At 70.5% G+C, this 57356-nt stretch carries 47 protein-coding genes (1 of these 47 running past the window's edge); 13 read left to right on the top strand and 34 right to left on the bottom strand.

What is annotated here, in order from left to right; all coding sequences use genetic code 11:
• Nucleotides 1–49: 49 nt before the first annotated feature.
• The 16 genes from ACG04Q_RS16780 to ACG04Q_RS16855 all read right to left on the bottom strand — a co-directional run bounded on the left by ACG04Q_RS16780 (nt 50) and on the right by ACG04Q_RS16855 (nt 21751).
• Entirely contained in the window at nt 50–238 is a 189-nt protein-coding gene (locus ACG04Q_RS16780; protein ID WP_394512158.1) for a hypothetical protein, read from the bottom strand.
• Nucleotides 239–540: 302 nt separating this feature from the next.
• Nucleotides 541–1509, bottom strand: a complete 969-nt coding sequence (locus ACG04Q_RS16785; RefSeq protein ID WP_394512160.1) for a glycoside hydrolase family 43 protein — start codon at nt 1507–1509, stop codon at nt 541–543.
• A complete protein-coding gene (gene yjfF / locus ACG04Q_RS16790; protein WP_394512161.1) occupies nt 1509–2486 on the bottom strand; it encodes a galactofuranose ABC transporter, permease protein YjfF in 978 nt (325 codons plus the stop codon). The genes ACG04Q_RS16785 and yjfF overlap by 1 nt, the downstream gene beginning before the upstream one ends.
• A complete protein-coding gene (locus tag ACG04Q_RS16795; RefSeq protein WP_394512162.1) occupies nt 2483–3478 on the bottom strand; it encodes an ABC transporter permease in 996 nt (331 codons plus the stop codon). Before ACG04Q_RS16795 ends, yjfF begins: the two co-directional genes overlap by 4 nt.
• A 17-nt stretch (nt 3479–3495) precedes the next feature.
• Nucleotides 3496–5040 carry a sugar ABC transporter ATP-binding protein gene (locus ACG04Q_RS16800; RefSeq protein WP_394512163.1) on the bottom strand — a complete coding sequence of 515 codons (1545 nt, stop codon included), beginning with the start codon at nt 5038–5040 and terminating at the stop codon, nt 3496–3498.
• Nucleotides 5041–5348: 308 nt separating this feature from the next.
• Nucleotides 5349–6302 (bottom strand): ABC transporter substrate-binding protein, encoded by a 954-nt coding sequence (locus ACG04Q_RS16805; protein ID WP_394512585.1) that lies wholly within the window; start codon nt 6300–6302, stop codon nt 5349–5351.
• A 97-nt stretch (nt 6303–6399) separates the two neighbouring features.
• A complete protein-coding gene (locus ACG04Q_RS16810; protein WP_394512164.1) occupies nt 6400–8757 on the bottom strand; it encodes a beta-L-arabinofuranosidase domain-containing protein in 2358 nt (785 codons plus the stop codon).
• A 2-nt stretch (nt 8758–8759) separates the two neighbouring features.
• Complete coding sequence (locus ACG04Q_RS16815) at nt 8760–10286, bottom strand: glycoside hydrolase family 43 protein (protein WP_394512165.1); 1527 nt, start codon at nt 10284–10286, stop codon at nt 8760–8762.
• A 206-nt stretch (nt 10287–10492) separates the two neighbouring features.
• Complete coding sequence (locus ACG04Q_RS16820; RefSeq protein WP_394512166.1) at nt 10493–12034, bottom strand: alpha-N-arabinofuranosidase; 1542 nt, start codon at nt 12032–12034, stop codon at nt 10493–10495.
• Between the two features lie 157 nt (nt 12035–12191).
• Entirely contained in the window at nt 12192–13778 is a 1587-nt protein-coding gene (locus ACG04Q_RS16825; RefSeq protein WP_394512167.1) for an aldehyde dehydrogenase (NADP(+)), read from the bottom strand.
• A gap of 13 nt (nt 13779–13791) precedes the next feature.
• Entirely contained in the window at nt 13792–15546 is a 1755-nt protein-coding gene (locus ACG04Q_RS16830) for an IlvD/Edd family dehydratase (protein ID WP_394512168.1), read from the bottom strand.
• A gap of 122 nt (nt 15547–15668) precedes the next feature.
• Complete coding sequence (locus ACG04Q_RS16835) at nt 15669–16622, bottom strand: glycoside hydrolase family 43 protein (RefSeq protein ID WP_394512169.1); 954 nt, start codon at nt 16620–16622, stop codon at nt 15669–15671.
• A gap of 90 nt (nt 16623–16712) precedes the next feature.
• Entirely contained in the window at nt 16713–19583 is a 2871-nt protein-coding gene (locus tag ACG04Q_RS16840; RefSeq protein ID WP_394512170.1) for a TonB-dependent receptor, read from the bottom strand.
• 282 nt (nt 19584–19865) lie between these two features.
• Entirely contained in the window at nt 19866–21116 is a 1251-nt protein-coding gene (locus ACG04Q_RS16845) for an AGE family epimerase/isomerase (protein ID WP_394512171.1), read from the bottom strand.
• Nucleotides 21106–21339: a DUF2805 domain-containing protein gene (locus tag ACG04Q_RS16850; RefSeq protein ID WP_394512172.1), complete on the bottom strand. Its 234-nt coding sequence runs from the start codon at nt 21337–21339 to the stop codon at nt 21106–21108. The genes ACG04Q_RS16845 and ACG04Q_RS16850 overlap by 11 nt, the downstream gene beginning before the upstream one ends.
• 16 nt (nt 21340–21355) lie before the next feature.
• Complete coding sequence (locus ACG04Q_RS16855) at nt 21356–21751, bottom strand: DUF2177 family protein (protein ID WP_394512173.1); 396 nt, start codon at nt 21749–21751, stop codon at nt 21356–21358.
• 177 nt (nt 21752–21928) lie between these two features.
• On the opposite strand from ACG04Q_RS16855, the gene ACG04Q_RS16860 reads away from it, so the two are divergent.
• Nucleotides 21929–22675, top strand: a complete 747-nt coding sequence (locus ACG04Q_RS16860) for an alpha/beta hydrolase (RefSeq protein WP_394512175.1) — start codon at nt 21929–21931, stop codon at nt 22673–22675.
• Nucleotides 22672–24453 (top strand): RecQ family ATP-dependent DNA helicase, encoded by a 1782-nt coding sequence (locus tag ACG04Q_RS16865; RefSeq protein ID WP_394512177.1) that lies wholly within the window; start codon nt 22672–22674, stop codon nt 24451–24453. Before ACG04Q_RS16860 ends, ACG04Q_RS16865 begins: the two co-directional genes overlap by 4 nt.
• 14 nt (nt 24454–24467) lie before the next feature.
• Here the strand turns inward: ACG04Q_RS16865 and ACG04Q_RS16870 are convergent, their stop codons facing one another.
• On the bottom strand, nt 24468–26567 hold the full coding sequence (locus ACG04Q_RS16870) for a DUF1631 family protein (protein WP_394512178.1): 2100 nt from the start codon (nt 26565–26567) through the stop codon (nt 24468–24470).
• 64 nt (nt 26568–26631) lie between these two features.
• Nucleotides 26632–27894 carry an acyl-CoA dehydrogenase family protein gene (locus ACG04Q_RS16875; RefSeq protein WP_394512179.1) on the bottom strand — a complete coding sequence of 421 codons (1263 nt, stop codon included), beginning with the start codon at nt 27892–27894 and terminating at the stop codon, nt 26632–26634.
• Between the two features lie 141 nt (nt 27895–28035).
• Here ACG04Q_RS16875 and ACG04Q_RS16880 point away from each other — a divergent pair, with 141 nt between their 5' ends.
• Nucleotides 28036–29376: a DUF6585 family protein gene (locus ACG04Q_RS16880; RefSeq protein WP_394512180.1), complete on the top strand. Its 1341-nt coding sequence runs from the start codon at nt 28036–28038 to the stop codon at nt 29374–29376.
• Here ACG04Q_RS16880 and ACG04Q_RS16885 read toward each other — a convergent pair.
• Nucleotides 29362–31353, bottom strand: a complete 1992-nt coding sequence (locus tag ACG04Q_RS16885) for a monovalent cation:proton antiporter family protein (RefSeq protein WP_394512182.1) — start codon at nt 31351–31353, stop codon at nt 29362–29364. The genes ACG04Q_RS16880 and ACG04Q_RS16885 overlap by 15 nt on opposite strands.
• 183 nt (nt 31354–31536) lie before the next feature.
• Here ACG04Q_RS16885 and ACG04Q_RS16890 point away from each other — a divergent pair, with 183 nt between their 5' ends.
• Both ACG04Q_RS16890 and ACG04Q_RS16895 read left to right on the top strand, forming a co-directional pair.
• A complete protein-coding gene (locus tag ACG04Q_RS16890) occupies nt 31537–32808 on the top strand; it encodes a Glu/Leu/Phe/Val family dehydrogenase (RefSeq protein ID WP_394512184.1) in 1272 nt (423 codons plus the stop codon).
• Nucleotides 32809–32997: 189 nt separating this feature from the next.
• A complete protein-coding gene (locus tag ACG04Q_RS16895) occupies nt 32998–34344 on the top strand; it encodes an MFS transporter (RefSeq protein ID WP_394512186.1) in 1347 nt (448 codons plus the stop codon).
• Here ACG04Q_RS16895 and ACG04Q_RS16900 read toward each other — a convergent pair.
• A complete protein-coding gene (locus ACG04Q_RS16900; RefSeq protein ID WP_394512188.1) occupies nt 34322–34777 on the bottom strand; it encodes an OsmC family protein in 456 nt (151 codons plus the stop codon). The genes ACG04Q_RS16895 and ACG04Q_RS16900 overlap by 23 nt on opposite strands.
• Nucleotides 34778–35085: 308 nt before the next feature.
• Between ACG04Q_RS16900 and ACG04Q_RS16905 the strand changes: the two genes are divergently transcribed.
• From ACG04Q_RS16905 to ACG04Q_RS16935, 7 genes are all read left to right on the top strand, one after another.
• Complete coding sequence (locus ACG04Q_RS16905; protein WP_394512189.1) at nt 35086–35661, top strand: hypothetical protein; 576 nt, start codon at nt 35086–35088, stop codon at nt 35659–35661.
• 391 nt (nt 35662–36052) lie between these two features.
• On the top strand, nt 36053–37507 hold the full coding sequence (locus ACG04Q_RS16910; RefSeq protein ID WP_394512191.1) for an ATP-binding protein: 1455 nt from the start codon (nt 36053–36055) through the stop codon (nt 37505–37507).
• A gap of 192 nt (nt 37508–37699) precedes the next feature.
• Nucleotides 37700–38257, top strand: a complete 558-nt coding sequence (locus ACG04Q_RS16915) for a DUF2242 domain-containing protein (RefSeq protein WP_394512192.1) — start codon at nt 37700–37702, stop codon at nt 38255–38257.
• Complete coding sequence (locus tag ACG04Q_RS16920; protein WP_394512193.1) at nt 38257–39990, top strand: M14 family zinc carboxypeptidase; 1734 nt, start codon at nt 38257–38259, stop codon at nt 39988–39990. The genes ACG04Q_RS16915 and ACG04Q_RS16920 overlap by 1 nt, the downstream gene beginning before the upstream one ends.
• A gap of 242 nt (nt 39991–40232) precedes the next feature.
• Nucleotides 40233–42209: a methyl-accepting chemotaxis protein gene (locus tag ACG04Q_RS16925; RefSeq protein ID WP_394512194.1), complete on the top strand. Its 1977-nt coding sequence runs from the start codon at nt 40233–40235 to the stop codon at nt 42207–42209.
• Between the two features lie 45 nt (nt 42210–42254).
• On the top strand, nt 42255–42911 hold the full coding sequence (locus tag ACG04Q_RS16930; RefSeq protein WP_394512195.1) for a hypothetical protein: 657 nt from the start codon (nt 42255–42257) through the stop codon (nt 42909–42911).
• Complete coding sequence (locus ACG04Q_RS16935) at nt 42904–43578, top strand: phosphatase PAP2 family protein (RefSeq protein WP_394512196.1); 675 nt, start codon at nt 42904–42906, stop codon at nt 43576–43578. Before ACG04Q_RS16930 ends, ACG04Q_RS16935 begins: the two co-directional genes overlap by 8 nt.
• A 5-nt stretch (nt 43579–43583) precedes the next feature.
• Here the strand turns inward: ACG04Q_RS16935 and ACG04Q_RS16940 are convergent, their stop codons facing one another.
• From ACG04Q_RS16940 to ACG04Q_RS16965, 6 genes are read right to left on the bottom strand one after another with little or no spacing between them, the layout of a single operon-like run.
• Entirely contained in the window at nt 43584–44240 is a 657-nt protein-coding gene (locus tag ACG04Q_RS16940; RefSeq protein ID WP_394512197.1) for an arginine N-succinyltransferase, read from the bottom strand.
• Nucleotides 44237–45259 (bottom strand): arginine N-succinyltransferase, encoded by a 1023-nt coding sequence (locus tag ACG04Q_RS16945; protein WP_394512198.1) that lies wholly within the window; start codon nt 45257–45259, stop codon nt 44237–44239. The genes ACG04Q_RS16940 and ACG04Q_RS16945 overlap by 4 nt, the downstream gene beginning before the upstream one ends.
• Complete coding sequence (locus ACG04Q_RS16950; protein ID WP_394512199.1) at nt 45256–46248, bottom strand: GlxA family transcriptional regulator; 993 nt, start codon at nt 46246–46248, stop codon at nt 45256–45258. The genes ACG04Q_RS16945 and ACG04Q_RS16950 overlap by 4 nt, the downstream gene beginning before the upstream one ends.
• Before the next feature lie 16 nt (nt 46249–46264).
• Nucleotides 46265–47653 (bottom strand): YfcC family protein, encoded by a 1389-nt coding sequence (locus ACG04Q_RS16955; protein ID WP_394512200.1) that lies wholly within the window; start codon nt 47651–47653, stop codon nt 46265–46267.
• Entirely contained in the window at nt 47650–48768 is a 1119-nt protein-coding gene (locus ACG04Q_RS16960) for a succinylglutamate desuccinylase/aspartoacylase domain-containing protein (RefSeq protein WP_394512202.1), read from the bottom strand. The genes ACG04Q_RS16955 and ACG04Q_RS16960 overlap by 4 nt, the downstream gene beginning before the upstream one ends.
• A 13-nt stretch (nt 48769–48781) precedes the next feature.
• Complete coding sequence (locus ACG04Q_RS16965; protein ID WP_394512203.1) at nt 48782–50008, bottom strand: cyanophycinase; 1227 nt, start codon at nt 50006–50008, stop codon at nt 48782–48784.
• Nucleotides 50009–50255: 247 nt separating this feature from the next.
• Here ACG04Q_RS16965 and ACG04Q_RS16970 point away from each other — a divergent pair, with 247 nt between their 5' ends.
• Nucleotides 50256–53027 carry a TonB-dependent receptor gene (locus ACG04Q_RS16970; RefSeq protein WP_394512204.1) on the top strand — a complete coding sequence of 924 codons (2772 nt, stop codon included), beginning with the start codon at nt 50256–50258 and terminating at the stop codon, nt 53025–53027.
• 40 nt (nt 53028–53067) lie between these two features.
• Here ACG04Q_RS16970 and ACG04Q_RS16975 read toward each other — a convergent pair whose 3' ends face one another.
• The 8 genes from ACG04Q_RS16975 to ACG04Q_RS17010 form a co-directional block, all read right to left on the bottom strand.
• Complete coding sequence (locus ACG04Q_RS16975; RefSeq protein WP_394512206.1) at nt 53068–53460, bottom strand: YybH family protein; 393 nt, start codon at nt 53458–53460, stop codon at nt 53068–53070.
• A gap of 16 nt (nt 53461–53476) precedes the next feature.
• Nucleotides 53477–54736 carry an RNA polymerase sigma factor gene (locus tag ACG04Q_RS16980; RefSeq protein ID WP_394512208.1) on the bottom strand — a complete coding sequence of 420 codons (1260 nt, stop codon included), beginning with the start codon at nt 54734–54736 and terminating at the stop codon, nt 53477–53479.
• Nucleotides 54737–54741: 5 nt separating this feature from the next.
• On the bottom strand, nt 54742–55227 hold the full coding sequence (locus tag ACG04Q_RS16985) for a VOC family protein (protein ID WP_394512209.1): 486 nt from the start codon (nt 55225–55227) through the stop codon (nt 54742–54744).
• Between the two features lie 64 nt (nt 55228–55291).
• A complete protein-coding gene (locus ACG04Q_RS16990) occupies nt 55292–55699 on the bottom strand; it encodes a VOC family protein (RefSeq protein ID WP_394512210.1) in 408 nt (135 codons plus the stop codon).
• 8 nt (nt 55700–55707) lie between these two features.
• The gene (locus ACG04Q_RS16995; RefSeq protein ID WP_394512211.1) at nt 55708–56097 is read right to left on the bottom strand and encodes a VOC family protein; all 390 of its coding nucleotides are present in this window, start codon (nt 56095–56097) and stop codon (nt 55708–55710) included.
• An 11-nt stretch (nt 56098–56108) separates the two neighbouring features.
• Nucleotides 56109–56552: an SRPBCC domain-containing protein gene (locus ACG04Q_RS17000; RefSeq protein ID WP_394512212.1), complete on the bottom strand. Its 444-nt coding sequence runs from the start codon at nt 56550–56552 to the stop codon at nt 56109–56111.
• Nucleotides 56549–57088: an SRPBCC family protein gene (locus ACG04Q_RS17005; RefSeq protein WP_394512213.1), complete on the bottom strand. Its 540-nt coding sequence runs from the start codon at nt 57086–57088 to the stop codon at nt 56549–56551. Before ACG04Q_RS17005 ends, ACG04Q_RS17000 begins: the two co-directional genes overlap by 4 nt.
• Before the next feature lie 11 nt (nt 57089–57099).
• Nucleotides 57100–57356, bottom strand: partial view of a YciI family protein gene (locus tag ACG04Q_RS17010; RefSeq protein WP_394512214.1) — the 3' portion only. It continues 148 nt past the right edge of the window; the window shows 257 of its 405 coding nt (coding positions 149–405); the start codon falls outside the window, past its right edge; it ends in the stop codon at nt 57100–57102.

The raw sequence follows: 57356 nt of genomic DNA on the forward strand, positions 1-57356 counted from the left end.
CTAATCCGCCTTTCGCTTCGTCGTCAAGCGTTTTTGAAAATTTCTTTTCTCAAACACCGCGCTGATATTCAGCGACCGACTCGGCGATCTTTGCTGTTTTGAATTGCTTCGAAAGCAGCAAAGAGGCGAGATTTTGATCAGCTTTCGCAGTGTCGTCAAGCACTTTTTGAAAATTCTTTTCAAGAACCTTCCAGCACTTGGCGGCCTCTCCAGCTCGCCTGAAGTCTTTCGACCTCAACCTCCGCCAACTCCTGCTGCGCCGTCTCCGGCAGCGCTCTCATCAGCGAAGCCCACGACTGTAGCACAGAGTTTTAAAGCTTGGGAAGCCTTCGGCGAAAAACTTCTCAACCGCCCCTCCCAGGAAGCCCGTCGCCCCGGACTTCATCTGGGGAAGCACTGGGCGGTAACCGGTGCGTCGCGCCAGTCGCCCCAGGCTCAAAGGAGCTCGCGCGATGAGCGCCGCCTGGACTCGGGGCGCGCATTGAACGCCGGCGACAGCCGGGCCAACCCCTCACCGTCAGCGTCGTACGTGCGACCGCCTCAGCGCCTGCAGGCCGCGGAAGGGTTCGCCTTCGGCCCGGTCTTCGTCTGGTGGATGAACGGGATCGTCCCGTCAGTGCGGTACGAGAACTCCTCGATCGCCACCGAACGCCGGAACTCCCCGCCGCCCGGCAGTTCGGCGTTGTGATACGCCACGTAGCTCTTGCCGTTGAACTCGAAGAAGGCCTGGTGGATGGTCTTGGTCTTCGTGTTGCGCTCCATGACAACGCCCTGCGGCGTCCACGGGCCGGTGGGTGAGGGGCCGGTCATGTAGGCCGTCTCCTCGGGGAAGTGCTGCGAGTAGCTCAGGTAGTAGACGTTCTTGCCCCGCACCTTGCGCTTGTGCAGATAAGGCGCCTCGACGAAGTTGGCCACCGGCACGACGGTGATCGGGCCATCCAGCTCCGTCATGTTGGCTTTGAGCTTCGCTGCCTTCAGCACCGTGTTGCCCCAGTACAGCCAGGCTTGCCCGTCATCGTCGACAAAGATCGTCGGGTCGATGTCGTCCCAGGCGATGTCGGTCTGCTTGGTCATGTCGTTGGTGATGAGCGCGGAACCACGCGCATCGACGAACGGGCCCGTGGGCGAGTCGGAGACGGCCACGCCGATGGCGAAGCCCGGCACCGTCGCGTGCTCGACCGTCGAATAGAACCAATACCTGCCGTGGCGCTTCACCACATCGGACGCCCACGCGCGGCCCTTGGCCCAGCCGAAGGTGGCGGCCTTCAGCGGCACGCCCTCGTCCTTCCAGTTCACCATGTCGCAGGTGGAGAACACGCGCCACTCGTGCATGACGTAGTCCTTGCCCTCGGGCTCGGCCTCGTCACGGCCGGCGAAGAGGTAGACGCGGCCGCCATCCACCAGCACCGCCGGGTCGGCGGTGTAGAGCGGGGCGAACAGTGGGTTGGGGGCGGCGTGCACGGCCGCCACGCCACACGCAAGCGCGGCGGCGAGCAGGAGCTTCTTCATCAGGCTTGAGCTTTCTTCAGGGAGAGCAGCCGTTGTACGGCGCAGAACACGAACAGCAGTGCGCCGATGACGATCTTGGTCCACCAGGAGCTGAGGGTGCCGTCAAAGGCGATCAGCGTCTGGATCAGGCCCAGCACCAGCACGCCCGACAGCGCGCCGGCCACGTAGCCATAGCCACCCGTCAGCACCGTGCCGCCGATGACGACGGCCGCAATGGCATCCAGTTCCACGCCCTGCGCATGCTGGCCGTAGCCGCTGAGCATGTAGAACGCGAACAGCAGGCCGGCCAACGACGCACAGAAGCCGCTCAAGGCGTAGACGGCGACCTTGGTGCGGCCGACAGCCAGGCCCATCATCAGCGCCGAGGTCTCGTTGCCGCCCAGGGAGTAGATGGTGCGGCCGAAGGCGGTGCAGTGCGCCAACCACAGGCCTGCGGCCAGCACGACCAGCGCGATGACGGCGCCAGGCGACAGGAAGGCGCCGGCGAACAGCGGGATCTGCGTCTGCGACAGCGTGACGAACAGGGGCGCGTCGATGGTGATGCTGTCCACACTGATGAGGAAGCACAGCCCGCGCGCCAGGAACATGCCGGCCAGCGTGACGATGAAGGCCTGCAGCTTGAAGACGTGGATGACCGCGCCCTGCAGCGCACCGAAGGCCGCGCCGCCCAGCAGCACGGCGACGATGACCAGCCCCGCCGGCCAGTGCGCCACCTGCAGCAGCCAGGCGGCCACCATGGTGGTGAGGGCCAGCACCGAGCCCACCGACAGGTCGATGCCACCGGACAGGATGACGAAGCTCATGCCCACCGCGATGACGAGCAGGAAGGCGTTGTCGATGAGCAGGTTCAGCACGACCTGCGTGGAGCCGAAGCCGGTATAGGCGGTAGCGCCGGCAATGAACAGGATCGCCATCAGCACGACGCTGACCCAGGCGGTGAAAGACGGAGCGGCCATCGCCGCGCGCAAGGCCTTCATGCCTTCCTCCAGGTGGACCAGGCCGAGGACTGCGAGATGCACACCACGAACACGACGACGGCCTTGACGACCATCGTGACCTGGGGCGGCACGCCCAGTGCGTAGATGGTGGACGTCAGCGTCTGAATGATCAGCGCGCCGATGAGGCTGCCCGCCAGGCTGAACTTGCCGCCGCTGAGCTGCCCGCCGCCGAGCGTGACGGCGAGGATGGCGTCCAGCTCCAGCAGCAGCCCGGCGTTGTTGGCGTCGGCACTCTTGATGTTGGACGAGATCATCAGCCCGGCCAGCCCCGCGCCGAGGCTGCAGTAGACGTAGACGAAGAAGACGACGGCGGCCGTGCGCACGCCCGCCAGACGGGCGGCGACGGGGTTGATGCCCACGGTCTGGATGAACAGGCCCAGTGCCGTGCGCTGCATCAGCAGCGCGGTGAGGCCGGCCACCAGCGCCACGACGAACAGCGACACCGGCAGCCCCAGCAGGTAGCCGCCGCCCAGCCAGAAGAAGCTGGCGGGTTCGTAGACGGTGAGGATCTGGCCATCGGTGAACAGCTGCGCGAGGCCGCGGCCGGCGACCATCAGGATCAGCGTCGCAATGATGGGCTGCAGACCCAGCGCCGACACGAGCAGGCCGTTCCACAGGCCGCACAGCAGCGCGGCGCCCAGCGCGGCGGCGAAGGCGACAACGAGGCCGTGCTCGCCGACCAGCACGCAGGCGACCGTGCCGGCGATGGCGACAACGGCGCCCACCGACACGTCGATACCGCGGGTGGCGATGACCAGCGTCATGCCCAGCGCCGCCAGCATCAGCGGCGCGGCGCGGTGGAGGATGTCGACGAGGCTGCCGTAGAGGTGGCCGTCCTTGATCTCCAGGTGCAGGAAGCCCGGCACGAAGAGGGCCGCGACCGCCAGCAGCAGCGCGAGCGCGGCGAGCGGCCGCGCGAGCGGGTGTTTCCAGGCCCGCGAGACGGCGGACGGGGCACTTGGGTTGGGCATGGGGAGACTCGGGGAACTCATGCCGCGGCACGCTCCGCGGCGATCACTTCAAGCACGCTGCGCTCGTCCAGTTCGCCGCGGCGGTAGACGCCCGCGGCGCGACGGTCGCGCAGCACGAGGACGCGGTCGCTGCAGTGCAGGACCTCGGGCAGCTCGGACGAGATGAAGAGGATGGACATGCCCAGTTGACCGTTCTCGTCTTCCTTGTGCGCGAGCGCGCGCACGGCGTCCATCAGGTCTTCCTTGGCGCGCACGTCGATGCCGCGCGTCGGCTCGTCCAGGATCAGCACGGCCGGCTCGGTCGCCAGCCAGCGTGCCAGCAAGGCCTTCTGCTGGTTGCCGCCGGAGAGCTGCCCGATCGGCGTGTCGGCGCTGGCGGTCTTGATACCCAGGCGCTGGATGTAGTCGTCGGCCAGCGCCTGCTGCTGCTCATGGCTCATGACGAGACGCAGGCCGTGGCGGGCCTGCAGCGCCAGCAGGATGTTGTCGCGGACGGACAGGTCCAGGATGGCGCCCTCGTGCTTGCGGTCTTCGGAGCAGAAGGCCACGCCAGCGGCGATGGCTTCGCGCGGTGAGGCCCAGCGCCCGGAGCGCCCTTCCGTGACGACCTGCCCGCCATCGGCCGGATCGGCGCCAAACAGCAGCCGCGCGGCCTCGGTGCGACCCGAGCCCAGCAAGCCGGCCATGCCCAGCACTTCGCCGCGCCGGAGTTCGAGGTCCAGGGGGTGCAGCGCGCCGCGCCGACTCAGGCCTTCCGCCTTCAAGACAGGGGCACCGGTCTTCGGGGCGCGGCTGTCCAGACGGGTGGGTTGCTGGTCGGGCGGCGCGCCCACCATCTTGTTGACGAGGGCCAGGCGGCTGAGGTCGCCCGCCAGGTACTCGCCTTCGGTCTCGCCGTTGCGCATCACCGTGATGCGATCGGCCAGCGCGTAGGTCTGGTCGAGGAAGTGGGTGACGAAGAGGATGGCCAGGCCCTGGTCACGCAGCCGGCGCAGCACCGTGAACAGACGCTGCACGGCCGCGTCATCGAGGCTGGACGTGGGTTCGTCGAGGATGAGCACCTTGGCCTGCACGCGCAGCGCGCGGGCGATGGCCACCATCTGCTGGACCGACAGCGAGTAGCGCGACAGGGGCGCGGTGACGTCGATGTCCAGATCCATCTGGGCCAGCACGCGGCGGGCTTCGGCGTTGACGGCGGGCCAGTCGATACGGCCCCCGCCCAGCCAGGATCTACGCGGGAAGCGCCCGGCGCAGATGTTCTCGGCGACGCTGAGGTTGGTGCAGAGGTTGACTTCCTGGTAGACGGTCTGGATGCCCAGAACCTGGGCGTCTTCGGTGCGCTTCGGTTGAATGGGCTGGCCGTCGAGCACGATGGTGCCGGCGTCGGGCTGGTACAGGCCGGTCAGCACCTTGATGAGCGTGGACTTGCCGGCGCCGTTCTGACCCATCAGCGCATGCACTTCGCCGGGGAACAAGCGCAGTGAGACGTCGGTCAGGGCTTTGACGCCGGGGAAGCTCTTGTGGATGCCGGCGAGTTCCAGCACGGGTTGTTGGGTCGTCATGCCTTTGCACCTGTTGGTTGGTGCCGAGAGTGGTGCCGGGATTTCGCCCCGGCGGGCGACCCACTTTCTTGTGTCGACAAGAAAGTAGGCAAAGAAACGACCCCCGATCCGCCCGCCCTTCGCTGCGCTACGGGTTCCCTGCGGTGCTCGGTCCTTGAGGCCCTGTGCTCCTCGGCGGGCTCAAAGGGGGGAGACAAATGCCTCGGTGCGAACGGCTTTGGGGCTTGGCTGTCGCCCGCCGGGGCGAATTCCCGGCTGGGCCTCACGCGCAAAGCAACTGCCACGAAAGCCCAGCCAGACCAACGCAATCAGTACTTCCGATTCGGCAGCTCCTTCGCTGCCATGTCTGCCGTGAACACGCCTTCATTCACGGTGATGCGCTTCTCCACCGGCTTCTTGGCCACGATGTCCTTGGCCAGCTGCATGAGCTGCGGGCCCAGCAGCGGGTTGCACTCCACCGTCACGTTCAGCTTGCCCGCCTTCATCGCCTCGAACGCACCACGCACGCCGTCGATGGAAATGATGACGATGTCCACGCCCGGCTTCAGGCCAGCTTCTTCAATCGCCTGGATGGCGCCGATGGCCATGTCGTCGTTGTGCGCGTACAGCACATCGATCTTCTTGTCGCGCTGCTTCAGGAAGGACTCCATCACCTCCTTGCCCTTGGCGCGCGTGAACTCGCCGGACTGCGAGCGGATGATCTGCAGCTTGGGATTGGCCTTGATGCCTTCCTCGAAGCCCTTCTTGCGGTCGATGGCCGGCGCCGAGCCCACGGTGCCCTGCAGCTCGACGATGTTCAGCGCCGCATTCGGCGTCTTGGCCGCGCGCTCCACCAGCCACTTGGCGGCCTTGCGGCCTTCCTCGACGAAGTCGGAGCCGATGAAGGTCACGTACAGCGACGGGTCGGCCACCTTGACGGCGCGGTCGGTCAGGATGACGGGGATGCCGGCGGCCTTGGCCTCCTTCAGCACGGTGTCCCAGCCGCTCTCGACGACCGGCGAGAAGGCGATGACGTCGACCTTCTGCGCGATGTAGCTGCGGATGGCCTTGACCTGGTTCTCCTGCTTCTGCTGCGCGTCGGCGAACTTCAGCGTGATGCCGGCCTCCTTGGCCGCGGCCTTGATGGAGGCGGAGTTGGCCGTGCGCCACTCGCTCTCGGCACCCACCTGCGAGAAGCCCATCGTCAGCGGAGCGGCCAGCGCGGCGAAGGCGGGCAGGGACAGGGCAGCCGCTATCAGGGTGCGGCGGGCGATCAGCTTCATCGTCATTCGGTTGTCTCCGTGTTGTGGGGCGATCCTAGAAAGCCGCGCGATGCGCGACCAATGACATTTCCCGGGCTGGCGATATCAGTTTGGCTATCTAACGCAACAGCCGCAAGCCGTAGAGCCCCCCGGCGATGGAGCCGGGCCGGGCCACGAACTTCACCGTCAGCTTGCCACCGGCGGCCTTCACCAGCTCGGCCGGCAGGGGAACGTCACGCGTGTAGATCTCGTCCGGGCCATCGGGCCGGGCCAGTTCGATCTCCGCAATCAGCTGCCCGTTGACGACGAGGTCGAAGCGGCGGCCGGCGTCCCCCTTGGCGAAGGTGAGGCGCAGCGCGCGCGCCTCGGCGTTGGCGTCGTTCAGGTCGTAGCTGAACCACTGCTTCGCATGCCGCCAGCGGCCGGCCGGCGCGATGCCGTTCTCGGCGCCCTCGCCCTTGAAGCCGTGGTCGCTTTCCGGCTGCTGCTCGCCGGGCGCCACCTGGTCGATGGTCTGCGCGTCCAGCGCCAGGCGCGCTTCCTCGGCCTTGGCCAGCTCCACGCGCAGCAGGCTCTGCTGGGCCGTCGTGCTGCGCGGCCAATAGAGCATGTAGCGCGAGTCGTGCAAGCGGAAGAAGGGGATGAGCTGCAGGCGGTCGGCATCCTTGCGGCCCTGGATGAGGCCGGGGGCCGTGAAGGTCAGCGGCTGGCCGGGCACGGGCTTGAAGCGGCGGATGAAGTCCGTCTGATCGCTGACGAACACCGGAGCCGCGTCCTGCGGGCAGACGGCGCCGTGGGCGATGTGGCCCATGCGCGAGCCGTCGGCCGTGAAGCTGAGCTTCTCGCCCGGCTGCGGCGTCTTGGCGGCCAGCACGATGGGGCCGTGCAGCACGGCGACATAGTTCTTCAGGCCGGGCATGGGCTCCAGCGTCGTGCGCATAGTCATCTCGACGTCGACGACATCGCCCGCCACCCACGTGCGGCGCAGCTCGACATGGCCGCCCGGCCTGGCGGTCACCTTGACCGGCTTGCCGTTGAGCCTGAGCTTCAGCGCGCCGGGCGCGACCCAGCCGGGATAGCGGATCTTCAGCGCGAAGCTGCCGCTGCCGTCCACCGTCAGCCGCGTGCGCGACTCGTCGGGGAAGCGCGTGCGCTGCGTGACGCGGATGCCGCGCTCGCGCCAGTCCAGCTTGGACGCGATGAAGAGGTTGACGTAAAGCGCATCGCCGTCATGCGCGTAGATGAACTCGCCGTGGCGCGCATGGCTCTCGATGCCGGAACCCACGCAGCACCACATGCCCTCATGAACCTTGGAGTAGACCCGGTAGTGTTGCGGCCGCATCGGCGTGAAGTAGACGAAGCCGCCCTCGCCGGGATGCTGCGACGCGAGGATGTGGTTGTAGAGGGTGCGCTCGTAGTAGTCGGTGTAGGCGCCAACGTCCGGCGAGGCCTGCGACAACAGCGCCGTCAGCTTCAGCATGTTGTAGCTGTTGCAGGTCTCCGGCCCTTCCACCTCGTTCAGCATGGGCTTGAAGTCGGTGTCGGGGTGGAAGTGCTCCTTGACGCTGTTGCCGCCGATGGCGACCGTGCGCTTGCCCACCACGGTGCGCCAGAAGAACTCGGCCGCGCGGCGGCCCTCGTCCTCGCCGGCGATCTGCGCGATGCGCGCAAAGCCGATGACCTTCGGGATCTGCGTGTTGGCGTGCAGGCCGGTCAGCTTGTCCTGCCCATGGGCCAGCGGCTGCAGCACGGCCTGGTGGCTGAAGCGCCGCGCCAGCGCCAGGTAGCGCAGGTCGCCGGTCATCTGCGCCACGTCGGCCAGCACCTCGTTCACGCCGCCGTGCTCGGCGCGCAGCATGTCCTGCATCTGCGCGTCGGTCAGCGGTGTCGTCAGGCGCAGCGCCCAGTCGGAGAGCTTGACCAGCATCGCCTTGGCGTCGGCATGACCAGCGTGGACCGCGGCGTCACGCAGGCCCGCGAACATCTTGTGGAGGTTGTACCAGGGCACCCAGCGGCCGTTGACGGAGAAGCTGTCGACCTTGAGCTGGCCCGCGGCCACCTGGCCCCAGGCGGTGGCGCCGTCAGGGACGCCGCCGATGTAGCCGTTGCCCAAAGCATCCTGGCAGCGCTTCAGTTCGGCAATCACGTAGTCAAGGCGCTGCTTCACCTCGGCGTCGCCGGTGGACGCCCACATCAGCGCGAGCGCCGACACGTAATGGCCGCCCATGTGGCCGTCCAGGCCCGAGGACTCCCAGTTGCCATAGCTGGGCGACTTCGCCGGCAGGCCGGCCTCGCGCACGAACGGCGCGAGCAGCCGGTCGGGGTCCAGCGCCATCAGGTAGCGCAGGTCGGTCTGCTGCGCCTCCAGGAACGGACCGTCCTGCAGACGGACACGCTCCAGCGGGAACAGCTGGGTCGCCGCCCAGGCGCCGTGGGCGCACAGCGCGAAGGTCAGGGCGGCGAACAGCTTCTTCATGGTCAGCTCGTGAGGCGGATGGCCCACAACGCGACACCGCCGGAGGACAGCGCGCTGAAGCTCGCGACGAAGGCACTGGAGTTGGGGTTCCACTGACGGGACAGTACGCCCTTGTAGGTCACGCCACCGCTCACCACGGTGAGTTTGTTGCTGCCGTTGTGCGTCCAGGTGCCGGTCATGCCGCCGGTGCCGCCCACCGTGCCGTCGGCGTTCAGCGTCACGCTGATCGACGCCTTGCTGACGGCCGTGATGTCCTTGCCGTGGTTGACCAGCTTGTAGGTGCCCGCCGCCTGTGCGGCGGTGATGTCCGCTGCCTGTACCGGCGCAGCCAGGCTCAGCGGCGCGTAGCGCAGCGGTGCGATGACCAGCCAGCCGTCGTCGTTCAGGTGCATCTCGTGCACGCGGATCTCGTGCACCTCGCCGGTGCCGGGGAAGCGCGTGTGGAACACGATGAAGTACTTGCCCGTCGTCGCGTCGTAGTAGGCCGAGTTGTGGCCCGGCGACACGTAGCCCGTCGCCGTGCCCGTCTCGAAGGCCGCGTTGGCGAACACGTGCCCGCCCATGAGCTTCATGCCGTGGGGCGCGATGCTGGCGTCGTCGAAGAACGTGCCATTGGCGCCCTTGACGGTGGCCATGTCCGTGCCGGCGCCGTCGACGTAGGGGCCGTCCGGCTGCAGCGAGCGCGCGACGCGCACGTTGTAGCCGCCATCCGCCGCCAGGCCGCCGTAGGACACGAACAGGTAGTAGTACTTGCTGGCCGGGCTGTAGAGGATGTAGGCGCCCTCGATGCGGGCGTGGTTGCCGCCCATCAGGCGCTTGCCGTAACCCTGGCCGGCCAGCGGCAGGCCCGTCGTGGCGTTGAGCTGCAGGATGAAGATGCCGCCCGAGTAGGAGCCGTAGACCATCCACAGCTTGCCCGTCGCGTCGAAGAACACCGAGGGGTCGACGACGTTGGGGTGTTTCGTGGCGTCGTAGTTGGTGCCGTCCTCCGACGTGCCCACCATGCCCGACTTCAGCAACAGCTGCTTGTTGGCATAGGGGCCGTCGATCTTGTCGGCCACGGCGATGCCCAGCGCCGACAGCGGCGAGTCGCCCTTGCAGGCGCAGTAGTACATGTAGAACTTGCCGTCGCCCAGCTTGACGACGTCAGGCGCCCACAGCGTGGTGGTCTGCGCCCAGGTCAGCGCGGCGGAGAGATCGGTCGTGACCTTGGTGAACAGCGGGTTCGCGTCGTTCACCGTGTCGGCGATCTTGGTCCAGTTCATCAGGTCCGTCGTCTTGGCGGCGGCGAGGTGCGAGCCGAAGACGTAGTAGGTGCTGCCGTCACGCACGATGGACGGGTCGTGCACCGACGCATTGCCGAAGCTCAGCGCCGCCTGGACGGGGTTGGGATTCGTCGGCGCGGGCTCCGCGGGCGCGGGCGCCGGCGTGAGCGTGCCAGCGCTGCCGCCCCCCCCGCCGCCACCGCAGGCGGTCAGGGCGAAGGCGGCAGAGCCTGCGAGGAAGTGGCGTCGGTTTTGAAAGGCCATGGGGTGCTTGTCTCCGGGTCGCTTGTTAGAGGCCGGCGGAGCCTAGGAGGCAAGGCGGCAGCGCACCAATGACATTGCAGACGCAATCGATCCTGGTTTCGATATGCCGCATGCGGGGCGCGCACGCAGCGCAACGCCTGGGCGAGAAGCATGTCCGGCCCAGGCGTTGCGGATCGACGGTGAGCGGCGCTGGCCGAGGGCTGTGATCAGCCCTCGACGGCGACGACGACGACGGACTTGGCCGGCAGCTTGAGCGTCAGCTTGCCGTTCACCGCCTGCGCCTCGAAGGCCTGCGGCACGACCTGCGCGGGCTTGCCCAGCTCGTTCTGCGCGTCCATCGCGCCGGCGGTCAGCACCTGGCCCTTGACGGCCTTGGGCACACCGGCGCCGACCTGCAGGTCCAGCTCGGTGGCCTGCGTCGCGTTGGCATTCACCAGGCCCACGTAGACCTTGCCGTCCTTGCCGCGGCCGGCCGTCACGCTGATGCCGGGCATGGACAGCTTGTCGACCGTGTAGACCGGGTTGTTCTCGACCGTGGCGGGCAGCGACGTCGCGTCCTGGAAGGGCACGTAGAGCTTGAACGCGTGGTAGGTCGGCGTCAGGACGAACTTGTCCTTGCTGGTGAGGATCATGGCCTGCAGCACGTTGACCATCTGGGCCACGTTGCTCATCTTCACGCGCTCGGCGTTGGCGTGGAAGACGTGGAAGTGCAGGGCCGCCAGCAGCGCGTCGCGCAGCGTGTTGCGCTGGACCAGGAAGCCGGGGTTGGTGCCGGGCTCGGGGTCGTACCAGCTGCCCCACTCGTCGAAGTAGAACCCGACCTTCTTGGCCGGGTCATGCTGGTCGAGGATGGCGGTGTTCTTGCGCACCCATTCGTCGACCTTCTGCGTGTGGGCCAGCGTCGAGATCCACTCGGCCTCGGGGAAGCCGACGGCCGAGCCCTTCTTCTCCCACTTGCCGGTGGGCAACGTGTAGCCATGGTGGGAGATGGCATCGAAGGGCACGCCCTTCAGGCCCTTGGCGAGCGTCTCGGTCCAGTCGGTGCGGGCGTCATGGCCGCCGCTGGCGATGAAGATGGGGCGGTTGTTCGCCGGCGTGCGCAGGAAGCTGGCCCAGTGGCGGTACAGGTCCACGTAGTACTCGGGACGCATGTTGCCGCCGCAGCCCCAGTTCTCGTTGCCGATGGCGAAGTAGTGCACCCGGAAGGGCTTGTCGCGGCCGTTCTTGCGGCGCAGCTGGGCCAGCGTGGAGTTGCCCTCGGAGGTCATGTACTCCAGCCACTCGGCCATCTCCTGCGGGCTGCCGGTGCCGAGGTTGCCGTTGACGTAGGCCTCGGCGCCCAGTTGCTCGGCCAGGTCGAAGAACTCGTGCGTGCCGACCGCGTTGTTCTCCGGCACGCCGCCCCAGTTGTAGTTGACCTTGACGGGGCGCTTAGCGCGCGGGCCGATGCCCTCGCGCCAGTGGTACTCGTCGGCGAAGCAGCCGCCGGGCCAGCGCACCAGCGGCACGTGCAGGTCCTTCAGCGCGCCGATGACGTCCTTGCGCCAGCCGCGCACGTTGGGGATCTTGGACTCGGGGCCCACCCACATGCCTTCGTAGATGCCGGTGCCGAGGTGCTCGGCGAACTGGCCGTAGATGTTGCGGTGGATGACCGGGCCGGGCTGGTCGGCGCTGACGACGACCTTCACGTCGGCGGCCTGCGCCGCCAGGGCCAGCGTGGCCACGAGGGCCAGCAGTTGCTTCTTCATGTCTTTCTGTCTCCTTGGTTTGTCTATCCGACCTCTTCGGGCCGAGCGCCGGGCCGCCCCAAGCCGGCCCGCCTTGGCGATGTGCTTGCCGGTCAATCCGGCAGGCATCGCCGTCCCGTCGGGGGACCGGCCAGCGCGCAGCCCTGGCCGAGGGGTTTCAATTCCTGGTCAGCACCCCGTCGCGGCGGCGCCAGACGCCGCGCTCGTTGGGCTCGCGCAGCACCGCCGGCAGCAGCGCGCGCGGCAGGTTCTGGTAGCTCACGGGGCGCAGGAAGCGCTGGATGGCGGCCGTGCCGACCGAGCTGCTGCGGCCGTCGCTGGTGGCCGGGAACGGGCCGCCGTGCACCATCGCCGTCGACACCTCGACGCCGGTCGGGAAGCCATTGGCCAGGATGCGGCCCACCTTGCGCTCGAGCGCGGGCAGCAGCGCGCGCGCGGCGGCGATGTCGCTCTCGTCGTCGTCCTGCAGCTGCAGCGTGGCGGTCAGCTGGCCTTCCAGGCCCTCGATGACGGCCAGCAGCTCGGCGGGGCTCTCGCAGGCGACGAGCAGCGACGTGGGGCCGAAGATCTCGGCGGACATCGCATGGTTGGCCAGGAAGGCCGCGCCGGTGGTCTTGAACAGGCTGGGCGCGCCCGTGCAGGCGGCGGATTCACCGCGCAGCAGCGCATCCACCTGCGGCTGGCCAGCCAGGGCGGCCTCGCCGCGCTGGTAGGCGCCGGCGATGCCGGGGGTCAGCATGGTGGCGGCGGGCACGGGCTTGAGCGCCTCGGCGGCGGCCGCGGCGAAGCGGTCGAAATCGGGGCCCGCAATGCCCAGCACCAGGCCGGGGTTGGTGCAGAACTGGCCCACGCCCATCGTCAGCGAGGCCGCAAAGCCGGTCGCGATCTCGGCGCCGCGGGCCTTGAGTGCACCGGGCAGCAGGATGGTGGGGTTGATGCTGCTCATCTCCGCGTAGACGGGGATGGGCTGCGGGCGTGCGGCGGCCACGGCCATCAGCGCCAGGCCGCCGGCGCGCGAGCCGGTGAAGCCGACGGCCTGGATGGCCGGGTGCTGCACGAGCGCCGTGCCGATGTCGTTGCCGTTGCCCGGCAGCAGCGCGAAAACGCCGGCGGGCAGGCCCGACAGCTTGACCGCCTCGGCGACCGCACGACCGACGAGCTCGGACGTGCCGGGGTGGGCCGGGTGGCCCTTGACGACGACGGGGCAGCCGGCGGCCAGCGCGGCGGCGGTGTCGCCGCCCGCGACCGAGAAGGCCAGCGGGAAGTTGCTGGCGCCGAACACGGCCACGGGGCCCACGCCGATGAAGCGCAGGCGCAGGTCGGGCCGCGGCGGCGTGCGCGTGGGCAGCGCGGTGTCGATGCGGGCGTCCTGCCAGCTGCCTTCACGCAGCAGTTCGGCGAACAGCTTGAGCTGGTTCATCGTGCGGCCGCGCTCGCCTTCCAGGCGGGCACGCGGCAGGCCGCTCTCGGCCATCGCGCGGACGATGAGGTCGTCGCCGATCGCCAGGATCTGCGCGGCGATGAGGTCCAGGAAGTCGGCCCGCTCGTGGTCGCTCGTCGCGCGGAAGGCGTCGAACGCCGCATTGGCCAGCTCACAGGCCTGCGCCACCTGCGCCACGTCCACCGAATGGAAGTCGGGGCCCAGCGCTTCGTTCTTGCTTGGGTCGAAAGCCTGGAAGGCCGCGCCGTGGCCGCGCACGGCTTCGCCGCCGATCAGTGCCAGGCCTTGGATCGTGTTGCTCATGAGAACCTCGGAATCAGTGTGAATGGCGCGGCACGGCCGAGCCGCGGCAACCGCGCAGGAAGTCGAAGTCGCAGCCTTCGTCGGCCTGCAGCACGTGGCTCACGTAGAGGTGGCGGTAGCCGGTGGCGTCCGCCGGGTCCACGGTCTGCGCGGCGGCCCAGGCGTCGAGGCGCTTTTTCAGTTCCTCGTCGGACACGTCCAGATGCAGGCGGCCGGCGGCGCAGTCCAGCTCGATGAAATCGCCTTCCTGCACCACAGCCAGCGGGCCGCCGGCGCGCGCTTCGGGCGACACGTGCAGCACCACGGTGCCGTAGGCCGTGCCGCTCATGCGGGCGTCGGAGATGCGCACCATGTCCTTCACGCCGGTGGCGAGGATCTTGGGCGGCAGGCCCATGTTGCCCACCTCGGCCATGCCGGGGTAGCCCTTGGGGCCGCAGTTCTTCATGACGAGGATGCAGCTGGCGTCGACGTCCAGGTCGGGGTCGGCGATGCGGGCCTTGTAGTCGTCGAAGTTCTCGAACACCACGGCGCGGCCGCGGTGCTTCATCAGCTCGGGCGTGGCGGCCGAGGGCTTGAGCACGGCGCCGCGCGGCGCGAGGTTGCCGCGCAGGATGCAGATGCCGCCGTCGGCGATCAGCGGCTTGTCCAGCGGGCGGATGACCTCGTCGTCGTAGATGGGCGCGTCCAGGCAGTTGTCCCACAGGCTCTTGCCGTTGACGGTCAGCGCGCCCGGGTTGGGCAGCAGGTTGGCTTCGCCCAGGCGGCGGATGACGCCCGGCAGGCCGCCGGCGTAATAGAACTCTTCCATCAGGAAGCGGCCCGAGGGCAGCAGGTCCACGACGGTGGGCGTGCCACGGCCGATGCGGGTCCAGTCTTCCAGCTCCAGATCCACGCCGATGCGGCCGGCGATGGCCTTCAGGTGGATGACGGCGTTGGTGGAGCCGCCGATGGCCGCGTTCACGCGGATGGCGTTCTCGAACGCTTGCTTCGTGAGCACCTTGGACAAGCGCAGGTCTTCCCACACCATGTCGACGATGCGCATGCCGGACAGGTGGGCCAGCACATAACGGCGCGCATCCACGGCCGGGATGGCGGCGTTGTGCGGCAGCGAGGTGCCCAGCGACTCGGCCATGCAGGCCATGGTGGACGCGGTGCCCATGGTGTTGCAGGTGCCGGCCGAGCGCGAATGGCCGGCCTCGGCGGCCAGGAAGTCGTGCATCTTGATCTCGCCGGCCTTGACCTGCTCGTGCAGCTGCCACACGGCGGTGCCGGAGCCGATGTTCTTGCCGTTGAGCTTGCCGTTCAGCATGGGCCCGCCGGTGACGACGATGGCCGGCACGTCGCAGCTGGCCGCGCCCATCAGCAGCGCGGGGGTGGTCTTGTCGCAGCCGGTCAGCAGCACCACGGCGTCGATCGGGTTGCCGCGGATGCTTTCCTCGACGTCCATGCTGGCCAGGTTGCGCGTGAGCATGGCGGTGGGGCGCAGGTTGCTCTCGCCGTTGGAGAACACCGGGAACTCGACGGGCCAGCCGCCGGCTTCAAGGATGCCCTTCTTGACATGCTCGGCGAGCTTGCGGAAGTGCGCGTTGCAGGGCGTCAGCTCGCTCCAGGTGTTGCAGATGCCGATGATGGGCTTGCCCTGGAACTCATGGTCGGGGATGCCCTGGTTCTTCATCCAGGAGCGGTACATGAAGCCGTTCTTGTCCTGCGTGCCGAACCACTCGGCGGAACGCAGCTTGACCTTGCTCTTCTTGTCCTCTGTCGTCATGTCTTCGTCTCGGGTGTTTCGTTCTGCCGGCACACAGGGGCTGACCGTATGAAATCGATGCTAGGGGCCGGGGGAATTGCAATCCAATCAATTCCTGCGGCGTACCGATGCTGTTTTTGATATCAATCTCGCCGGGACGGCCGGCCGAACAGCGGCATGCCGTCGGCCGACCAGTGCAGCGGCTTCACGAAGGTGTGGCGGTCGGGGTTCCACAGCGGGTCGCCGACGATCTCCGTGTAGGTGCGCGCGTGATAGACCAGCAGCACCTCATCGGGGTTGTCGGTCTCGGTGAAGCTGTTGTGGCCGGGGCCGAACACCGAGTCCTCGGCGCAGCTGCGCATCACCGGCGTGGGGGACTTGTGCCAGCTGGCCGCATCCAGCAGGTCGGCGTTTGCGTCGGCCCACAGCAGGCCCATCGCGTAGTTCTCGTCCGTCGCGCTGGCCGAGTAGCTGATGAAGACCTTGCCGTGGCGCTGCAGCACCGACGGCCCCTCGTTGACGAGAAAGCCGCGGCATTCCCAGTCGAACTCGGGCTTGCTCAGCATGACGGGCTTGCCCGCCAGCTGCCAGGGCGTGCTCATGGGCGCGATGTAGAGGTTGGAGTTGCCGGCGATGGCCGGGTCCTTCTGCGCCCACAGGTAGTAGAGCTGGCCCTGGTGGGTGAAGGTCGTCGCGTCCAGGCAGAAGCTGTCGATGCCGCTGTCCACCTGGCCGAGGAACTCCCACTCGCCGGTGAACGGGTCGGCCGCCGTGTTGCGGATCGCGACCATGCGGTGCTGGAACATGCCGAGGTGATCCAGCGCGCGGGTGTGAGCCGCGGCGAAGTACACGTACCAGGCGCCCTGGTTGAAGTGCAGCTCCGGGGCCCAGATCAGCTCGCTCCAGGCCCCCTCGTCCGGCTTGCGCCAGACAACGAAGGCCGGCGCGTTGGCGAGGCCGTCGACGCTGAGGGCGCGCCGCAGCTCGATGCGGTCGTACTGCGGCACGGACGCGGCGAAGTAATAGAGCCCGTCCGCATGACGGGAGATGTGGGGATCGGCGCGCTGAGGGATCAGCGGCTCAAGCAGGTCGGACATACAGCAACAAGAAAAAGGGCGTTGCCGGGAGGCCCGTGCAACGCCCGAACGAGGATTGAAATCAATCTCTCCGATCAAACTTCCGTCAGATCACATCTTGTAGCGGAAGCCCACGGAGAAGGCGCGGCCGATCTGCACCGTGCCGAAGTTGGTCAGCTCGGGGTTGCCGGCATCGCCGAAGTGGTAGTACTGCTGCTGCATCTCGTTGGTCAGGTTCACGCCGCTGAAGTCCACCGACATGCGGTCGTTGATCTTGTAGCTGACCTGCAGGTCCACGCTCTTCTCCGGCTGACGCCAGATGCCGATGGGGTTGGCGAACAGCGCGGCCTCGTTGGCCGCCAGGAAGGCGGAACGACGGACGTAGGACAGACGCAGGCTGATCGGGTCCTTTTCATAGGCCACCGTGGCGTTCCACGACAGCTTGGACACGCCGAAGAACGGGCCTTCCAGCTGCGAGACGATGTTGCCGGCGCTGTCGGCGGTCGGCACGTTCTGCGACGAGGTCAGGCGGGTCACGCTGCCCTGGAAGCCCAGGCCGTCCAGCAGCGACGGCAGGCCCTTCGGGAAGTAGACGGCGCCCAGCTCCAGGCCGCTGATCTTGCCGTTGGAGGCGTTGACCGGCGAGCTGATGACGTAGTCGTAGCCGTTGGCGTGGCTCAGGCCCGAGGTGGAGTTGCGGAACGGATCTTCGGCTGCAGACAGGTGGATGCGGCGGCGCAGCGGCACGACCAAGCCGTCGATCTTGCGTTGGAACACCGTGCCGTACAGCGCGCTGTCCTTCTGGAAGTACCACTCGCCCGTCAGGTCCATGTTCTTGGAGCGCGTCGGTTCCAGATCCGGGTTGCCACCGCTGCCACCACCGTAGCCGACCTTGGACACGTCGTCGCTGGGCTGGATGATGGGGTTCAGATCGCCGAAGTTCGGGCGGCGCAGCGTCTCACCGTAGTTGAAGCGCACCAGCACATCCTTGGCCGGCTCGTAGCGCAGCGTCAGGCTGGGCAGGAACTTCTTGGCCGTCTTGGAACCGTAGGTCGGCGTGACCACCTTGGTGGTGGCGTCCACCTTGTAGGCCGTCATGCTGGTGTCGACCTGCACATAGCGCACGCCGAAGTTGGCGCGCAGGTTGCGGCCGAACAGCTGGTGTTCGGTGTCGGCCATCACGAACAGGTTGGTCGTGTCTTCCTTGACGTCGAAGGTCTTCTGCAAGAACAGCTTGTCGCTGGTCAGGAAGTTGGCATCCTTTGCGGCATACATCTTGCGCCACTCGTCGATGTTGTCGCGGATGTAGTACGCGTTCGGCTCCATCCACGAACGCGGCACGTCGGAGATGTCGCTGCCGAAGCCGGAGTTGACGTGGTAGTAGTTCGCGCCCAGCGTGGCCAGGTTCTTGCCCAGGAAAGCCGACTGTGTGCGGTTGGCTTCGGAGGCCTTGCGGGTGTCGAAGCGGGCGCCGAAGTTGATGGACTTCAACGGGCCCCAGTCGGCGTCGTAGACACCGTTCAGGCTGGCCGTGCCGGCACTGCCCTGGTTGCGGTTGGCGTTGTCGTAGAACTGCGCAACGTTCCACTTGGCCGGATCGACCAGGTCGGCGTTGTTGTTGAACTTGAACGCCATGTTGCCGCCGCCGGTGTTGAAGTCGACGGTGACCGACGGTGCCACGCGTTCGATGCGGGTGGCCGTGAATTCCGAGTGGAAGCTGCTGCTTTGGTAGGACAGGTCACCGTCCAGCCGCAGGCGGTCGCCGAGGTTCCACTTGCCGTTCAACGCAACGATGCGGGAGTCGGTGGCCGAGGTCGTGTAGTCACCGCTGTTGAAGCCGTAGACGTCGTTGACCGTGCGCGTCTTGATGACGTTGGTGCCGGGGAAGGTCGTGATGGTCGACGCCGGGTTGCTGCCCAGGCTGCCCCACCAGTCGACGAAGGTGAACAGCAGCTTGTTGAACGACTTGTCACGGAAGCCGTTGTACATCGCCTCGAGCGTGTACACGGAGTCCGCATTCGGCTGCCACTGCAGCGCGAGGTTGGCGGCGGGGCGCTCGCGCTTGCCCTCCACGTCGCTCTGGAAGATGGCGTCGCGCGACAGGTAGTAGGGCTTGGCCGTGCCGTTGAAGTTCAGCGTCGAGCCGGCCTTCATCGGCAGACCCGTGTAGGTGCCTGCCGTCCAGACGTTGTTGTCGAAGATGCGCTGCAGCGGGATGTAGCCCGACTGCGGCAACTCGGACGCATTCGGGCTCGTGAACGGCACCATGGCGCCCGGCGTCACACTCTCGTTGCGGTAGTCCGTCCTCACCATCGACAGGTTGACCAGCGCGCCGATGTCGCCGATGTCGGTCTTCCAGCGGTTGCTGGCCATGCCGCTGAGCTGCGGGTTCCACTTCTTGGCCGGGTCGAGGTAGGTCTCGCGAGCCTGCAGCGAGAACTGCGCACCCTTGAAGTCGAACGGGCGCAGCGACTTGACGTCGATCTGGCCCGCGATGCCGTTCTCCAGCTGGCTGGCGTCGCGCGTCTTGTAGACGTCGATCTGGCGCACCAGCGTCGACGGGATGTCCTGCAGCGCCACTTGCGTGCCGGAAGCCGTGAAGATGTTGCGACCGTTCCAGGTGGTCGCGATGTCCGGCAGGCCGCGGATGGAGATGGCGCCCACTTCGCCGCCCGCGCGGTTGGTGACCTGGATGCCCGTCACGCGCTGCAGCGCCTCGACGACGTTGTTGTCGGGCAGCTTGCCGATGTCCTCGGCGACCACCGATTCCACGACCTGGTCGTTGGTGCGCTTGTTCGCCAGGCTCTTGGTCAGCGAGGCACGAACGCCCGTGACCACCACCGTTTCCAGCGACTCGTTCTTGGCGGCTTCCTGGGCCAGCGCGGTGGACGACAGGGCGGCCAGCGCGGCGGCAGCCGTCAGGCTCAGGGCAAAGCGGGAACTGGTGGCGGCAGAACGCTGCGCCAGGGCTGGTTTCTTCATCGTGTCTCCGGGATCGTTATGGGAGGAGCGGCCAACCTCGGCAGCCGTCCGGGCCTCAGAGGGCGCCGGTGGGGCTGGGGTCTGAATTCATGCTAGGGGCCGGACCGATCCCGCACTAATCACATTTTTAGGAAACACGATGCTGTTTCGTGCATCGTCATTCCGGGTTAGCCCGTGGTTTTCCCGGGAAACAAGCCCCCATGCCCGCAAGGGTCGGCAGCAGCCCGGGCGGTCGGCCGGGCGCTGATGTGGACCGGGCGCAACAGTGCGCCCCGCGGTGCGTCAGCCGGCCTGGGCGGTGGCCCCCGCCAGCCGCAGCGCCGCGTGGTGCAGCGACACCATGTGGTACGGGTCGGGCTGCTCATCCGTGCAGCGGCCGGTCTTGCACGGCAGCGCCTCGGCGGCGCGCCAGCCCCCCTGGGCGGCATCGGCAAGCTGGTCGCGCACCAGCGCCAGCGTCTGCTCGTAGCGGCGCCACAAGTCGTTGCGGCCGCTGGCGCCGGCCGTCACCAGCAACGCATGCAGGCATTCGGCCTGCTGCCACCAGCCCTTGCCCATGTCGGTGCGCGCGCCGTCGGGGAAGGCCCGCCTGCCGCAGCCGCCGTCGTTGTCGTCGTAACCGGCGGCCAGCGCATAGGCCAGCACGCGCTCGGCCACCTGCGCGTAGACGGGCGACACCGCCGCGCCCGTCGTCAGCAGGTGAGCCCACTCGAACTGGTGGCCCAGGTCGATGTAGCCGCCGGCGGCCTGGGTGGGCAGCGGCTGCCAGGCCTCGTCGTACCACTCGGGGATGCGCGCGCCACCGTCGGCCTGGCCCTGCAGCAGCTGGTAGCAGACGAAGTCGCCCAGCCGGCGCGCGCCGGCCAGCACACCCGCGTCGCCGGTGGCCTCGCCCAGCGCCAGCAGCGCCTCGAACATGTGCATGACCGGGTTCTGCGTGCGCGCGCCGGCCATGGGCTTGAAGTCGCGGCCGCATTCGTTGACGAGGCCGCCGCGGGCATCGAAGAAGCCCGTACGGACGGCGCCCCACGCCTTCAGTGCGGCGTCGCGGTGGCGCACGTCCCGGCCCTGGCGCCAGACCTGGCCCAGCGCCAGCAGCGCGAACGCATGGCCGTAGGCGCGCTTGATGTCGGCGCGCGGGCTGCCGTCGGGCGCCACGGCGTGGAAGAAGCCACCATGCACCGGGTCGACAAAGCGCTCGACGAGGAAGTCGGCGCCGCGCCGGGCGGCGTCCAGGTAGCGCGCATCCCGCGTCAGCTCGTGGCCCGCCGCGAACGCGTAGACGAGGCGGGCCTGCGCCGTCAGCTCCAGCTCACCGCGCGGCAGCGGCTGCCACGCGCGGTTGAACTGCGTCTGGAAGCCGCCGCCGGGCAGCGGCGCATGCGCCAGCCAGCGCTGCAGCAGGGCGTCCAGGTCGGCGCGGTGCCAGGCGGTGTCGATGCGGCTGCGCGCCCGCGACGCCGGGTCGCCGCAGGCGGCCAGCGTGGCCAGCAGCGCCAGCACGGCGCGGCGGCCCAGCACGTCAGCGCCCATGGGGCCAGGTGTTGCGCTTGGTGGGCGCCTTGGCCGTCTTGCCGCGCGCGGCCCACAGCTTGTAGGCCGACGGCGTCAGCTCGCGCTTGAGCAAGGCCACCAGCTCGCCATGGCCGATGCCATGCTCCAGCATGACGCGGTTGTACGGCGGCACATCCTCGAACGCTGTCGCAATGACGCGCTTGATTTCGTCGGGGCTGAGTCGGGGTGCGGTCTTGGCCATGACCGCATTGTCGGCGTCAGCCGAAGCGCTGGGTCGTCCATGCCGCCGCGGCGCCGGCCAGCGTGCTCGCGAACGTGCCCCAGGCCACGTCCACCAGCGCCAGCCTGACGGGCCAGTGGCGCAGCGTGGCCAGGTTGGTCAGGTCGTACACGCCGTAGGCCACCAGCCCCACCAGCGCCGCGCGTGCCACCTGCTGGGCGAACGGCTGCCCGGCCGGGTACAGCGCCAGCGCCACCAGCGCTGCCGGATACGCGAAGTAAAAGAGCAGCGCCGGCACCCAGCGCACCTGCGCCGCCATCTGCTCGCCCATCTCCTGGCGATAGAAGTCGCGGGCCAGCACGCCCAGCCACAGTGCGTCGAGCAGGCCCATGACGAGCAGGGCGGCGAGATAGGGTTTGAAGGCGTGGGTCATGGCGGTGCGGTGCGTGGAGTGTGCATGCTCGACGCCCGCCGACGCAGGCCATGTAGGAAGGCGCCGCGAGTGGCGCGGACGCCGCTCGTCCTACAGCGGCTGTGGCGCCACGCCGGCACCGCCGGCAACCGCCCCCCCGCAGCATCCAGCCATCGATCACGCAAAGCCATGCCGGCCATGACCACCCCCTCGCTGCCCCTGCCTGCCTCCTCCGCCGCCACGAACCGGCGGCCGGCCTTGTCCCTGCTGGCGACCGAACCCGCGCGCGCCGCGCTGGAGGCCTGGCACGCGCTGCAGCTGTGGCGCCAGGCGCCCGAGCCGGTGGGCCAGGGCCGCACCGTGGTGCTGTTCCCGGGCCTGGGCACCGACAGCCTGTCGCTGTGGCCGCTGCGCCGCCACCTGGAGCGCGCGGGCTTTCGCGCGCTGGACTGGGGGCAGGGCGTGAACCGCGGGCCGCAGGGCGACGTCGACGCCTGGCTGGACCGCCTCGCGGACGCCGTCAGCAAGCGCATCGCGCCGGCGCGCCACGCCAGCCTCGTCGGCTGGAGCCTGGGCGGCTTCTACGCGCGTGAGCTGGCCAAGCGCCTGCCCGAGCGCGTGCCGCACGTCATCACCATCGGCACACCGTTCAGCGGCGGGCCGGACGACACCCATGTCGGCTGGCTGTACCGGCTGCTCAACGGCCGGCGCGCACACGACCACCAGGCGCTGCGCGAGCGGCTGGCCGAGCCGCCGCCGGTGCCCACCACGTCCCTCTACAGCCGCGCGGACGGCGTCGTGTCGTGGGAGGCCTGCACGCATGCCGACGCCTGGCCGCAGGCGCGGGACGTGGAGGTGCAGGCCAGCCACCTCGGCATGGGCTGGAACCCGCAGGTGCTGACGCAGGTCACCCAGCTGCTCGCCCCCCGGCGGAGCGAACGGTGAGCACCGCCGTCATGACCGCCCCGGCCCGCGTGGCCCGGCTGAACGGCCCGCGCGAGGACGCCCCCGGCCCCAGCCCCAAGCCCGTGCCCGAGAAGCTGCCGCCACGGGAGCCCGTCACGCCGGTCAAGCTGCGCCGGGCGCTGCGCGGCGTGTTCGGCCTGCGCGAGCTTCGGCCCGGTCAGCAGGAAGTCATCACCCGCGTGCTGGCGGGGCGGAACACGCTGGCCGTCATGCCCACGGGTGCCGGCAAGTCGCTGTGCTACCAGCTGCCCGCCGTGCTCAGCGAGGCGCTGACGGTCGTCATCTCGCCGCTCATCGCGCTGATGAAGGACCAGTGCGACGCACTGACCGCGCGCGGCGTGGCCGCCGTGCAGCTGCATTCGGCGCTGGACGCCAACCGCCGCCTGGAGGCCGAGGCGCTGCTGACACGCGGCGCCGTGCGCGTGGTGTTCACGACGCCCGAGCGGCTGGCCGACGCCCGCACGCTGGGCCTGCTGCAGGAGCAGCGCGTGGGCCTCCTGGTGGTGGACGAGGCGCACTGCATCTCGCAGTGGGGCCACGACTTCCGCCCGGCCTTCAGCGCACTGCGCGACGCACGCCGCGCGCTGGGCCGCCCGCCGGTGCTGGCGCTGACGGCCACCGCGTCCGGCCCCGTGCAGCGCGAGATCCGCGAGGCGCTGGACATCCCGCGCGACGGCGTCATCAGCCACGGTGTGTACCGCCCCAACCTGCGCCTGGCCGTGGAGCTGCCGCAGACCGAGGCGCAGCGCCGCGAGTTCATGCTGCGCCGGCTGCAGCAGGTCACCACGGGCAGCGCCATCGTCTACTGCGCCACCGTGCGCGAGGCCACCGCGCTGCACCGCCAGTTGCAGGACGCCGGCATCGGCGCGGGCCTGTACCACGGCAAGCTCCCCAAAGCCGCGCGCGAGGCCGCGCAGGAAGCCTTCATGCGCGACGAGACCCACGTCATGGTGGCCACCAACGCGTTCGGCATGGGCATCGACAAGCCCGACATCCGGCTCGTCCTGCACGCGCAGATGCCTGCCAGCATCGAGGCCTATGTGCAGGAATGCGGCCGCGCGGGACGCGACGGCGAACCGGCCGACTGCGTGCTGCTGTTCCGCGAGGGCGACCGCGCGCTGCAGCAGTTCTTCGCCGGCGGGCACGTGCCCTCGCGCGAGGAGCTGTCGGCCGTCTGGCAGGCGCTGGCCAGCCACACGCCGCAGGGCGGCTGGCTGCCGGCCGCGCTGGCCGAGATGGCGCGGCTGCCGCAGCGCCGGCTGGACCAGGTGCTGGCCGCGCTGCGCTCCGTGCGCGCCGTGCGCTCGGTCGGCGACGCCGACGCGCTGCGCCCCGCCACGCGGCGCGAGGCCGGTGCCGTCATCGACGCGGCCGAGGCCGCCGTGCAGCAGCGCCAGCAGAGCGACCGCGATGGCCTGGCGGCCATGGTGCTGTACGCGAAGGCGGGCAGCTGCCGCTGGGCCGGCGTGCTGGCGCACTTCGGCGAGACGCTGGACGACGGCGCGACCCGCTGCGGCCATTGCGACAGCTGCGAGCGCTTCACGCGCCTGCTCGCCGCGTCGCCAGCCACCGCGGTCGACCGCGCCGCGCCGCCGACGCAGGTGCGTGCCTTCGAGCCCGGCCAGCGCGTGCGCGTGCGCCGCTTCGGCTGGGGCGAGGTGCAGGACTGCAGCACCGAAGCTGTCACCATCCTGTTCGCGCGCCACGGCCAGCGCAGCATCCACCCCGACTTCATCGTCGCGACGGCGCGCGGCTGAGGCGCCCGCCCTGCCTAACGCACCACCGCGCCCAGCTCCTGCAGCAGCCCGCCCAGCGCGCGCTGCACCGGGCTGGCCTCGACGACGTCGGTGGCCAGGCCCTCGCTGCGCAGCCGCTTGAGCGCGCGGCGCGTCATCGAATGCATGCCCCCGGCCAGGTTGCTGGTGAACATGAAGAACGCGCCGTTGTCGCTGACCCAGGCCAGCTGCGCCGTGGCCCACACGCCCTGCAGGTTGAGCTTGCAGCGCTGGCCGGGCCGCAGCGCGTCCAGCCAGTCGCCGGCGGGGTCGCCGTCGGTGGCGCCGTCCAGCGGCATGGGCACGGTGGGCAGCGCGCCGATGTGGGTGTCGTGGCCCTGCCAGGCTGCGGGCTCGTCGGCCGGTTCGGGCGCCGCGGCCGGCGCAGGCGGGGGTGGCGGCACGGCGGTGGAGCCGGCCGCGGGGGCTGCAGCCCCCTCCGCCATCGCGGGCGCGGCGGTCGCGTCGGCGCGTTCCACGAGGTGGCGGCGGTGCGTCTGCATCAGCTCGGCCAGCACGCGCGTGCGGTGCTGCTGCGGCAGGTCGATGAGGGCCATGCCCTGCTGCACGCGCCCGATCAGCGTGGGCAGGCGGCGGCGCAGGTCGGCCCGCTCCGCCGGCGTCTCGGGCCGCTGCAGGCTGGCCAGCAGCTCGTCCACCGTGCCCACCAGCGCCTGTGCCTCGGGCGATTCCTCGCCCTCGGCGGCCATCACCTTGGCCAGCACCTCGATCCACGGCCCGCGCAGGAAGGTCTGCACCGTGGGGCTGACCTCCTGCGCGCGGCCCAGCTGCGTCTCCACCTGGTCGCGCAGCAGCGGCAGCAGCCGGCGTTCGGCCTCCATCTGCCCGAGCGCCCCCATGGCCGGCCGCGTGCGCTCGACCTGCGCGTGGCGCTCGTCGTCGATGAAGGTCTGCACCTGCGCCAGCGCCTGCGCATAGGCCGCGGGCGCCTCGGGCGCGGCCTGCGCCAGCTGCGTGACCAGCGGGTCCACGAAGCGCTGGAAGGCCTCGCCACGCTCGGTGTCGTGTGCGGGCAATGCACCCGCATGGCCGGCAATCTTGTTGATGAGCGCCCAGGCCGGATGCTGCTCCGAGCCCAGCACGCCGGGGTCGCGCGCGGCCAGCTCGCGCACCGGCGCCTCCAGGCGCGCCAGCGAGCCGCGCAGCGTCGGCGCCACCTGCGGATCGGCCAGCAGGCGCTCGAACAGCCGGCCCAGCAAGGCGTGGCCGACGTCGGCCGTCTCGCTGCCGCCGTCCATGGGCTGCAGCTGGAACTCGGGCTCACCGTCGGCCCGCGGCAGCGCGGGCGCGCCCGTGCGGACGGCGCCGGGCAGGCCGCGCTGCAGCAGCGGCATGCTGCGCAGCAACGCCTGCAGCTGCTCGGCCGGCAGCCCGGCGGGCGCCGCTGCGCCGGCCGCCGCCGTGCGCGCTGCAGCGCCCGCGTCGGGCGTGCGGATGGCGCGGTAGCGCGGCGACTGCAGGCCGGCAGCCTTGAGCTCGTCGCTCACCTGCTGCAGCAGCGGCCGCAGCTGCCCCACCAGCGTCTGAGCCGCCACGCGCATCCACAGCGCCTGCTGCTCGGGCTCCAGCACCTGCTCGTAGACCGTGTGGCTGACGGCGCGCGCGAACACGGCCGGCCCGCAGGCGGTCGGGTCCTCGCCGCCGCGCACCTCGGGCAGCATCAAGCCGGCCAGGCCCTGCAGCTCGCGCAGCTCCCATTCCAGCTTCAGGTCGGCCAACTGCACGACGCGGGAGATCTCGATGTCCTTCTCGGCCTGGGTCTCGTCAACGAGTGTCAGCTCGTCGATGTCGAAGCCGCTCAGCGCCGACGCGCGGGCGCCGCGCCCCAGCGCTCGCGCCTCGGCGCCCTGGAAGCCGTGCAGCAGGTGGCCGGACAGGCATTCCGCGATGTGCATGCGCAGCGGCTCGGTGGCCAGCAGCAGGCCCGACAGGTGCTTGCGCTCCACGCCGCCCAGGCCCGCCTCGACGGGGTCGCGCATGGCCTGCAGCATGGCCTCCACCCAGGCCGTGGCGAACGGCAGGGCCCGGGCCTCCAGGCCCCTGACGTGGTGGTCGAACTGCGGGTGGACTTCCATGGGCCGGGTCGCGCTCCTTCAACGGGAGCCCCGGACTCTAGCTGCGCCGCCTTGCTGCGAGTCGTCAGCCGCCCCGGGTGACGGGCATGGCCACCTTGTCGGTCGGCAGCTTCATGTGGCTGGCCAGCTCCAGCTTGGCCAGCGAGTTGCGGTGCACCTCGTCCGGGCCGTCGGCCAGGCGCAGCGTGCGCTGGTGTGCCCACATCGTGGCCAGCGGTGTGTCCTGCGACACGCCGGCGCCGCCGAACAGCTGGATGGCCCAGTCGATGACCTGCAGCGCCATGTTGGGCGCCACGATCTTGATCATCGCGATCTCGGCCTTGGCGACCTTGTTGCCCACGGTGTCCATCATGTAGGCGGCCTTCAGCGTCAGCAGCCGGGCCTGCTCGATCATGCAGCGCGCCTCGGCAATGCGCTCCTGCGTGACGGTCTGCTGCGCCAGCGTCTTGCCGAAGGCGGTGCGGGCGATGGCGCGCTCGCACATCAGCTGCAGCGCGCGCTCGGCGGCGCCGATGCTGCGCATGCAGTGGTGGATGCGGCCCGGGCCCAGGCGGCCTTGAGCGATCTCGAAGCCGCGGCCCTCGCCCAGCAGGATGTTGCTGGCGGGCACGCGCACGTTCTTCAGCTCCACCTCCATGTGGCCGTGCGGCGCGTCGTCATAGCCGAACACGCTCAGCGGGCGGATGACGGTGATGCCCGGCGTGTCGGCCGGCACGACGATCATGGACTGCTGCTCGTGGCGGCCAGCCTCGGGGTTGGTCTTGCCCATGACGATGTAGACGGCGCAGCGCGGATCGCCGGCGCCGGAGCTCCACCACTTGCGGCCGTTGATGACGTAGTCGTCACCGTCCCGCTCGATGCGGCACTCGATGTTGGTGGCGTCGCTGGACGCGACGGCCGGCTCCGTCATCAGGAAGGCCGAACGGATCTCGCCCTTGAGCAGCGGCTCCAGCCAGCGGTCCTTCAGCGACTCGCTGGCGTAGCGCTCCAGCGTCTCCATGTTGCCGGTGTCGGGCGCGGAGCAGTTGAAGACCTCGGGCGCCCAGAACACGCGGCCCATGATCTCGCACAGCGGCGCGTACTCCAGGTTGGACAGGCCCTCCGGCGCCCGGGTGCTCTTGGGCAGGAACAGGTTCCACAGCCCGGCCGCGCGGGCCTTGGGCTTGAGCTCCTCGATGACCCGGGTGGGCACCCACGGGTTGCCGGCACGGCGGTTGGCCTCGACCTCCTCCAGGTAGCGGCGCTCGTTCGGATAGATGTGCTCGTCGAAGAACGCCAGCAGGCGCTGTTGCGCTTGCGCGACCTTGGGGGAGTAGTCGAAGTTCATGGCGCGGCTCCTTGTGTGGCCGTCAGTGTGGCGCAGCAGGCCGGGTGTGTTTGTCACGCAGGCGGCAGGGTGTCGCGTGGGGCGCAGCGGCGGCTGATGCACACTCGCGCCCGCCGTCGCGGGGACGGCGAGGGAGAACCGATGAAGCAATACATCTGGATGAAAGTGATTGCGGCCGGCCTGGCGCTGGCGGCACTGTTGTTCGGCATCAGCATCATGGATGCCGACCCCACGCTGCGCGTGCAGCAGGACGTGAGCATGGCCGACATCGAGGCCGGCAAGATGCCGCCCGACGGCCAGAAGGTGCGCATCACCGACGCCTGGCTGCTGCCCACGTGGGTGGTGGAGTACTCGCACAGCCGCAAGCGCGGCGACCACGCCCACGTGACCGTGGGCCTGGGCTCGCGCGAGACCTTCGAGCGCGCCGCGGCCGGCCAGACCGCCGACGTGAAGCTGTGGCTGCGCCTGCCGCAGGACTTCAAGACGCGCGAGGGCGCGGCAACGGCGATGAACGACGACGCGCTGTACCTGCGCCAGCAGCCGCGGGAAGGCGTCATCAACGCGCTGCCCGACAGCGTGCGCGAGAACATCAAGAGCGGCGGGCCGTGGACGTCCTCGGCCACGATGCGGCTTGAAGAAGGTGCCACGCCCAACAGCGAGGGCGACGGCGTGGGCTTCGTCGCGGCCGGCATGCTCGCCCTGCTGCTGGTGGCGGCATGGGTGGCCGTGGACCACGCCAACCAGGGCTGGCTGCGCGACCTGGCCACGGCCGGCGCGACGCCGTTCCAGGGCGCGTCACGCTGGCTGCTGGCCTACGGCGTCGCGCTGCTGGGGGCGCCGCTGCTGGCGTTCTTCGTCGCCGGCGCCTGGGTGGACGCCCGGCAGCTGGACGCTGCGCTGCTGGGCTGGGTGCTGGCGCTGCTGGCCCTGGCCGGCTTCGCGCTGTGGCGCCACCGCGTGGCCTTCGTCGTCACGCCGCAGGGGCTGGACCGCGCGTCCCGCAGCGGCACGCAGCCGCTGCTGCGCTGGGACGACGTGGACGCGCTCAGCATCGCGCAGCGCAACTTCCGCGGCAGCGTGTCGGTCTCGTACACGCTGCATGCCGGCGAGCGCAAGGCCAAGGTCGGCAACAGCCTGTTCGCCGGGGGCGTGGACCGCTACAAGGAGTTGGGCGCGCTGCTGCGCGACGAGGTGAACCGCCGCGTCGCGCCGCCGCTGTTCGCCAAGCTCGCCAGCGGCGCCCGCGTGGCCTTCGGCGCGCTGGGCGCGCACCGCGACGGCCTTGTCAAGGGCCGGCTGGAGACCGGCGAGCTGCTGCCCTGGGCCGACATCGACAGCGCCAACTTCGCCGACGGCAAGCTGAAGATCAAGCGCAAGGGCAAGCTGCTGGCCTGGGACAACGTGGCGCTGGGCAAGGTGCGCAACCCGGATGTGCTGATCCAGCTGATCGAGCAGCGCGGGCTGGCCTCAGCCGCCCAGTAGCTTCTGCTCCGCGAGCGCCAGCGCAGTGGGTGTGCCGCTCAGCACCAGCGTGTCGCCCCCCGCCAGCGTGGCACCGTCGACGAACTGGCCCTTGCCATCCGCGCGGCGCAACGACACGACCGCCACGCCCACCGCGTGCAGCGCCAGGTCGTCCAGCCGCCGGCCCGCATGGCTGCTGGCCGTCGGCAGCGTGACGGAGGACAGCCGCGCCTGGTCGATCTCCTCGGCCGTGTCGTCGTCGGCGCCGTGGAAGTAGCCGCGCAGCAGGCCGTAGCGCCGGTCGCGCGCATCGCGCGTGATGCGGATGACGCGCCGCATCGGTACGCCCACCAACGCCAGCGCATGCGACGCCAGCATCAGCGATCCCTCGATGGCCTCCGGCACCACCTCCGTGGCACCGGCCGCCTTGAGCCGCTCCAGGTCGGCGTCGTCGATGGTGCGCACCACCACCGGCACGCGCGGCGCGTGGGCGCGCACCAGGTCCAGGATCTTCAGCGCCGACGGCGTGTCGTGATAGCTGACGACCACGGCGCTGGCGCGCGCCAGGCCCGCCGCCATCAGGCTCTGGACCTTGGCCGCGTCACCGAACACGACGCTCTGGCCAGCCGCGGCGGCCTGGCGCACGCGGTCGGGGTCCAGGTCCAGCGCCATGTATGGGATGTGCTCGCCCTCCAGCAGCCGGGCCAGGTTCTGCCCCGAGCGGCCGTAGCCGCAGATGATGACGTGGGCCTCGGCCTTGATGCTCTTCTTGGCGATGGTGGTCAGCTGCACCGACTGCATCAGCCAGTCGCTGCTGGACAGCTTCATGACGATGCGGTTGCTGTACATGACGAGGATGGGCGTGGCGAGCATGGACAGCACCATGCTCGCCAGCACCGGGCTGACCCACTGCGCCGCGATGAGGTGGTGTTGCGCGCCCAGCGTCAGCAGCACGAAGCCGAACTCGCCGGCCTGTGCCAGGTACAGGCCGGTACGCAACGCCACGCCGGGCGGGGACCTGAACAGCCGCGCCAGCCCGGCGATCAGCGCGAACTTGGCCATGACGGGCAGCGCCGCCAGCGCGATGACCAGCCACCAGCTGTCCACCAGCGGCCGCCAGTCCAGCTTCATGCCGATGGTGATGAAGAACAGGCCCAGCAGCACGTCGTGAAAGGGCCGGATGTCGGTCTCCACCTGATGGCGATATTCGGTCTCCGAGATCAGCATGCCGGCGACGAACGCGCCCAGCGCCAGGCTCAGCCCCGCATGCTCGGTCAGCCAGGCCAGGCCCAGCGTGACCAGCAGCAGGTTCAGCATGAACAGCTCGTCGCTCTTGCGGCGGGCCACCAGCGTCAGCCACCAGCGCATCAGCTTCTGGCCGCCGAACAGCAGCAAACCCAGCAGCACGATGGCCTTGAGCGCCGCCCACGCCAGCGCGCTGGCCATCTCGCCGCCACTGCTGTTCAACGCCGGGATCAGCACCAGCAGCGGCACCACGGCCAGATCCTGGAACAGCAGCACGCCCATGACCAGCCTGCCATGCGGGCTCTCCAGCTCCAGCCGCTCGGCCATCAGCTTCACGACGATGGCGGTGGAGCTCATGGCCATGGCCGCGCCCAGCACCAGCGCGCCCTCCCACTGCAGGTCCCAGGCACGCCCCAGCAACGCGAACCCGGTCATCAGCAGCAGATTGCCGACCATCGCGCCGGCAATCGTCAGCACCACCTGCGACATGCCCAGCCCGAACACGGCCGTCTTCAGCGCACGCAGCTTGGGCAGGTTGAACTCCAAACCGATGGCGAACATCAGGAACACGACGCCGAACTCGGCCAGGTACTGGATGCCGGCCGAGTCCTGCGCGAACGCCAGCGCATTCGGACCGATCAGCACCCCCACCGCCAGATAGCCCAGCATGGGCGGCAGCTTCAGGGAACGGCAGACGACCACACCGAGCACAGCGGCGACGAGATAGAGGAGGGCGAGGTCCAGGGAGGTCACGGGGGGATGGTATGCGGGCGGCCGCGAACCGCTTACAGCCGCCACCGGCAGTGAAATCCCTCACGCCCGGGCCGATGTCATGCGCGCCATGCATGAGCGCATGACCACTTGGCTAGACAAGCCAGCGCCGCGAAGGCAGGCTTCGCGCTACCGTTCGCCCCACCAAAAATTACGGAGCGTTTCATGCCCAACCTGTCCTTCGTCTCGCCCACGCGCAACAGCCCGTGGGGGACTTATCTGTCCCAGATCGACGCCGTGGAGCCCTACCTGGGCCACCTGGGCCGCTGGGTCGAGACGCTGCGCCGCCCCAAGCGCGCGCTGATCGTGGACATTCCCATCGAGCTGGACAACGGCACCATCGCCCACTACGAGGGCTACCGCGTGCAGCACAGCCTGACGCGCGGCCCGGGCAAGGGCGGCGTGCGCTACCACCCCGACGTCACGCTGGAAGAAGTGATGGCGCTGTCGGCCTGGATGACCATCAAGAACGCCGCGGTGAACCTGCCCTACGGCGGCGCCAAGGGCGGCATCCGGCTGGACCCGGCGCTGCTGTCGATGAAGGAGCTGGAGAAGGTTACGCGCCGGTACACCAGCGAGATCGGCATCATCATCGGCCCGCAGCAGGACATCCCGGCGCCGGACGTGAACACCAACGGCAAGATCATGGCCTGGATGATGGACACCTACTCGATGAACACCGGCGCCACGGCGACCGGCGTCGTCACGGGCAAGCCCATCGAGCTGGGCGGCTCGCTGGGCCGCGTGGCCGCCACCGGCCGCGGCGTGTTCGTCGTGGGCCGTGAGGCCATGCGCCGCCTGAACATCGACATGGAAGGCGCCCGCGTCGCCGTGCAGGGCTTCGGCAACGTCGGCTCCATCGCCGCCAAGCTGTTCGCCGCCAACGGCGCCAAGATCGTCGCCGTGCAGGACCACACCGGCACGCTGGTCAACAGCAACGGCTTCGACATGGCCAACCTGCTGGACCATGTGGCCAAGACGCGCGGCGTGGCCGGCTTCAAGGGCGGCGACATGATCGCCAACGAGGACTTCTGGGACGTCAAGAGCGACGTGCTGATCCCCGCCGCGCTGGAAGGCCAGATCACCGCCGAGCGCGCCAAGCGCATCTCCACCCGCCTCGTGCTGGAAGGCGCCAACGGCCCGACCACGCCGGACGGCGAGGCCGTGCTGGCCGACCGCGGCATCGTCGTCGTTCCCGACGTGATCGCCAACGCCGGCGGCGTGACGGTGTCGTACTTCGAGTGGGTGCAGGACTTCTCGTCCTTCTTCTGGACCGAGGACGAGATCAACGTGCGCCTGGACAAGATCATGATCGGTGCGTTCAAGCACATCTGGGAGACGGGCGAGCAGCACAAGATCCCGCTGCGCACCGCCGCGTTCACCGTGGCCTGCACACGCGTGCTGCAGGCACGCGAAGAACGCGGCCTGTATCCCTGAGCCCCTCGTCCGGTCGCGCCCCGCTGCACGCGGGCACGACTGGCCGATCCCCCGAGGGGATGGCGATGCTCGCGGCATCGAGCCACGAGCACATCGCCTGGCGGGCCGGCTTGGGAGCGGCCCGAAACCACCGGCGGCCTGCGGGCCGCCGTTTTTCATGGCGACGGCGCTGCTACGCTGCGCGCCCCCATGAACCACCTCGCGCACCGCCTGCTGCCCTCCGACGCCCGCGATGCGCTGCGCGCCCACCCGGCGCTGCGCGTGCTGTTGCTGACCGACGTGCTGGTGCTGCTGGCCGAGCTGGGCGCGGCGGTCGTCCTGCCGTGGTGGATCGCCAGCCGCGGCGGCGCGGCGGCCATTGCCGCGTTCAGCGTGACGGTGGCCGTGGCCGCCTTCTTCATCGCGCCGGCGCTGTCGCCGTTCGGCGACCGGCTTTGCAAGGCGCGGCAGATCACGCGGGGCCTGGCCGTGCTGGTGGCCGTGGCGGCCCTGCTGGCGGTGCTGTCGTTCGCCGGCGTCTTCCACGTGGCGCTGCTGGCGGCGCTGGCCGTCGTGCAGGTCGCCGCCCTGTCCTTCGTCGGGCCGCCGCGCGAGGCCTTGCTGGCCGAGCTCGTCGCCCCGGCGCAGCTGCCCGCGGCGCTGCGGCTGCGCAAGACGGCGCTGGCCGCCGGCGGCATCGCCGGGCCGCTGATGGCGGGAGCCGTGCTGGGCGCGGCCGGCATCACGGCGGCACTGTGTGGCTACGGCGTTCTGCTGGCCGCGGCCGCGCTGGCCGCCACGCGGCTGCCACGCGCAGCAGAGCCGGTGCGGCGCCAGGGTGGGTTGGCGCGCTGGTGGGGCGAGCTGCGTGCCGGGCTGGCCGCCAAGTGGCAGGTACCGATGGAGCGCGGCTGGACGTTGGTGAACTTCGTCGTCTGGGTCTTCCAGGGCCCGGCCGTGGGCCTGCTGATCCCGCTCAAGGTACAGGCGCTCGGGCTGCCGGGGCCGTGGCTGGGATTCGCGCTGGGCGCGCTGTCGGCAGGCGTACTCGTCGGCAGCGCGTTCGGCGCCGAGCGGCTGGTGCGGCGCCTGGGGCGTTTTCGCGTGCGGGTGGGCCTGGGCGTGCTGGAGGGGCTGGCGCTGGCCGGCGTCGGCTGGACCGCGTCGCCGCAGCTGCTGCTGGCCGGCCTGGCGCTGGCGGGCTTCTGCAACGCGGCCATGAGCCTGGTGGGCGCCACGCACCGCGCGCTGGCGCTGCCGCGCGACTACCGGGTGCGCCTGATCGCCGCCGGCAGCATGACGACGCAGGTGGCCGGCGCGCTGGGGCCGGCCCTCGTCGGCATGGCGCTGGCGCGCCACGGCGTCGCGGCCGTCTACACGGCCTGGGGCCTGCTGATGGCCGCCAGCGTGCTGGGCTTCCTGCTCGTGCCGCGTTTCCGGGAGTTCCTGACGCTGGGCCACGACGACGTGGCCGACTGGTACCGCCGCGAGTACCCGGCGGTGTTCCCGGCCGGTCCGCCGGCGCCGGCGGACGTCAGGCCGCTGCCGTCGGCGTGATGACGGCGCCGGTGCTGTCCAGCACCCGCAGCGTCACGGGAATGGCGCCCGCCACGCTCTGCGTGACGGTGCAGTAGTCCTCGAACGTGTCCCGCACGCGCTGCAGGTGGCCCAGTCCGGCGGCGGGCTTGCCCAGGTGCAGGTCCACGGCCAGGCCCAGCACGCGCACGCGCCCGCGCTCGTTCTTGCCGACGGTCGCCTTCACCTCGGTGCGCAGCGGTGACGGGTCGTCCTTGTACTTCTGGCAGGCGAACCACAGCGACGCGCTGAGGCAGTTGCCCACCGCCGAGGCCAGCAGCTCGACGGGGTCAGGCCCGATGCCGGTGCCCAGCGGCGCGGGCTCGTCGGACAGCAGCACCGGGATGTCCGGGCCATAGCGGTGTTCGAACTGGTAGCCCTGGCGCTGGGTCAGGGTGACGCTGGGGTGGTCCATGGGGTTGTCCGTTGGGGAGAGCAGCAAAACTGGCGGCCAATGTACCGAACCGCCTGCAAGCCGACGATGCCTGCAAGGACATCCAGGGCCGCCAAGCCGCGGTGAGGGAAATTTCGCCATTGCGCCCGGGTCGCGCGGCTGGCAGAGTCGTTTCGATGGGCAGTGCGAAATGCCCAGTTCCGGTCTGCGGAACGAGTTTTCTACGCTGCACACGGCCTTAAATTACCTGGCCCAAATGCTGCAAGCCGCCAGGACTGCAGTGGGAAACGTAACGCAGGAGATTTGTCAGAATACCAGGAGCGCTTCAAATGCCGATGACTGACTACCAGCTTGCGAACTCGGTCGCTTATGCGCTGAGAACCATCACAGTGACCGATCCCAGCAGTCCCACGGAGGGGGCGAACTTCAATGCTGCCGAGCACAAGGTTGCGCACTCGGGCCTGATGGGGTCGATTCTTGCGCGAGGCGAGATGAGGGACGAAAAGAGTCCCGATGCACAACTGGAACTTGGACAGAAGACCATCGCCGCGCAAAAAGGTGTTTGCACCCATCTTGCGGCCGCGGTTGCGCATCGGCTGATCAAGCTTGGCATGGCGGGAAGCAAGATAGAAATAATGACAACAAATAAAGGACATGGTTATGGCCATACCTTTGTTGCAATAAATAGAACAGGAGATCCCGCCAATATCGATTCATGGGGCGACGAATGCATCCTCGTGGATATCTGGTGGGCCAACCAACACTTCTCCAGCGACAGCCTGCCGACTGGCAAAGCCCCCGCCAACTTTGGCCAAGGTGCTTTTCTGCTTCGCGACAATGGCCATTTCAAGAGTTACCTTGCTAATTTCGGCAACGCCATGGGGGTGGTCACCAAGTTCAACTGAGCTTGACCCCCGGCGCCGCGCGGCATGGCGCGGCGTGCTCTCGTGAAACCCGGCGCACGCCGGGGCCGCGCCGCATCGGGGGGAATCAATGACGGCGGCCGCGGCAAGAACCTCTCACCGGGGGGCGAAAGCTCAGCGCTGCGCTGGCCCAGCCCCTGCAACGGCACGGTGACGTCGCGCATCGCGCCCGGCGACGCCAACCGCACGACGGGGTCGAAGTCCGGCCACCGGTTCAACACCTTGAAGGCGAACCACTCGCTGCCCTTGCCGTTGAGCCGGTAGCACGCGGCCATCGATGTCCGGACGTCGCCAGCCATGGCGATGGAAACAGCCTCACTAAAATCGCGCGGCTATCGGCTTTGTCCTACATCGGGACCGCGCGCACTCGTCCATGGACCCGGCTCCCAATGTTGAAGCGATGAAGCAGTTTGGTGCCGCCCGCCGGTGGCGCGCATTCGCGCCCCTGCTCGGTTACGTCGCCAGCATCGGACTGTGGGCGCTGGCGTATGCCGCCCGCTTTGCGCTGGTTGGGAGCCTGCCTGAGCAAGGGTTCCCGTTTCTCACGTTTTTCCCCGCGGTCATGCTGGCCGCGTACTTCTTCGGTCTTGGCCCCGGACTGGTCTGCGGCGCGCTGAGCGTCACCGCGGCGTATGTCTCCTTCATTCCTCACGATCAGCCCAACGTCACCGGGCTGGCGACCGGCGACCTGATCGCGCTGAGCTTCTTCACCTCGATCCTCCTGGTGGACTGCGTCGTGCTGCATCTGCTTCGGCGGTCGCGCAAGCTGGCTGCTGAGCGTGAAAGCGACCTGCGTGAGCTCACACGCAATTCACCCGATGTGCTGACGCGCTTCGACCGCGAGTACCGGCATCTCTTTGTCAGTGGCGCCATTGAGCGCCTGACCGGCAGGCCGACGTCCGACTTCATCGGCAAGACAAACCGCGAGCTGGGCATGCCCGACGACCTCTGTGAGCAGTGGGAGGGCGCACTGGAGTCGGTGTTCAGGGAAGCCCGTGCTGCAGCACTGAGGTTTTCGTATGGCGACGCCACCTTCGCCACCACGCTGGTGCCCGAGTTCGACGCCGACACGCTGGCCGTGAAATCGGTGTTGGGCGTCACTCGCGACATCTCCGAGATCGAGCGGCACGAACGGGCGCTGGAAGCGCACGGCCGCCTGAAGGACCAGATGCTCGCCACGGTGGCACACGAACTCCGCAACCCCCTGATGACCTTCTCGGCGGGCGTGACGCTGCTGGAGCGCCTGCCCGATCCACCGCCCGCGGTAACCCGAACCATCGCTGCCATGCGACGGCAGACGACCCAGATGTCCCGACTGGTGGACGACCTCATGGATCTGAATCGCATCCGAGCGGAGTTGGTGGAGCTCAACCGTGCCGATGTGGATTTGAAGGCCATCCTGCAAGCGGCCCGCGAGATGTCCACCGAGCTGGCCAAGCGCAAGGATGTGCGCGTCGACCTGCGGCTGCCGGATGGCGCGTTGATCGTCAACGCCGATACGGGACGGCTGGTGCAGGTGTTCTGCAACCTGATCACCAATGCCATCAAGTTCAGCAACGATGGGGGCGTGGTGGTCATCCTGGCACAGCAGCACGATCACTCGTATGAAGTCGCCGTCAAGGATCAGGGCGCCGGCATTGAGCCAGACCTGCTGGAGGCCGTCTTCGAGCCGTTCGTTCAGGCACCGGCAGGCCATCAACAGCAGTCGGGCCTGGGCCTCGGGCTGGCGCTTGTAAAGCAAGTCCTGCGGCTGCATGCCGGCACGGTCACAGCCTCCAGCGATGGCGTCGGCAAAGGCGCCACCTTCACGGTCTCTCTGCCACGCTGAACCGCTCGGGCTGCCACGCACGGCGCGCAGCCTGCGTCAGCACACCGTGGCAAGCAGCTGGCCGCAGCGCAGCACGATGCCGCTGAAACCCTGTGCGCCGCGCGCTACTGCATGGCCCTGTCATCGGGCGCAGCGGCTGGCACGTTGCCGGCTGTCACCGGCCGCGGCCACCGACGACGGAATAATCGCCCCATGCATCGTCTTCGCTCCCTGATCCTGCCCCTGCTGCTCGGCGCCCTGCTGGCCGGCTGCGGCGGCCTGCCCGCTTCGACCGAGAAGGTCGGCAAGGTCTACCAGCGCGAGAGCTTCGCCGCCGAGGAGACCTTCTCGCGGCTGTTCGACGCCAACGTGGACGCCACCTGCGAGGCCGCCCGCCGTGCGCTGCTGAGCCAGGGCTACGTCATCAGCAAGGCCGACAGCGGCCTGGTGCGCGGCGCCAAGCACTTCCAGCCCGAGGGCGAGGTGCATGTGGAGATCGCCTTCAACGTCGTCTGCGTGGGCGACGGCCCCAGGCAGCAGATCGCCACCGCCTACGTCAGCGCGCAGCAGGACCGCTACGCGCTCAAGCGCAACCCGCAGGCCGCCAGCCTGGGCGTCAGCGCGCTGGGCTCCATCTCGGTGCCGCTGTCGTCCACGCAGGACTCGCTGGTCAAGGTGGCCTCCGAGACCATCCCCGCCGGCGAGTTCTACGACCGCTTCTTCACGCTGATGCAGCGCATGCTGCGCGAGAACACCAGCGAGCCGCGCTGATGCGGCGCCTGCTTGCCACGCTGGCGCTGGCCACCGCGGCCGCCAGCCCGGCCGCGCCGCTGACGACGCACGCCGAGCGCAGCGGCTTCACGCAGACCGGCCGCTACGACGAGGTCACGCAGCTGTGCCACGGCTTCGCCCGCGCCCACCCGCGCCACGTGCGCTGCATGCGCTTCGGCACGACGCCGCAGGGCCGGCCGATGTGGGCGCTGGTGGCCAGCCAGTCCGGCGCGCTGACGCCCGCGGCCGCACGCCGCGCCGGGCTGCCGGTCACGCTGATCCAGGGCGGCATCCACGCCGGCGAGATCGAGGGCAAGGACGCCGGCTTCCTCGCGCTGCGCGAGCAGCTCGCCCGGCCCGGTGCACTCAAGCAACAGGTGCTGGTCTTCGTGCCCGTCTTCAACGTCGACGGCCACGAGCGCTTCGGCGCCTGGAGCCGGCCCAACCAGCGCGGCCCCGAGCAGATGGGCTGGCGCGTGACGGCGCAGAACCTCAACCTGAACCGCGACTATCTGAAGGCCGACGCGCCCGAGATGCAGGCCATGCTGGGCCTGCTGCGCGCGTGGGACCCGCTGGTGCTGGTGGACCTGCACACCACCGACGGCGCGCAGTTCGAGCACGACATCGCCGTCATGGTGGAGCCGCTGCACGCCGGCGACGCGCCGCTGCGCGCGGCCGGCCGCGCCTGGCGCGACGGCGTCATCGCCGCGCTGGCCGCCCAGGGCGCGCTGCCGCTGCCGTTCTACCCGTCCTTCGTCGAAGAGGACAACCCGGCCAGCGGCTTCCAGGACGGCGTGTCATCGCCGCGCTACTCGCTGGGCTACTACCCGCTGCGCAACCGCTTCGGCATGCTGGTGGAGACGCACAGCTGGCGCCCCTACCCGCACCGCGTGCGCGTCACGCGCCAGACGGTGGACGCCGTGCTGGCCGAGGTGGCCACCCACGGCCGCGACTGGCTGCGTGCGGCGCAGGCCGCCGACGCCCGCCCGCTGACCGAGCTGGCGCTGACCTGGCGCGCCACCGACGAGGTGCGCGAGATCGACTTCCGCGGCTACGCCTACACGCGCACGCCCAGCGACATCTCCGGCGCGCTGATGACCCGCTACGACGAGACCCGGCCCCAGGTATGGCGCGTGCCGCTGCGCGACCGGCTCGTGCCCGGCCTCGTGCGCGCCGCGCCCGGCGCCGGCTACCTGGTGCCGGCCGAGCACGCCGGCTGGGTGGCCGACAAGCTGGCCCAGCACGGCGTGCGCTTCGAGCGGCTGGCACAAGGCCGCAGCGCGCTGCCGGCCGAGGCGTGGCGCGCCGGGCGCGTCACGCGCGACGCCGCCACCACCGAGGGCCGCCAGCGCATGACGCTCACCGGCCGCTGGGCCGCCGAAGCGCGCGACGTGCCGGCCGGCAGCCTGTTCGTGCCCATCGCGCAACCGCTGGCGGCGCTGGCCATGCACCTGCTGGAGCCCGATGCGCCGGACTCGCTGGCCGCCTGGGGCCGCTTCGCCACGGCCTTCGAGCCCAAGGAATACATGGAGGCCTACGTGGCCGAGCAGGTCGCCCGCGAGCAGCTGGCCGCCAGCCCGGCGCTGCGCGACGAGTTCGCGGCCAAGCTGCGCGACGACCCGGCGTTCGCCGCCGACGCGAAGGCGCGGCTGGACTTCTTCTACCGCCGCACCCCCAGCTGGGACGAGCGCCTGAACCTCTACCCGGTGCTGCGCGTCGACCGCCGCCCCTGACCCGCCGGCCGCGGGACCGGCGCCCGCCGTGGCGCGGCGGCTGCAATCGAAAGGCAACCGGGTGCGTACAAACGCACGTCCCGGCCACGGCATGCACCGGCGGCCTTGCCAGCAACCTTTCTTCACCGGACAGTCAACGCCCGCGGGCGACAGCCCGCTTTTCCCCGGTGCGGGCCGGGCCGACGCCGCCAAGGCGTCGGCCCGGCCGGCGCTGCCCCCGCACACAGCGTTCGTCCATCACCATGTCCGACACGTCCCCCCGCTCCCGCGCCGGCCAGGCCTCCAGCACCCCCGCCTGGGCCCGTCCCGGCGTCGCCTGGTTCCGCAACATGCGCTTCCCGGCCAAGGCCGCGGTGATTCTGGCCTTCCTGCTGGTGCCCATCCTCGTCACGTCGGCCATGCTGGTGATGGAGCGGCGGACAGCGATGGCGAGCACCCAGATGGAACGCTTGGGCCTGCGCGGCGTGCAGCTGGTGATGCCGGCGCTGGACGCGACGCAGCTGCTGCGCCGCGCGCTGGTGGACCAGGCCAACGGCGTGGACCGGCCCGACCTGGCCGACCTGCGCCGCCGCTTCAAGGACGCGACCGCCGCGCTCGTCAAGGACGGCAAGCCGCTGCTCGACCAGCTGCCCAACCCCGGCAAGGAACACTGGGACGCGCTGACCGCGGCGCTCAAGGCCGCCGAGGCACTGCCCGCCGGCCTGCCCGCCGCCGAGGTGCGCAAGCCCTATGTCGAGATCAGCGGCCAGCTCGGCGAGCTGGTGCAGCACCTGGTGGATGAAAGCGGCCTGGCCCTGGACCCCGACGGTGACTCCTACTACCTGATGGCCGCCGGCACCGTCACCCTGCCCGACCTGATGGAGACCGCCGGCCTCACCCGCGGGGCGCTGGCCAGCCTGGCGGCCGACCCGCAGAACGCCAAGCGCACCGCGCAGGCGGCCGGCAGCCTGGCGGTGGACAAGAAGCTGCTGGCGCTGCTGGAGGGCGACCTCAAGCGCGCAGTGGAGTTCAACCCCGCACTGCCGATGCAGAAGTACCAGGGGCTGCTCGAGCCGGCCAAGGCCTTCATCGGGCAGATGGAAGCGCCGGTGCTGCAGCAGGCGGCCGGGATGCCCACGCCGGCGGACATCGTGCGCCAGAGCAGCGCCGCCATCGCGTCGCTGGGCGGGCTGCAGCGCGCCGTGGCCGCCGACCTGGACGGCCTGCTGGCCGCGCGTGAGGCGCGGCTGTTCAGCCGGATGGTGGCCGGCCTGGGCATCGTTGCCGTGATGACGCTGGGCGGCCTGTACTTCTTCTACTGCTTCTACCTGTCCATGCGCTCCGGCATGCGCACGCTCAGCAAGCGCATGCACGCAATGGCCACCGGCGACCTGACCGACACGCTGGTGCCCAAGGGCCGCGACGAGACCTCGGACCTGCTGCAGTCACTGGCCGAGATGCAGACCTCGCTGCGCGGCACGGTGCGCGACGTCCGCGAGGCGGCCGACGCGATCATCCTGTCGTCGCAGGAGGTTGCCGCCGGCAGCATGGACCTGTCGCAGCGCACCGAACAGGCGGCCGCCAACCTGGAGGAAACGGCTTCGGCCATGGAGCAGATCAGCGCCACGGTGGCCAGCACCAGCGACGGCGCGGGCCAGGCCACCCAGGCAGCCCACAGCAACGTGCAACTGGCCCAGCGCGGCGGCGAGGTGATCGGCCAGGTGGTGGACACCATGTCCGGCATCGAGACGTCCAGCCGCCGCATCGGCGAGATCATCGGCGTCATCGACAGCATCGCCTTCCAGACCAACATCCTCGCGCTGAACGCCGCCGTGGAGGCCGCCCGGGCCGGTGAGCAGGGCCGCGGCTTCGCAGTCGTGGCGAGCGAGGTGCGGGCGCTGGCCCAGCGCAGCGCCGAGGCCGCACGCGAGATCAAGCAGCTCATCCTGGAGAGCGGCGAGCGGGTGGACAGCGGCCAGAAGATCGTCGCCGAAGCCGGCACCACCATCCGCGCGATCGTGGACAGCACCCGCCAGGTGGGCGAGCTGCTGGGCGCCATCGCCAACGGCGCGCGCGAGCAGTCGCAGGGCATCTCGCAGGTCGGCTCGTCCATCCAGGAGCTGGACCAGATGACGCAGCAGAACGCCGCGCTGGTGGAGCAGACGGCCGCGGCCTCCACGGCCATGCGCCAGCATGCCGAGCAGCTGGCGGCGGCCGTGGGCGTGTTCCGCCTGCCCTGACGCCGCCCGGGCGGCGCCGCGCGGTGTTGTAGATTCACCCGCGCCATGAACCGCCTGCTGTCCGAACTCCACCGCCTGTACCCGCCCGCCCCGGCCGGCCACGCCCACGCGCTGCTGCTGGCGCTGGGCCGCCCGGCGGACTGGGAGGCGCTGGGCGCCGTGTGGCGCGGCCTGCAGGCCGACCTCGGCTTGCCCGCGCCCGGCATTGCCGTGTCGGGCACGGACGCCATGCAGCTGTGGCTGCCGCTGCAGCAGCCGGTGAGCACCGCGCGCGCCACCGACTTCCTGGCCCGGCTGGCGGCCCGCTACCTGCCCGGCATCGCGCCCGCGCGGCTGCGCCTGCTGGCCAGCGACCAGCCGCCGCCCGTGCCGGCGCAGGACACGGCATCGGGCAATTGGTCGGCCTTCGTCGCCCCCGACCTCGCGCCGGTGTTCGTCGACACGCCGTGGCTGGACATCCCGCCCGGCGCCGACGGGCAGGCCGACCTGCTGGCCCGGCTGCAGCCCATCCCGCCCGCGGCCTTCGACGCGGCGCTGCTGGCGCTGGCGCCCGCCGCCACCGGCACGCCGGCGGCCTCGGCGGCGCCGGCCCCCGCCGCCGACGTGGACCCCCGCCACTTCCTGCAACGCGTGCTCAACGACGAGTCCGCGCCGCTGGCGCTGCGCGTCGAGGCGGCCAAGGCCTTGCTGCCCCGTGGCTGACGCCGCCATGCAGGCCCGGCGCAGCGCCTCCTCGCCACGGCTGGCCCTCGCCTTCGTGCTGCTGGCGCTGGGCGGGTTCGCCGCGCTGGCCGGCCAGATGCATCACGCCGCCACCGCGCACTGGGACGAGGCCGCGCTGCAGCTGGCGCAGCAATGGCGCGCCACGCACCCGCTGGTGGACATGGTGATGCGCGAGTTCAGCGCGCTGGGCAGCACGCCGGTGCTGACGCTGTTCACGGTGCTGGCCGCCGGCTACCTGTGCTGCGTGGGCCGGCCGGCGCGGGCGGCGGCGGTCAGCGTGGCCATGATCACCGGCGCGCTGGCCGTCACGGCGCTGAAAACCGCCTTCGGCCGCGCGCGGCCCGACCCGGAGTTCGCCGCGCTGGTGCAGGAGGGGCTGAGCTTCCCCAGCGGCCACGCCAGCATGTCGGCGGTGTTCTACCTGACCGTGGGCACGCTCATTGCGCAGCGGCACGCTCGCCTGCGCGAGCGCAGCTTCCTGATGGCGGCGGCCGTGTTCATGGCCGTGCTGATCGGCGTCACGCGCGTGATGCTGGGCGTGCACTGGGCCAGTGACGTGCTGGCCGGCTGGGCCTTCGGCGCCGGCTGGGCGGCGCTGTGGTTCTGCATCGCGGCGCGCCTGCGCGACGCACGCGGCCCGGGCTGACGCGCTCAGCCCGGCGCACGCCACACCAGCACCGGCCCGCCGTCATCGATGCGCGCATGCACCGGCGGCTGGAAGCCGGCGGCGCGCAGCGCGGCCAGCGCCGGCAGCGCGCGATCATCGGCGCGGCCCAGGCTGGCCTCGGCCGCGGCGCCGAGGAAGGACAGGTAGATGGTCTGGCGCGGCAGCAGCGCGGCCAGGTGGCTGCGCCAGGCGTCGCCCAGCCGGGCCTGCGCCTCGGCCGGGTCGCCGGCGTAGAAGCGCGCGCCCAGCGCCTGCCAGAACGGCGACGCGCCCGCAGCGTCGCGCCAGCCCGGCAGCTCGGCCACCAGCGCGTCGCCGAAGTCCTGCGGGCGCTGCTGCATGAGCGCCTGGGCGGCGGCGATGAGCGCCCCCAGCGCGGCCGTCTGCTGCGCGGCGCCGAGGCCGGGCGCGAACTGCAGGTCGGCGAGCTCGGACTGGCCCGTGTGGTCGTTGCCCAGCAGCAGCGTGGTCTGCACGCGGAACAGCGCGAGCTCCTGCGCCGCGTGCACGACGCGGCCGATGTGGAAGTGGTAGCGCGGCAGCGCCAGGCCCAGCCGCGGCACCAGCCGCAGCGAGGCGCTGCCGTCGGGCAGCGCCAGCCGGTGGCCGTCGGCCGTGGTGTCGATGCGCACGTCGCTCATGCCTGGCCCTCCGGTTGCAGCGGCACGGCCAGCAGCCGCTCGCCGGCACTGGCGGCCATGGCGCCGGTGTCCTCGGGCGTGGGCTGGTCGCCCGCGCGGGCCAGCACGGCGGCAAAGCACTCGCGCGCCGGCCGCACCAGCAGCTGCCAGCGGCGCGGGCCGTCGGCCACCTCGGCCTGCACCGCCACCTCGCGTGCCAGCCGCACGCTGCGCAGCGAGGCCAGCGGCGCCTCCACGGTGGGGCCGCCGTCGAAGATGTCGACATAGCTGTCGGCGTCGAAGCCCTCGTCCTGCAGGATGCCGAACGGGATCTCGCCCACCGGGTGCAGCTGGCCGATGGCCCACTGCGCGGCCTCCGGCAGCAGCGCCACGTAGACGGGCGACGGCGGCATCAGCTCGGCGATGCAGGCGCGGCTGCGGCCGCCGATGACGGCCTCGGCCTCGGGGTAGTCCATGCCGAAGAAGCGCCGGCCGACGGCATCCCAGAACGGGCTCTGGCCGGCGGCGTCCGTCACGCCGGGGCTCTCGGCGGCGATGCGCTCGGAGAAGCGCTCGGCATGCGCCTGGATGAACAGCAGCCGCGCCCGGCTCAGCAGCTGGGCGGCCGGGCCGTGCTCGTAGGCGGGGTCGAGGTAGAACGAGGTCAGCAGCGTGGCGCCGGTCAGGTCGTGGCACAGGTGCAGCGTGTGCATGCGCTGCGACACGCCCAGCGCGGCGCTCGCATGCACGACGAACTCGTTGCGGTAGCTGTAGAAGCGGTCGAAGAAGCCGGCGCTGGCGGCGATGCCCGAGCAGCCCACGAGCCGGCCGGCGGTGGTGTCCTCCAGCACGAAGAGGTAGGTCTCCTCGCCGCTGGCGTCGTCGGGGCTGGCGAAGGCCTGCAGCGACGCGGCGATGCGCCGGCGCAGCTTGGCCTCGTCGTTGGGCAGCGAGCTGATCGCATCCGCGCTGGCGGCGGCCATGCGGTGCAGGTCGGCGAGGTCAGCCGCCGCCACGGGGCGCAGCAGCAGGTGGTTCATGAGGTCTCTCCCGTGGGGGTGGCGCTGCGCCAGGCGAGCGCGCGGCGGCTGCGCTCGTCGCGCGGCGTGTGGCCGAAGTGGGCCTTGTAGGCGTTGGAGAAATGCGGCCCCGACGCGAAGCCGCTGGACAGGCCGATCTGCAGGATGGACTGGCTGCTCTGCTGCAGCAGCCGCTGCGCGCGGGCCAGGCGCAGCGCGAGGTAGTGGCGCGAGGGCAGCGTGTCCAGGTGCTGCTTGAACAGCCGCTCCAGCTGCCGGCGCGACACGCCCACCAGCCGTGCCACCTCTTCGGTGGGCAGCGGCTCGGCGAGGTTGGCCTCCATCAGCGCCAGCGCCTCGGCCAGCTTGGGGCTGCCGGCGCCGCGCTGCTCGCTGTAGCCGGCGCGCTGGCGCTCGTCGCGCGGCCGCAGGCCCTTCAGGCCCAGCGCCTGCGCCAGCTCCTGGCCCACGCGCTCGCCATGCTGCGCGGCCAGCCAGGCGCAGCACAGGTCCAGGCTGGCGGTGCCGCCGGCGCAGCTGAGCTGGCGGCCGTCCGCGGCGATCTCCCACAGGCCGGCCGCCCAGGCGACCGCGGGGTAGGCATCGGCCAGCGTATCCAGCTGCGCCCAGTCGGCGCAGGCGCGCTGGCCGTCCAGCAGGCCGGCCGCGGCCAGCGCGGCGGCGCCGGCGTCCACGCCCGCCAGCACGGCGCCCTGCGCGGCCCAGGCGCGCAACGCGGCCGACAGCAGCGGGTCGGCCGGCCCGGCCTCGGCGCTGAGCAGGAAGACGGCATGCCAGTCGGCGGCCAGCGTCCAGGGCTGGGTCAGCGCCAGCAGCCCACTGGACGACGCCACCGGCCCGCCCGCAGCGGACAGGCAGTCGGCGCGGTAGCAGGCCTCATCCTGCAGCGCGTTGACGGCGGCCAGGCTGTCGAGCACGCCCGCCAGCGCGAGCGCCGGGAAGCCGGGCTGCAACACCAGGCCGACACGGCGCAGCGGGGCGGGGGTCATGCCCGCATTGTGGCGGTCAGGCCCAGCCCATGCTGGCGGCCACCGCCAGCAGCGCCAGCGCCATGACGAGGTAGGCCGCCTGCAGCGGCAGCATCCAGCGCACCCAGGTGCCGTAGGGCAGGCGCGACAGCGCCAGCACGCCGACGGTGATGCCGGACGTCGGGATGACGGCCGTCGTCAGCTCGCCGAACTGGAAGGCCAGCACGGCGGTCTGGCGCGTCAGGCCCACCAGGTCGGCCAGCGGCGCCATCAGCGGCATGGTCAGCGCCGCCTGGCCGGTGCCGGAGTGGATGAAGAAGTTGATGACCGACTGGATCAGGAACATCTTCTGCGCGGCGAACACCGGGTTCTCCGAGCCCACCAGCGGCGCCAGCGCATGCAGCAGCGTGTCGATGATCTGGCCGTCGCGCATCAGGATGACGGTGGCCTTGGCCAGCGCGATGACGAGGGCCGTGCCGACCAGGTCGCGCGCGCCGTGCAGGAAGGCGGCGACGATGTCGTCGGCCGACAGCCGCGCCACCAGTCCCACCGCGACGGCCATGACGAGGAACAGCGCGGCGATCTCCTCGATGTACCAGCCCCAGTGCACGACGCCCGCGATCATGCCCACCAGCGTGGCGGCGAACAGCCACAGCACGGCGCGCTGGCGGCCGGTCATGCCGGCGAAGGCCTCGAAGCTGGCCAGGTCCAGCGTGCGGCGGCGCTCCTCGTCCAGCGCGAAGCTGGGGCTGAGCTCGGGCTGGCGGCGGATGCGCGCGGCCCACCACATCAGGAAGGCGATGGTCAGCCCCGTCGCGATGGCCCAGCAGATCGCGCGGTAGCCGATGCCGGAGAACAGCGGCACGCCGGCGATGCCCTGCGCCACGCCGACGTTGAACGGGTTCAGGAAGGCGGTGGCGAAGCCCACCTGCGAGCCGACGAAGGGGATGGCCACGCCGGTCAGCGAGTCCAGCCGCAGCGCCAGCGCCAGCGGGATGAAGATGAGCACGAAGGGGATGGCCTCCTCGGCCATGCCGAACGTGGCGCCGCCCAGCGAGAACAGCGTGACGAAGCCGGGGATGACGGCTGCCCGCACCCAGGCGGAGCGGGCGTGCGCGCGGGCCACGGCCTTGATCATCGCGTCGATGGCCTCGGTCTTCTGCAGCACGGCGAACGCGCCGCCGACGATGAGCACGAAGCCGATGATGAGCGCCGCCTCCACGAAGCCCTTGATGGGCGCGGTGAGGAAGGCCGCTAGCCCCTGCGGCCTGGCCGCGGCGGGCTGGAAGCTGCCGGCGACGACGACAGGCTTGCCGTTGACCAGCTCGGTCTCGAAGCGGCCGCCCGGCACCACCCAGGTGGCCAGCGCGATCAGCGCCAGCAGGGCCAGCAGCAGGACGAAGGTGTTGGGGAGCTTGAGCTTCATGGCGAGAGCAGGTTGCCGCTGCGCCACGGGGTGGCGCCGGCGATCTTCATGAGCCGCATGCCGCGCGTGGCGTAGCGGCGCGACGTGCGGGCGAAGCAGCGGCCGGCAGCGCGGGCGTGCAGCGGCGTGCGCGCATCCGTCAGCGGGCAGACGAGTTCGGCCACCAGCTCGCCGGCGGCCACCCAGTCGCCCGGCGCCTTGGCGAACACGATGACGCCAGGCACGGGCGCGGTGACCGGCTCCACGCCCTCCAGCGGCGTCGCGGCACAGGGCGGCGGCGCGGGCGCGGCGTCGCCCTGCACATGGCCGGTGTCCTGCAGAAAGGCCTGCAGCGCGTCGGCATCCTGCTCGGCCAGCGCCTGCGACACCTCGGTCTCGCCGCGCAGCTCCACGGTGGCGGCCAGGCAGCCCAGCGGGTCGATGGGGAAGCGGCCGTCGAAGTGCGCAGCCAGCTCCCACCAGGTGCGCGCCACGGTCTCGTCGAAGGGCTCGTCGCCCGACACCTCGGCCACCAGCAGCGCCTGCGCGCCCAGCCGGGCGGCCAGCGGCGCGAGGGCCGCGGCCTGCGGCGTGGCGGCGTAGACGTGCATGACGGCCTCGTTGTCGCAGTGCAGGTCGAGCACCAGGTCGGCATCGACCGCCAGGCCTTGCAGCAGCCGCTTCAGCGCCTCGGCGGCATCGGCCGGCTGCCAGGCCTGCAGCAGCGCGGCGCTGGCCGCGCGGATGGCGCGCGCATTGGCGTCGCGGTCGGCGCCCAGCCGGCCTTCCAGCCGCGGGATGAGCGCCGCCGTCAGGTGCCTGAAGCGGCGGTTGAAGTTCAGGCCCGTGGCGAGGTCGAAGCGGCCGAGGGCGCTGCCTTGCAGGTGCTGCGCCAGGCCCAGCGGGTTGGCCATGGGCACCAGCACGATCTCGCCGTCGATGGCACCGGCGTCGTCCAGCGCCTGCAGCCGCTGCGCCAGCGCCTGTGCGACGAGCATGGGCGGCACCTCGTCGGCATGCAGCGCGGCCTGCAGATAGGCCTTGCGGCCGGACACGCCGCGGCCGAAGTGCAGGCTGCGCAGGCAGTGGGTGGTGCCGGCACTGGCGGCCGGCAGGTCGTGGATCAGGGTTCGCATCGGGGCAGGGCGCTCAGGGGGCGGTGATCGGCGTCACGAAGGGCGTGGCCACGCGCACGGGCTGCACGTCCAGCCGCGCGTTCAGCACGGTGTAGTCCTCGCCGCCCAGCGCGCCGCTGAACCAGCCGGTCAGGCCCGGGCCCTTGTAGAGGCGGAACTCGAAGCCCACGTCGGGCGCGGCGTCGCCGTTGCGCGGCCGTGCGCGCCAGGCCAGGCCGCGCACCTCGGGCGCCGGGCTGTCCAGCAGCTGGGCCATCGCGGTGACGAGGGTGTTGTCGCCGAGGATGTCGAGGAAGTAGGTGTCGGCGCGCAGGTAGGGCTTGTAGTCGCTGGCGGTGGGGTCGATGCGCGGCTCGCGCAGCTTGTGTGCGGCAGGCGTCGTGACACCGGTGGCGAGGTCATGACGGTCGCCACGGTCCAGGTAGCTCAGGCGTGCGCCGCGCAGGTTGAAGTGCGGCAGCCGCGCATCGCTGCTGGCGTCGGACAGGTCCACCAGCAGCGCGCCGCGCGCGCCGATGACGTCCACCGCCGTGCCCTTGACGACGACGGCCGAGTCCTCCTCCACGCCCAGGCCCAGCCGGTAGCCGAAGGCACGCATGGCCGGCAGCATGCGGCCGATGCGGCCGCGCTTGAGGAAGTGCTGGTCGATGAAGAGGTCGGGCCCGACGAAGCCCAGCCCGCGGTCGTACTCTCGGCGCTCGCGCCAGCGGCCCTTGAGGATGTCCAGGTTGTCCTGCGCGTCGCGGAACATCATGCGGCTCATGATGGCCGCACCGGCGCTGGTGCCGGCCACGACGCCACCGCCGTCGAACACCTCGCGGATGGCCTTCAGCATCGCGGTGGGCTGGCCGCCGGGCTGCAGCGTGTCGACGATGAGTTCCTGCGCGCCGCCGGAGAAGAACACCGCGCGCGAGGCCTTGACCTGCGCGATCAGCGCGGGGTCCGCCAGGTTGGCGGCCAGGTCTGCACCTGCCAGGCGCGGGGCCACCGGGATGACCTCGGCCTGCGCGCCGCGGCGGTTCAGCGCGGCGGCAATCTGCGCACCGCTGCGCGCCGGATTGGCGGCCGCCGTCGCGAACACGGCGATGCGCGCACCCGCGCCGCCAGCCTCGTCGACGATGCGCTGCCAGACGGCGTCGTTGTCGGTTTTCAGCGCGCCGCCGATGACGATGGCCGTGCCAGCCTGCGCGGCGCCGGCAGCCAGCAGGGCAGCGAGCAAAAGGGGTTTCACGAACTTCATGCAGCCATGTTGTCAGCGGGCCTGCGCGGCGGCCACAGGGTTGGGCCCCGCATCGGTGCGCCATGCACCGCGGACGCAATTGCATGTCGCTTCAACGCAAGCGCTGTGGCGCAGCCGCCCGGCCCGCTTGCCGGGAAGCGACGCGCATTTGCGCGCAAGCGACCGGCGCGCCCAAACCCCATAGGCAAGTCGCGAGGCGCCTCCCTAACCTGATTGGCATCCGCTCACCGCCACACCCCGAGGCCTTATGACCCCAGCCCGTTCTTTCTCGCTGCACACGCTGGCCCATGCCGCGCTGCTCACCGTCACCGCGCTCACCGCGCATGCCCAGGACCAGAAGCTCGAACGCGTGGAGGTCACCGGCTCCAGCATCAAGCGCATCGACGGCGAGGCCGCGCTGCCTGTGGACGTCATCAAGCGCGCCGACATCGACAAGGCCGGCGTGACGACCGCCGCCGAGCTGCTGCAGAAGATCACGTCCAACGTCGGCGGCCTGACCGACGGCGCCAGCGTGACCGACCAGACCGGCGGCCAGCGCGGCTTCAACGGCGCCAACCTGCGCGGGCTGGGCGTGTCCAGCACGCTGGTGCTGCTGAACGGCCGGCGCCTCGCCAACTTCGCCTCGCCGGGCGACAACGCCGGCGTGGACCTGAACAACATCCCCGCCGGCGCCATCCAGCGCGTGGAAGTGCTGAAGGACGGCGCCTCCGCCATCTACGGCACCGACGCGATGGGCGGCGTCATCAACTTCATCACCCGCAAGGACTATCAAGGCGCCGACCTGAGCGTCTACGGCCTGCGCACGCAGGACGGCGGCGCCGGCAAGACCACCTTCAGCGCCTCCGGCGGCTTCGGTGACCTGGCGCGCGACCGCTTCAACGTGTTCGCCGCGCTGGACGTGCAGCGGCTCGATGCGCTGGACGCCAGCCAGCGCGACTTCATCCAGGAATACAGCCTGCCCACGCGGCTGCCGCCGCAGACGTCCAGCAACAGCTTCCCGGCCAACGTGGACCTGACGTCCGGCCAGCTCAGCGCGCTGAACGCCTTCGTGCTGGCCAACCCCAACACCGCCCTCAAGGGCAGCAACGCCAACGGCACCTGGAACCCGGGTGGCGTGAACTCCGGCTCGCGCCGCGTGAACTTCGGCAAGGCCTCGTGCACCGGCGGGCTCAACCCGAACTCCGTGCAGCCGCTGGGCCTGGGCGGTCGCGAGGGCTGTTCCTACGACTACGTGGCCGGCTCGGAGATCTACCCCAAGTCCGACAAGGCCAGCGTCATCGGCCGCGCGACCTTCCAGCTGGCCGACGAGCACCAGCTGTTCATCGAGGCGCTGTTCGCCAAGACCGACACCGACTACGCCGCCTCGCCCGCCACGGCACGCTTCCGCACCTCGGCCGGCATCACGCTGCCGGCGTCGCTGCAGGCCGTCACCGGCGTCACCGGCGCGGTGGACTTCCGCTTCCGCCTGGAAGACGCCGGCAAGCGCGTCAGCCGCGTGGAGAGCCAGGCGACCCGGCTGGTGGCCGGCGCGAACGGCCGCTTCGCCGACTGGGACTACGACGTCGCGCTGAACCACAGCGTCAACAAGGCCACCGACACCAACCTCGACGGCTGGGTCTCGCTGACCAAGCTGCAGGACGGCATCAAGGCCGGCGCCTACAACCCCTTCCAGCGCGCCAGCGACGCCAGCGCCGGCCGCGCCTTCATGAACAGCATCCGCATCGACGGCGCCGCCCGCATCGCCGAAGGCAGCAGCACCAGCGTCGACGGCAAGCTGACCCGCGCGCTCGCGACGCTGGCCGGCGGCGACCTGATGCTGGCCGTGGGCGCCGAGCTGCGCCGCGAGAAGCTGCAGTTCCGCGCCACCGATGCGCTCAAGAGCAACGACGTCAACAACGACCGCTCCAGCTCCGGCCCGCTGCTGGCCGACACCGACCACCACCGCAACGTGACGGGCGCCTTCGCCGAGCTGAGCGCGCCGTTCACCAAGCAGTGGGAAGGCCAGCTGGCGCTGCGCCACGACCGCTACGACGGCATCTACGACGCCGCCACCAACACCACGTCGCCCAAGCTCAACACCACCAACCCCAAGCTGGGCCTGAGCTTCCGCCCCGACCGCACGCTGCTGGCGCGCGCGTCCTACGGCACGGGCTTCCGCGCGCCGACGGTGTCGGAGCTGTTCCGCCCGCTGCGCTCCGGCATCACGGCCAGCTTCGTGAAGGACCCGGTGTCCGGCGAGGTCGCGCAGATGGCGGTGGACCGCTATTCGAACCCGGCGCTCAAGCCGGAGAAGAGCAAGCAGTTCAACCTGGGCCTCGTGTTCGAGCCGGCGCCGAGCTGGAACGGCAGCGTGGACTACTGGGCCATCCGCAAGACCGACATCATCTCGGAGATCGGCGAGGAGACCATCTTCACGAACCCGGTCTACTACAACGACCCCACGATCGTGAAGCGCTTCTCCGACGGCTTCGTCGACACCGTCGTCGTGAAGAAGGAGAACCGCGGCAAGCTCAACACGGCGGGCCTGGACGTGGCGCTGGCCTGGCGCGGCGAGAACACCGCCTACGGCCGCTTCGGCGCCAGCCTGGCCGGCACGCTGATCACGCAGTACAAGTTCAACACCGACCCGCGCTCGCCCATGGTGGACGGCCTGGGCAAGTTCCGCGACGACAAGGCCGTGCAACGCTGGCGCCACAAGCTGAGCGTGGACTGGGACCTGCGCGACGTCGGCCTGACGCTGGCCAACACCTACCTGTCCGGCTACCGCGACCAGAACACGCCGGGCCTGGCCGCGCCGGAATGGAACGACCGCGACGTGAAGCCCTATTCGCTGTGGGACCTGACGGGCAGCTACCGCATCACGCCGCAGCTGCGCCTGCGCGCCGGTGTGCTGAACCTGGCCGACACGGCGCCGCCGTTCACCAACCAGTCGCGCTACTTCCAGGTCACCTGGGACCCGACCTACGGCGACCCGCGCGGCCGCAGCTACTTCGTGAGCCTCAGCTACGCGATGCGCTGAACGCGCACCGGATGGCGGGCCGCCGGGGCAGCCCGGCGGCTCAGCCCGCCACCGGCATCAGCGTGTGCACATCCCGCGCCATGCGCCACGCGCCGTCGGGCTGGCGGCGGTAGACGGTCATGCGGTGGCCCGCCAGCTGCGTGGTGGCGCCGCCGGCGCGGGGCGTCAGCGTCAGCGTGTCGCGGGCACGGGTGTAGGCCACGTCAGCGGCCACGACGACCTCCTCCAGGTCGCTGATGCAGCGCAGCTGGAAGTCCCGGTGCCCGGCCTCGAAGCCGGCCGGGAAGCCCTCGCGGCCGAACGGGGCCTGGCCGGGGCTGAAGAACACCACGTCGTCGGTCATCATGCCCAGCAGCGGCTGCAGCCGGCCGGCGTTGACGGCGTCGATGAACGTGGTGTGCACGGCTCGAATGGCGTCTTCTTCGGTGAGCATTTCCGATTCCTCCGGTTCAGTTGGCCAGGCGCGTCGCCCGCGCCAGCAGCAGCGCGCGCTGCACCTCGTTGTCCTGCAGCTCCGCAGCGCGCAGGTAGGCCTCACGGGCCTCAGCCACGCGGCCAAGGCGCTCCAGCACGTCGGCCTGGGCGCCGGCCAGGTAGGGGTAGCGCTTGAGCTGCGGCTCGGCGGCCAGCGCCTCCAGCAGCGGCAGCGCGGCGGCGGGGCCGTCGGCGAAGCTGACGGCCAGCGCGCGGTTCAGCGCGATGACCGGCGAGGGGTTCAGCGCCAGCAGCCGGTCGTAGCCGGCGACGATCGAGCCCCAGTCGGTGTCCTCGGCGCGCGCCGCGCGGGCGTGGCAGGCCGCGATCGACGCCTGCAGCGTGTACGGCCCCGGCGCGCCCAGGGCCAGGGCTTGCGCCAGCGCGGCCAGGCCACGCTGGATGAGCAGGCGGTCCCAACGGCGGCGGTCCTGGTCGGGCAGCAGCACGGGGCGGCCTGCGGCGTCCAGCCGCGCGGGCAGGCGCGAAGCCTGGATCTCCAGCAGCGCGGCCAGGCCGTGCACCTCGCCGTCCTGCGGCAGCAGGTGCTGCAGCTGGCGGGCCAGGCGCAGCGCCTCGTCGCACAGCGCCGGGCGCAGCAGCGTGGCGCCGCTGCCGGCGCTGTGGCCCTCGTTGAAGATCAGGTAGACCACGGCCAGCACGGCGCCCAGGCGCTGCTCGCGCTCGGCCGCGCCGGGCAGCTCGTAGGCCTGGCCATTGAGCGCCTTCTTCGCGCGCACGATGCGCTGCGCGACGGTGGCCTCGGGCTGCAGGAAGGCGCGGGCGATCTCGGCCGTCTCCAGCCCGCCCAGCAGCCGCAGCGTCAGCGCCACCTGCGCCTCGCGCGGCAGCACCGGGTGGCAGGCGATGAAGATGAGCCGCAGCTGCTCGTCGCCGATGGCGGCCTGGTCGCGCGCGGCGTCCAGCTGTTCGGTGAAGTCGGGCACGACGTGGGTGCCATAGGCCTCGTCATCGGCCGCGAGGTGCTCATGCTCGCGCTCCAGCATCGCGCGGCGGCGCAGCCGGTCCAGCGCCTTGTTGCGGGTGGCGGTCATCAGCCACGCGGCCGGGTTGGCGGGCTGGCCGTCGCGCGGCCAGCTGTCCAGCGCGGCGATGAGGGCGTCCTGCGCGCAGTCCTCGGCCTCGTCAAGGTCGCGCAGCAGCTTGGCCGCCGCGCCCACGAGGCGGCTGCGCTCGATGCGCCAGACGCCGGCGGCGATGTCCGCATGGCTCACAGTGCTTAGGCGCCGTCGTAGGCCTTCTTCAAGGCCGGGAGGTCGATCTTCTCCATCGCCCAGATCGCCTGGAACACGCGCTGCACGCGGGCCGCATCGGGGTCGCGGATCATGTCGAACCACCCCTTCGGAATGATCTGCCACGACAGGCCCCACGCGTCTTCCACCCAGCCGCAGGCCTTGGGCTTGCCGCCGCCGGCGGGGAGTTCGGTCCACAGGTGGTCGATCTCCGCCTGGTCTTCACAGGCCACCATCAGCGAGAACGCCTCGGTGAGCTTGAAATGCGGGCCGCCGTTGAAGGCCGTCATCTGCTGGCCCTGCAGCTCGAACTGCACCACCATGACCGAGCCGGCCACGCCGGGCGAGTTCTCGCCCCAGCGCTGCGTGTGCGTGACCTGGCCGCCGCCGAACACCTTCAGGTAGTGCGCCACGGCGTCTTCGGCGCCCTTCTCGTACCAGATGAAGGGGGTGATCTTTTGCTGGATCTTCATGGAAAGCTCCTGGAAAGCGTGAAGGGGAACCCGCGTTCAGCGCGGCGCACCGGGACGAGGCGCGTCATGCCTGCGGCATGCCGGTCATGTGGACGAGCTCCCAGTGGTGGCCGTCCAGGTCCTCGAAGCCGTGGCCGTACATGAAGCCATGATCCTGCGGCGCGCTCGGCACGCTGCCGCCAGCGGCCACGGCCCTGGCGACGAGTGCGTCGACTTCCTCGCGGCTCTCGCAGCTCAGGCATACCCAGCCGGTCGTCGCCGTCCTGGCGTCCGGGAAGGCCTTGGGTGTGAAGGTCCGCGCGAAGTCCTCGGCGAGCAGCATTGCGTAGAGGTTCTCGCCCAGCTCCATGCCGGCACCCTTGTCGTTGGTGAACTGGGGGTTGAAGCGGTAGCCTACGGCCTCGAAGAAGGCCTTGCTGCGGGCCAGGTCCTTGACGGGCAGGTTGACGTAGATCTGCTTGTGCGTTGCCATGGTGCCGCTCACAGGGGTTGGACGAGGTGCAGCAGGTTGCCGCAGCCATCCTCGAACATGACGGCCTTGATGGGTCCCATGTCCACCGGCTCGCCGCGCACGACGACGCCGCGCTCGCGCAGCTTCTGCGCCTCGGCCTGCACGTCCGTCGTCACGAAGGCGTTGATGGGCACGCCGGCGTCGTACAGCGCCTTCTGGTAGACGCGGGACGCCTCCATGTTCATCGGGTCCAGCGACAGCTCCACGCCGTGGATGCCCTCGGGCGAGACGACCGTGAGCCAGCGGTAGGCCGGGCCCATCGGGATGTCAGCCATCTTCGTGAAGCCCAGCTTCTGCGTGTAGAACGCCAGTGCCTTCTCCTGGTCGTCGACCATGACGCTGGTGACTTTGATCTGCATGGTGTGTCCTTTCAGTGGGTGGATTCGGCCAGCGCCTTCAGGCGCTGTAGCGCGCGGGGCCAGCTGTCGGTGAGGAAGTCGGTGAAGCCGTCGTCCCAGCTCTGCAGGTGGATGTCGAGGCGGGTGCCGCCGGCGGGCGTGGCGCTGAACTCGTAGCGCTCGTGCGCCGGCTCACGGATCAGCGGGCTGTCGGCGTTGGGGCGGCCGGCGCTGAAGTCGCCCACCAGCCGCAGCGACACGCGTTCATGCCGCAGGTTCTCGTCGACGATGGCGTCCATGCCGTTGCCGTCCGGGTCGCGGAACGCGATGCGCGCGCCCTGCGCCCACGAGCCCTCGTAGTACGAGCCCTCGCAGAAGGCGCGGGTCCAGTCGCGGTAGGCGGTGGCGTCGAACATGCAGTCCCACACGCGCGCCACCGGTGCGGCGATGTCGATGCCGAAGTGCAAGTCCTTCATGCCTTCCCCTCGGCGAGCTGGCGCAGGTTCTGCAGGCCGGCCTCGAAGTCGCGGCCCACCATCTTGTCCATGTCGATGAACACGCCCATGAGCTTGCTGATGAAGTTGGCCGGGCCGTGCATCGTCCAGCGCACCTCGGTGGCGCCGTCAGCCATGGGCTGCAGCGCGAACTCGGCCTGGTTGTGCGCCTCGAAGGGCTTCACAAAGTCCAGCTTCATCTGCACCGCGCGGCCGGGCTGCTGGCCGGTGATCTCCAGGCTGCCGCTGCCCACCTCCTTGCTGTCCCAGTCGCAGCGCGAACCGACGCCGCTGGCGGCACCGGTGTACGCGCCCTGGATCAGCGGGTCCTTGCGCTCGTAGGGGTTCCAGCGGTTGAACGCGCGCAGCTCGCCCACCAGGGGCCAGACCTTGTCCGCCGGCGCCGCGATGCGCAGGCGCCGCTCCACGCGGAATTCGTCGGGCCGCGTGGCCGCGTAGGCCAGCAGCAGCACCAGCGCGGCACCCAGGCAGATCAGCACGATGGAGACGTTGCTCATGGCGGGCTCCTTCAGACGCTGCGGATGGCCATGTCGCCACCGGGCGCGAAGTCGGCGTCCTCGTACAGCCGGCGCACCTCGATCTCGCAGGGGATGCCGACAAAAGGCATCGGGAAGCGGCTGGCCCAGGCGCGGGCCTCGGCCTCGTCGCGCACCTGGATCAGCGTGTAGCCGGCGATCAGCTCCTTGGCCTCGGCGAACGGGCCGTCGACGACCTCGACGCGGCCGTCGGCAGCGTAGCGCTGGCGCCAGCCATCGCGGCTGGGGC

Origin of the sequence: Pelomonas lactea (assembly GCF_043555885.1) — a bacterium.
GTDB classification, from domain to species: domain Bacteria; phylum Pseudomonadota; class Gammaproteobacteria; order Burkholderiales; family Burkholderiaceae_C; genus Pelomonas; species Pelomonas lactea.

Coding starts and splice junctions, on each gene's coding strand:
- ACG04Q_RS16785 (WP_394512160.1), bottom strand. CDS start 1,509: ATGAAGAAGCTCCTGCTCGCCGCCGCGCTTGCGTGTGGCGTGGCGGCC.
- yjfF (WP_394512161.1), bottom strand. CDS start 2,486: ATGAAGGCCTTGCGCGCGGCGATGGCCGCTCCGTCTTTCACCGCCTGG.
- ACG04Q_RS16795 (WP_394512162.1), bottom strand. CDS start 3,478: ATGCCCAACCCAAGTGCCCCGTCCGCCGTCTCGCGGGCCTGGAAACAC.
- ACG04Q_RS16800 (WP_394512163.1), bottom strand. CDS start 5,040: ATGACGACCCAACAACCCGTGCTGGAACTCGCCGGCATCCACAAGAGC.
- ACG04Q_RS16805 (WP_394512585.1), bottom strand. CDS start 6,302: ATGAAGCTGATCGCCCGCCGCACCCTGATAGCGGCTGCCCTGTCCCTG.
- ACG04Q_RS16810 (WP_394512164.1), bottom strand. CDS start 8,757: ATGAAGAAGCTGTTCGCCGCCCTGACCTTCGCGCTGTGCGCCCACGGC.
- ACG04Q_RS16815 (WP_394512165.1), bottom strand. CDS start 10,286: ATGGCCTTTCAAAACCGACGCCACTTCCTCGCAGGCTCTGCCGCCTTC.
- ACG04Q_RS16820 (WP_394512166.1), bottom strand. CDS start 12,034: ATGAAGAAGCAACTGCTGGCCCTCGTGGCCACGCTGGCCCTGGCGGCG.
- ACG04Q_RS16825 (WP_394512167.1), bottom strand. CDS start 13,778: ATGAGCAACACGATCCAAGGCCTGGCACTGATCGGCGGCGAAGCCGTG.
- ACG04Q_RS16830 (WP_394512168.1), bottom strand. CDS start 15,546: ATGACGACAGAGGACAAGAAGAGCAAGGTCAAGCTGCGTTCCGCCGAG.
- ACG04Q_RS16835 (WP_394512169.1), bottom strand. CDS start 16,622: ATGTCCGACCTGCTTGAGCCGCTGATCCCTCAGCGCGCCGATCCCCAC.
- ACG04Q_RS16840 (WP_394512170.1), bottom strand. CDS start 19,583: ATGAAGAAACCAGCCCTGGCGCAGCGTTCTGCCGCCACCAGTTCCCGC.
- ACG04Q_RS16845 (WP_394512171.1), bottom strand. CDS start 21,116: ATGGGCGCTGACGTGCTGGGCCGCCGCGCCGTGCTGGCGCTGCTGGCC.
- ACG04Q_RS16850 (WP_394512172.1), bottom strand. CDS start 21,339: ATGGCCAAGACCGCACCCCGACTCAGCCCCGACGAAATCAAGCGCGTC.
- ACG04Q_RS16855 (WP_394512173.1), bottom strand. CDS start 21,751: ATGACCCACGCCTTCAAACCCTATCTCGCCGCCCTGCTCGTCATGGGC.
- ACG04Q_RS16860 (WP_394512175.1), top strand. CDS start 21,929: ATGACCACCCCCTCGCTGCCCCTGCCTGCCTCCTCCGCCGCCACGAAC.
- ACG04Q_RS16870 (WP_394512178.1), bottom strand. CDS start 26,567: ATGGAAGTCCACCCGCAGTTCGACCACCACGTCAGGGGCCTGGAGGCC.
- ACG04Q_RS16875 (WP_394512179.1), bottom strand. CDS start 27,894: ATGAACTTCGACTACTCCCCCAAGGTCGCGCAAGCGCAACAGCGCCTG.
- ACG04Q_RS16880 (WP_394512180.1), top strand. CDS start 28,036: ATGAAGCAATACATCTGGATGAAAGTGATTGCGGCCGGCCTGGCGCTG.
- ACG04Q_RS16890 (WP_394512184.1), top strand. CDS start 31,537: ATGCCCAACCTGTCCTTCGTCTCGCCCACGCGCAACAGCCCGTGGGGG.
- ACG04Q_RS16895 (WP_394512186.1), top strand. CDS start 32,998: ATGAACCACCTCGCGCACCGCCTGCTGCCCTCCGACGCCCGCGATGCG.
- ACG04Q_RS16900 (WP_394512188.1), bottom strand. CDS start 34,777: ATGGACCACCCCAGCGTCACCCTGACCCAGCGCCAGGGCTACCAGTTC.
- ACG04Q_RS16905 (WP_394512189.1), top strand. CDS start 35,086: ATGCCGATGACTGACTACCAGCTTGCGAACTCGGTCGCTTATGCGCTG.
- ACG04Q_RS16910 (WP_394512191.1), top strand. CDS start 36,053: ATGGACCCGGCTCCCAATGTTGAAGCGATGAAGCAGTTTGGTGCCGCC.
- ACG04Q_RS16915 (WP_394512192.1), top strand. CDS start 37,700: ATGCATCGTCTTCGCTCCCTGATCCTGCCCCTGCTGCTCGGCGCCCTG.
- ACG04Q_RS16920 (WP_394512193.1), top strand. CDS start 38,257: ATGCGGCGCCTGCTTGCCACGCTGGCGCTGGCCACCGCGGCCGCCAGC.
- ACG04Q_RS16925 (WP_394512194.1), top strand. CDS start 40,233: ATGTCCGACACGTCCCCCCGCTCCCGCGCCGGCCAGGCCTCCAGCACC.
- ACG04Q_RS16930 (WP_394512195.1), top strand. CDS start 42,255: ATGAACCGCCTGCTGTCCGAACTCCACCGCCTGTACCCGCCCGCCCCG.
- ACG04Q_RS16940 (WP_394512197.1), bottom strand. CDS start 44,240: ATGAGCGACGTGCGCATCGACACCACGGCCGACGGCCACCGGCTGGCG.
- ACG04Q_RS16945 (WP_394512198.1), bottom strand. CDS start 45,259: ATGAACCACCTGCTGCTGCGCCCCGTGGCGGCGGCTGACCTCGCCGAC.
- ACG04Q_RS16950 (WP_394512199.1), bottom strand. CDS start 46,248: ATGACCCCCGCCCCGCTGCGCCGTGTCGGCCTGGTGTTGCAGCCCGGC.
- ACG04Q_RS16955 (WP_394512200.1), bottom strand. CDS start 47,653: ATGAAGCTCAAGCTCCCCAACACCTTCGTCCTGCTGCTGGCCCTGCTG.
- ACG04Q_RS16960 (WP_394512202.1), bottom strand. CDS start 48,768: ATGCGAACCCTGATCCACGACCTGCCGGCCGCCAGTGCCGGCACCACC.
- ACG04Q_RS16965 (WP_394512203.1), bottom strand. CDS start 50,008: ATGAAGTTCGTGAAACCCCTTTTGCTCGCTGCCCTGCTGGCTGCCGGC.
- ACG04Q_RS16970 (WP_394512204.1), top strand. CDS start 50,256: ATGACCCCAGCCCGTTCTTTCTCGCTGCACACGCTGGCCCATGCCGCG.
- ACG04Q_RS16975 (WP_394512206.1), bottom strand. CDS start 53,460: ATGCTCACCGAAGAAGACGCCATTCGAGCCGTGCACACCACGTTCATC.
- ACG04Q_RS16985 (WP_394512209.1), bottom strand. CDS start 55,227: ATGAAGATCCAGCAAAAGATCACCCCCTTCATCTGGTACGAGAAGGGC.
- ACG04Q_RS16990 (WP_394512210.1), bottom strand. CDS start 55,699: ATGGCAACGCACAAGCAGATCTACGTCAACCTGCCCGTCAAGGACCTG.
- ACG04Q_RS16995 (WP_394512211.1), bottom strand. CDS start 56,097: ATGCAGATCAAAGTCACCAGCGTCATGGTCGACGACCAGGAGAAGGCA.
- ACG04Q_RS17000 (WP_394512212.1), bottom strand. CDS start 56,552: ATGAAGGACTTGCACTTCGGCATCGACATCGCCGCACCGGTGGCGCGC.
- ACG04Q_RS17005 (WP_394512213.1), bottom strand. CDS start 57,088: ATGAGCAACGTCTCCATCGTGCTGATCTGCCTGGGTGCCGCGCTGGTG.